Source organism: Leucothrix pacifica, from assembly GCF_003172875.1.
GTDB lineage: Bacteria > Pseudomonadota > Gammaproteobacteria > Thiotrichales > Thiotrichaceae > Leucothrix > Leucothrix pacifica.
Map to the genome: position 1 here is coordinate 1 of NZ_QGKM01000018.1, position 57,671 is coordinate 57,671.

Here is a 57,671-nt window from a genome sequence, read left to right on the forward strand (position 1 = left end):
ACTTATTAATCAGGTAACCATCCAGACTCTTCTTTTGGTTGTATCAGTATCTGCTTCAGCGTCTTAATACCTTATTAATAAGGTAACCATCCAGACAGAATTTAGAATGCCAAGATAGACCTTATATTTGTCTTAATACCTTATTAATCAGGTAACCATCCAGACTATACCTGCGGGGTGTAACGGAACAGTTGCGATTGTCTTAATACCTTATTAATCAGGTAACCATCCAGACCAGGACTTACAGTTGGAGCAATCGCATTTTCTAATGTCTTAATACCTTATTAATCAGGTAACCATCCAGACGCTCCATTGATTTTAGAACGAAATGTTTTTGAAAGTCTTAATACCTTATTAATCAGGTAACCATCCAGACCATCTCAATGGATAAATATGAGATGCAAGGGCGTCTTAATACCTTATTAATCAGGTAACCATCCAGACTTTAAAAATTCTTTATTAGCACTAATAATAGTGTGGTCTTAATACCTTATTAATCAGGTAACCATCCAGACGGGCGAGGCATGTTTATTGTAATTGGATGCGTATTGTCTTAATACCTTATTAATCAGGTAACCATCCAGACCTGAAAATTTTAAAAAAAGGGTATTGAATAAGTAAGTCTTAATACCTTATTAATCAGGTAACCATCCAGACAGTTAGACCAGGTGGTCCGACACCGGGAGTTCCGTCTTAATACCTTATTAATCAGGTAACCATCCAGACCAGATCCATTTTGCATCCTCGTTGCGGCGGGGATGTCTTAATACCTTATTAATCAGGTAACCATCCAGACAAATGGGAATGGAGATTCTCATGTTTTAAAGATGGTCTTAATACCTTATTAATCAGGTAACCATCCAGACGGGTTCACTGTTGCATTATTCGTTAATGGCCTTGGTCTTAATACCTTATTAATCAGGTAACCATCCAGACTTGTAAGCTTTATCATATCAACATTGTTAGCAATGTCTTAATACCTTATTAATCAGGTAACCATCCAGACGGTGATTCCTTTCTTAAAAATTCTTTGAGTGTCGTCTTAATACCTTATTAATCAGGTAACCATCCAGACCGTCGAATTTCATTATGGCGTTCATTTATGAAGTCTTAATACCTTATTAATCAGGTAACCATCCAGACAAAAATGCCTCTGCAAAAGAGATATACCCAAAGTCTTAATACCTTATTAATCAGGTAACCATCCAGACATTAAGCAATTAGGGCTTGGAGTTATTTTGACTTGTCTTAATACCTTATTAATCAGGTAACCATCCAGACCCTGCCACTTTCCAAAAAAACGATGGTATCAGACACTTACAGCTGCCCTTTTTATATATCAAAAGAGATATACGACACTTAGTGTTTTTTTGGCTTGATACTCTCATTAAAACATCCGGTTCTATACTACTAAATGAACACTATTTCCACAACATAAAAACACAAACTAGCCCGTTGATCTACCTTGCGAGGCATCATAAGGAAGCACCGAACCACTTTTTTTAGCTGCCTTTTTTTGTTGTCTTTCATAGAGCTTACTGGCACAAATTTTCTCAATGTCAGCAATAATATCAAACACCCTACTACAGTCTTCAACAAAACACTTGCCGGGCACTTTATCATGCTGGATAGCCATTAAATCATCAATGATTACCAGCAACTGCCGATGGTATTGCTGAAAGATAGGAACAACACGTCCGTCACTGACCCGGTATAGTGATAAGTAACAAGCAATTTCCAGCGCTCTATACATCCTCAAGGTGCATGGGTCATCAACCTGAATAAGCAACTGACGTATGACTTTTCTAATCTCTGAGATATGTACCTCACTGCCAATCCACTCAGCATAACGTAACCTCACGGTTAACAGCCAATAGCGACGTCGCAATGTGAAGCGTTTCTTAAGCTCAAGATTGCCCGTTACCTCAAGCCATTTACAGGCCACACTCACACCCTGTGAGCGAATCTGCTCCATCATAGACGCCATGCAAGTCACATACTTGTCATTGCTAGCATCATCTGCATACCATACTTTTGTATTCATCGTATTATCCATTATTGCTCCCTTTGCCGTAAGGACGAGCAAACTGTTTAAGTTGATCAAACGTATCGAGCAGGTCAGGTTGCGTATATTCAACATGCTCTTTCAATTCTTTGAGACCCGCAGAAATATGCCGGGTAATTGATGCTTTCTTGAGCTTGCGTTCCAGCAGAATACACAGCACCCAAGACTCAACAAGCGGAAGTAATAATCTAAGCAAGCCCATACGAAGATGAACTTCATTGCTGGCCTTGACGTATTCAGAAGTAACCTCAACCAGTCGACTAACTTTGCGAGTACTAACACCTTCCAACCGACTCCAGTCCAAACACGTTAATTGCTGATAGGTTTGGATCTCATCATTCAACAAGCGTAGCCAATAGTTAGACAACTCCACATCTTCGACAATCTCCAGAATAGTTTCATTAAGATACTTACTTTCATCACTATTGCGGCCTTCAGCCATTGTTTTGAGATTTACAAAGGCACGAAATGCCGCTTGTTGAGCAGCAGATGTGATTTTCCCATAACGTAAGAAGCTAGCCTCCCAATGGATACGCTGAATGGCAGCTAATCCACTCGGCTCAAGTGTTGTCAAGGACGAAATAGAAAGTGGCGGATCGTCACTTTCTAACTCATGTATCAATTTCAGGCACTTCTGATGAAAAATATCTTTTTGTTTTTGGCTTTGGTTCGACGGGAAATAACGATCACGTTCCCGCTTTAACCAGATCTCATTATAAATCCTGATCAACTCACCTTTAGTGCTAGGTAGCAATTGAATCGCAACTGATACAAGATGACCGACATAACGCGTGAACTCGACCTCTACAAACTTTGCTTGCTTGTAATAATAAGCAGCACGATCAGCCTCTTTGTGTATGCAATCAATTAGAAGGTGTGTCTTATTCATCAACATACGTTCAATGGAAGGTGTAATACTAACTCCCCAGTGGCTTTGCCCGTGAGGCACTTTCATAGACAGTAACTGCTTGCAGGCTCTAGCTATTTCACGACGTGTTGAAAAGGGTTCGTGTTCATCAATATCCTGAATTTTAAACTGAGAAACATCAGAACAAGGAAGAAACTCAATACAAGCTCTGGCTTTTTCCAAAGCAGTTCTGAGAGTACCCGGCGCATCCAAATACGCCATTTCCCCATGAGACATCATTAAGCCAAGACCATCACTAAACTCTGCATTGATCATGGCATGAACAATTCTCTTCATTGATAACATAGTCACCGCCTCCTGTCGTTTTTATTCAACTGTCACGTCTGCACGCTGCATATTCCTTTTTTTAGTAGTGAATTAACTATAGATCTGAGATCAAAAAAACACCATCAACAAATTTTCAGAGCATTTCTTGATATCAACAATTTCTTAAAAAACTGTCAATTCTCTAATCGAAATCATTAAAGCATCATCCTAATCATCCCCTGTTATAGCACTCAAGAGGACGCAAAGATGATTTCGATACACTTTTTTAGACTCAGCTGGATTGTTCAGTTACTGGTAGGCATCTGCCTGTTTACAGTGTCATTTCTAATCGAAAAGCAAGTGCTGGAAGCATTCATTGCCACCCCCATGTTGGCGTTGTTATTAGCTGGCTCTTTGGAGCTTGGAAAAGCAGTCGCCATCATCTGGCACCGTTATATGAGTCACCAACCGATGACTCACTATCCCGGCTCAGTTCGACTTACCTCAAATGTCTTTCGAATGGGACTAGTACTGTTATCGATGCTTTGTTCATTACTTTTCCTATCAGACAACCTTGATCGGCCAAACTTAGAGTCAGTTCGTGAATCGGAAACGAAACGACAAGAAAATCAGCTCAACAAATATCTGTCTCGTATAGAAAAACAGAACAGTACCAAGTTAGCGACTCTGCAAAAGTCATTGCAGTCTGAATACGAGCATCTTGATGAGCGATTCAAAGACCGCATTGCGGTGATACAAAAAGAGCTCAATCTCGAGATGAACAATGTTGTCAATGGTACATTTAAAGGCCCTCGCTACGCGGAAATTGAGAGTCGCCTAAATAAGGAAAAAGCACTTCGAGATACTGAGCTAAAGAAACTACTAGAAAACAATAAGGCGGCTTATTCACTGGAGGCTAAGCGTCTGACTGCCGCACTTGAAGAGAAACAAGAGAGCGCCTATTTGGCAGCTACTGCGTCTCATAATGCGATTCAAGTGAATGACTTTGCTGAGGATGAAAGAGCTAATGATAGCCGGATCGTATCGTTTCTCAAGGTCGTAAAATCAGTATCGGGTACGCAAGTGATGCCACTACAGTTTGTCTTTGCATTTTCATTACTGATTAGTCTGTTGATGGAAATCGGCATATTGCTGGCATTCAACACAATAACCTTATCCATCCTACCGGCGCTTAAAGCAACTCATGCCGCCGACCTTAGCAATGACATTATGCAGTCTGAATTTGATCAGGAAGTCCGAGAAGATGAACTCAGGCACAAAGAAGCGGTGAATAAAATACGCCGAACCGCTGATAACGTGATGGATAAAGCCAATGAATACATGCGAGCTAACCCTGCCCAATAACCCAATGAGGACACTACAATGAAACAGAAAACAACAAACCGTCATATCGGTACAAACCCTAGCCGCCGAACTTACAACACACCAGATGATGTTGTCCGCTCTGGTGATAGCAACGATCAGCAAGTGATCAATGCAATTCAGCGGCACAACCAAGCGCCCTTCCCCATGCTTAATCGATCAGAAAGGAAGCTAGTGCAGACCCACATGGTGCAAGAGCTGTCACAAGGTTTTGAGCACAGGCGACAAGCACTAAACATGGTTCTTGAAACAAAGCTTCACTCCATTCAAGAGGCTTGCAACCATGTTTTAGTCACAGGAAAAACGCATCTGCGACAACAGCGTCTTGAGTATTTTGGTGAAGTGTATAGCCAAGTTGAACAACGTATGAATGGCCTGGCTGATGATTTCCTGAAAGATATGGATGATCGCTTTGAGCGTCTAAAGGACTATAAAAGTGACGCTATAAAACATCGCGAGAAGCAACGCCTTGAAAAGTCAGTAGATGATTTTCTAGATACGATTGATCAGCTAATGGATGAGTTTCGCAGCATTATTAGCGAGCACATTAGTCACGGCCAAGATAAACCAGTCCAATCGACCAGAGAAGCCCCTGAGCCTATTTCTGAAACGGTCGAATTGACCGATGAGGAATATGAAAATGAATTCGGAATCAATGATGTGGTTGACCAATTCATGGAAGCTCAACTGAGAGAAAAGTGGGCTAAATAGGTGGTGCAATGAAACGTAAAGCAGCAATTATTGCTTACGACATTGCCAGTAATAAGCGGAGACGTCAGGTGTTCCGTTGCCTCAAAGCATGGAGTCTGGATAGTCAGTACTCCTTGTTTGAGTGCAAGCTTACCCGGCGTGAAGCTGAAGAACTATTTATTCAGCTGTCGGATTTAATCAATGAAGATGAAGATACTCTGCTACTGGCTTGGCTCGATAAGCGCCACACAGTAAAGCTACTAACAAAAAATACAGGGGCTGGCTTTCAGGCTCCTGCTTGGTATTTAGGTTAGTGAACAAGACTAACATTATTTTCAACGGGGTGCTTAATAGCACCCTGTTTAAGCTTAAAGGTGAGCTATGAAATCTTGGTACATTATCGCCTATGACATTCGCGAACCGAAGCGGCTACGTCGGCTTCATTATTTTCTGAAAAAGAAATCCATCGCCTTACAAAACTCTGTTTTCTTGGTAAAGGCCGATGCCCAGTATCTCAAGTACTTGGAAAGCAGTCTGGAAAAACTGATTAATATCAGAGATGACGATGTTCGTATTTATCCGGTGCTCCACCCCGATACATTGTGGGCTGCGGGAAAGCAAGCCTCAGCTTTTCAACACTTGTATGCGGGTAAGAAAAAGAGATCACGTAAACGAAAAACACCAACGTGGGTAAACAACCTGTTTGGGTGGTTGTCATGATGCTGATTCTTGATAAACGCGATACCGTGCTTCGCTATGAAACAGGTAGTCTACGCATCGAGCGCAAAGGTGAGAGACTGCAGCGCGTGCCTATAAAGCAGTTGGAGCAAGTCATCATATTTGGTAATGCAATGGTGGAAAGCAATGTCTGGCGTTACTTAGCAGATGAGTCTGTTTCTATGGTTATAATGTCAGCACGTGGAGCGCCTAAAGCGGCTTTTCTACATGGCAGTCTTGCAACACAATTACCATTCCGACGTATGCAACATAGTGATGCATCTAGTGATCGGTTATCACTGATTCATGCCCGATATTTTGTGAGATTAAAATTTCAAAGCTATGCTTTGTCAGTACAAACGTTGACTAACCACTACGACGTTGAACAGGAAGCCCTGAACGGTTTTTTAAATCAACAATCAGATACCTTAAAACGACTCGATGAAGCCAACTCGGTTTCGAGTCTTATGGGGTTGGAAGGTCAACTGGCACATGCTTGGTTTGTATTGCTTGCGCATTCATTGCCGTATCGCTGGAAATTTGCAGGACGGAACCGTCGCCCTCCTCGTGACCCGCTGAATTCACTATTGTCTTTATGCTATACCTTAGTCAGCTCGGAGGTGAATCAATCGTTGCTTGCTTCCGGTTTTGATCCATCTCTGGGTTTTCTTCATCAGGACACGCCGGGTAGGGAGTCTTTGGTTTTAGACTTTGTCGAAATCTTTCGCTCTGCAGTAGACAGTTTTGCGCTCCAGTGGTTAGCCGAAGCCCCGCTTGACGATAGCAGCTTTTACTACCGACAAAAGGAAGGTTGCCGCCTCAGCAAAGCAAGTCGCCCGCTATTTTTTAAAGCATGGTCTCAGTACCGCTACGAGTGGCCGCGCCCTATTCTCAATGATGATGCGACTGTCGAATCTATCATCGATTGGCCACGGGCTGAAATACGAGAAGTCATTAATGGTCAGATTATGCAGTGGCGTGAACTACTCAAAGAAAACCATGCGGTGGATGTATGAAACAAAGTATTCTCCAACAAGCGATGTCACCAGAGGTCTTGAATCTAAGCTGGAGACGACTCAAGATAGAACATACTCCTTGGTCACCAACAGTCAGCCGTGATCTGCTACAGAGTCATTTACTGAAATATATTTTGGAGTCACGTGAGCAGGTATTAGATGGTCGCTACTCTCCTCAATCTCTACGGCAATTTCCGCTTAAAAAACCCGACGGCAGGCAGCGAATTATATCTGCCCAATATTTGCAAGATAAACTCATACAACGCGCTGTGCTGACGGTGCTTGAGCCGCGCGCAGAAGCAATGTTTCATGACGACAGCTACGCGTACCGCCCGAAACGTAGTGTTGATATGGCAATGGCTAAGGTGAGAGAGCGAATCAGAATTGGTCAGGACTGGCTGGTCGATGCTGATATCACCAGCTTCTTCGACAACATCCCTCACAGAATTTTAATCAAAATCTTGAAGCAGTTTGTATCCGATAAACAAGCAATGCTGCTAATTGAAAAGTGGCTCAAAGCAGGGGCACATCAGAGCAGTTTGCTTGGCACTCGCAAAGGTATCTCGCAAGGAGCGATTTTATCACCACTGTTTTGTAATCTTTATCTCCACCAATTCGACATCGCTTTGACACGAGCCAATATTCCGTTTGTAAGGTTTGCTGACGACTTTTTGTTGTTCACGAATAGTGAAAGTAATGCCTTACGTGCTAAGGACTTTGCTGAGCAACGTTTGAACCAGCTAGGACTTGAGCTACACCCGCTTAAAACTTGTGTTGCACGTAGTAGCCCCAAGTTGGTTTTTTTGGGAAAAAAGTTACCTAAACCAAGTGAGTAGCTGTCTGGATTGGATAGGTCAACCTTATTCATCAGGTAACGATCCAGACAATTTACTCTATACGAAGGACCTATTCAGGTCGTCCTAATACCTTATTCATCAGGTAACGATCCAGACCTTGGTTTCCTCCTCTCTAGTGCAATGCTAGAGGTCCTAATACCTTATTCATCAGGTAACGATCCAGACCTTGCTGAAGGGAAAACCCAATACTGGGGAATCGTCCTAATACCTTATTCATCAGGTAACGATCCAGACATGATCAAGTATGAGGATCACAACTTAATTCGTCCTAATACCTTATTCATCAGGTAACGATCCAGACGCAGTATTGATGAAGTAGCTGAATATGCCGTCTTGTCCTAATACCTTATTCATCAGGTAACGATCCAGACCATTTTATGCGGCGAAATCACCGGGTTTTATTTGTCCTAATACCTTATTCATCAGGTAACGATCCAGACTATTTTGTGGAGCCAAATGGTGAACCACGATTGTCCTAATACCTTATTCATCAGGTAACGATCCAGACTTTAGCAGCTTTTACATTTTTAACTTTTCCTCTGTCCTAATACCTTATTCATCAGGTAACGATCCAGACGCTGTTTCTGCTGAAGCACCACATTATGTTGGGTCCTAATACCTTATTCATCAGGTAACGATCCAGACTGTGATGGAGGTAGCACTATTCAAGCCAAGGCAGTCCTAATACCTTATTCATCAGGTAACGATCCAGACGTTCCTGAGTCAGAGTATCAAACGGCGCCAACGTCCTAATACCTTATTCATCAGGTAACGATCCAGACACCGTGAATTTTTAAAGAAATTCATGGAAACGGTCCTAATACCTTATTCATCAGGTAACGATCCAGACCCTGTCACTTCCCAAAAACTCATCTCAGTCAAAGACTTACAGCTGCCTTTTTTATATATCAAAAGAGATATACGACACTTAGTGTTTTTTTGGCTTGATACTCTCATCCAAACTTCCTATTCCATGCTACTAAATGAACACAATTTATACAACAGAAAACCACAAGCCAGCCCCATTCAATGACCTATCGCATTATCTCGGTCACTTCTCTTGCTTGTATTATTGTAGATCTTCTTGTTAACTTCATAAAGGGCAAATGAGGTAACGATGATATGTTAAAAGCAAAGGTAAAAATATCAGGTAGATTAAAGAAATTTACTCGCACACAAACCGCTGAAGAAGGACTGTATGAAACTGCTAGCGAGTATCTCTGTGATCTAATTCAAATACATATAGCGCGCCAAAACAATCACAGTTGGACTGCTCTTAAGAAAGAGCTATTGCCTGGAATGAATGCGCCACGAAGTGAGTTTGTAGAGGTTACCACTGCCGACGTTATCGCAAGAAATAAACGCTAGCATGTCAAAATTTTTTAATTGACAAACCAAAACCAGAGAGGCCACGCTTTAATCTCTCAAATCGATTCAAACGAAGTTTGTGTTTGAGAGATTAAAACGTGGCCGCTCGATCTACAAGGTAACGCGCTTACAGCACGACCTTAGCCAAGGCATTATCAACTGCCTCAACAATCTGATCCGCATCATCCTTCGTACAAATCAGAGCCGGACTAAAGCAAAGCGTATTATTAAACGTCTCAAAGCTACGATTAGTGCGCCCAATAATCACACCTTGCTGCATGCAGTCAGCAACCACACCTGCCGTCACCGACTCATCAACCGGTTCTTTGCTCTTGCGATCTTTAACCAGTTCCAGTCCCATAAACAGACCCACACCACGCACATCACCAATCACAGGATACTTATCCTGAAGCTCAGCAAAGCGACCCATAAAGTACTCGCCCATGTTAGTTACGTTCTGCAGAAGATTCTCTTCTTCTATAATGCGTAGATTCTCAAGCGCTGCCGCCGGGCCACCCGCACAGCCACCAAAGGTACTGATATCGCGGAAGTAATTCATTTTTTCAGCCGGTGCATGCAGGAATTCATTAAACAATGCTTCGGTCGTTGCAGTGACCGAGATCGCGGCATAACCACTGGCCACGCCTTTAGCCATGGTGACGATATCTGGCTTCACACCGTAGTGTTGATAACCGAACCATTTACCGGTACGCCCCATGCCACAGACCACTTCATCAATATGCAGGAGTACACCATACTTAGCGCAGATTTCCTGAACGGTTTCAAAGTAGCCTTCCGGTGGTGGAATCACACCGCCACCTGCGGTAATTGGTTCAAGTATGATCGAACCGACGGTGTCGGGGTCTTCACGCAGAATCACCTTCTCGATTTCACAGGCCGCTTGTACCCCAAAGTCAGGATCATCACCATTCGGTGAGCGGTAAGCCATACAGTGTGGCACTTCCACAAACCCCGGGGTGAATGGTCCGTATTGATCTTTACGTTGTAGCTGACCAGTCGAACTAAGCGCAGTAATGGTCGTGCCGTGGTAATCACGATCACGGTATAAGATCTTGTGCTTTTTACCGTCGTTTTTTAACGCGGCTAATTGGCGTACCAGCTTGTAGCCTTTTTCATTGGCTTCAGAACCTGAATTTGAATAATAAACGCGAGACAAGCCCGGCATTTTTTCAATCAGGCGCTCGGCAAACAGCCCACCCGGTACGTTACCCGCAGAGTTGGCGAAGTAATTCATTTTTATTAGCTGGTCATACACGGCTTTAGCAATACTCTCGCGGCCGTAGCCAACATTAACGGTCCACACCGCACCGGACACGGCATCTAAGTGTTCACGTCCCGACGCATCCCAGACACGCATGCCTTTGCCTTCAACGACCATCAACGGTGCTTTGCCGTCTAAGGGTTGGTGTTGTGTCAGGTGGTGCCACATGTGAGCGCCGTCGGCCTCAATCGCTTGTTGGGTCAGTATATCTGGTCTGTTATTTGTCATGTCAAATCCTCGGCGTACTACACGCGAAAAACGATGGTAACGGCCCAATCTGTGTGGCTCACAGCAGGCGCGCACTTGGTGAATATACTCGATAGCATAACCGTGCTATTTACTCCGCCCATAGAACCAGCGTTATCCCAAGTCTTAGGCCAAGCGTTTTGCCTGCACTATCTATTGAGGGTTACCGCAAATCGGCGACACTTCGTATATCATCATTTCTAATAAAGAAGTACTCAACGAGAGCCCGAATGGAGCTGTGTAACGAAGACAATTTGCGACTCAATGTGCTGCTGGCGCAACCACTGCGGGCGATTCGTATCAATGAAAACACCTTGACGGTGGTGGGCCTGACTGAGCGCGGTGAGGCAACGGTTCAGCTCAACCCAACCGTGCGTGATGAGCAGTATTTGCGTTGGGTGCGTGAGTTACTGGCTCTCAAAGCGACTGGCTCTCCGGCAGGTTATCCGGTGTTTATGAAACGTTGGACGCGTATTGGCCAGATCAAAAACAATCTCAAACAGATGCTGTTACTGGGTGAGCCTGAAGCAATTGTTGCGGTGTCTCACGCCCCAGATATGACGCTGGATATTGCGGAGTGCGCGTGGTGGGCGAATCCTTCGACAGAGGTGGCAATGGGTTTGCTGCAGTATGCTGAAGTCTATGAAAGCGACTTGGGCAAGGCACTGGCCGCACACCTGATGGAGTTTTTGCCGTTTGAAGAATCACCAGTGAATATTGTGTACATGGTGCGCGCGTGTTTGCAGGGTGAGTTGCTGGACGAAACACAGCGCTTGAGTTTGTGGCGACGGGCTAAGCGGCGTCATCCTTTTTATGTCGGATTTACCTTTGCAGAGGCGCGGCAGATTCCACTTGATGCAACTGACTCACCAACCTATGAGACGCTAACTGCCCTGCTGGCAACGCAGCTGGCAGAGGGCAATGCGTTTGCCAAGGTGTTTGCTTATCAACTCTCAGCAGCGGGACAAGCCTGGTTACAGCTGCTTGCCTTAGCCCTCAAAAAGCCGGTTGATCCGGATGTGGTGGTGGCTTTGTTTCATGCGGTTGATCAGCGCTTTGACTGCCCTGCCAAACCTGACCGGGGTGTGCGAGATATTAACGACATCGACATTGACGCGGTCAGTGCTGAGTACCCTGAGCTTGCTGAACTGCGTGACACAATCAATGAGTCACAACAAACATTGCTTGAGGCCGGACTCCTGTTGGCGATGGTCGGCGAGCATACGCTCAACCCCATTTTTGGTGGTAATGACTCCGTGGGTACCGTGATGCGTAAACGCTTAGCCCCGCTCACTGAGCCTTTATTAGAAAAAATTGATATACTAACAAACCACTGACACACACACACGAGGACGATCATGGCTTACTATGTTTTTAAAATTACTCAACCGACTCCGATCATGAAGAACCTTGAATATCAGGAGTCGTTTGAAGAGTACAAACAAGCCCGTACTTTTACCCGCAGTCTACGCGCTCAAATCCCACCGGGTAGCGGCATTGATGTGCGGATGGTACACGCTGCCAATCAACTGCAAGCCGAAGAAATGCTCATGGAAAAACGGGAAAAGCCAGTGCTTATGGAATGGGAAAAGTAGGCCCGACTGAACATGGATGAAGATCAGTTCCGGGAGACTTATCACGCGCTTAATCCACAGCGTTGTGCCTTTGAAAAGGCCATTATTAATCAACGCTGCGATTGCTCAGAAAAACGCAAGTTTTTACTGGCGACACGTGAGGGTGTGGCATGCGAAGCGGCTGACGGCCCTGCTTTGTGTAAAACCGTTCTGGATAACCTTCGTCAATCCGCTCGGTTTGCTTTGAAATCGGTATTAGTTGATGGCCCGTTGCCACATAATAAAGAGCTGCAGGTTCAGGCTGGCGGATTGATTGGTTTACATCGACTAGTCTCCGCGACGGCTGATGATTCTGTTAATATTCACGCTACGTTGCAAGGTGCTTTGCAGCGATATAAACAGCCGGATGAGTTTCCTTATCAGGACTTAATCCAGAGCATTTCAAGTTATAGAGCGCGTAAGCGCCGTCAGGATAAACACACATGAAGCATTTCCCGATTTTTGTCAGTATTCGAAACAAGCCGTGCGTAGTGATTGGTGGTGGGCCAGTGGCTAGTCGCAAGATCGGTAATTTGTTAGAAGCAGGTGCACAAATCACAGTTGTCTCTCCGCAGATTACTGAAGAAATAAAACAATACCTCGCCGCAGAGTCCATTACTTACTTACCGCGTGAATACACTGAAAGCGATCTGGAGGGAGCATTTTTGGTGTTTGCCGCCACGGATAATCGTGAGGTCAACTCCGCTGTCGCAGCACTCGCCACATCACGCGATCAATTAGTGAATGTGGCTGATGAGCCCGATGAGTGTACGTTTGTGTTGCCGTCGGTATTAGATCGCTCGCCGGTGCTGGTCGCGGTATCTACCGGTGGTGCCTCTCCGGTGCTTGCCAGACAATTACGCATTCAATTGGAAACCTTGATTCCCTCTGCCTGCGGACGTTTGGCGGGTATTACGGAGGAGTATCGTGAGAAGGTTAAACGCTTTTTCCCGAAGCAGGTGCAGCGTAAGAAGTTTTGGGAAAACGCCCTGCACGGCCCCGTCTCTGAGCTGGTTTATGCAGGACAAGAAGGCAGCGCCCGTACCCGTTTAGATGAGATGCTGGAGCAAGGTCTGGATAAAGATCCCATGGGTGAGGTGTATCTGGTCGGTGCCGGCCCCGGTGACCCGGACTTATTGACGTTTAAAGCGGTGCGTTTAATGCAGCGTGCCGATGTCATGGTGTATGACCGTCTGGTATCCCAACCTATTTTAGACATGGCGAATCCAGACGCTGAGCGTTTGTATGTGGGTAAGCAAAAAGATGATCACGCCGTGCCGCAACACAAGATTAATGACCTACTGGTGGATCTAGCCAAGCAAGGTAAACGCGTACTGCGTCTAAAAGGTGGTGACCCGTTTATCTTTGGTCGTGGTGGCGAAGAAATTGAAACACTCACCGACAATGGCGTACCGTTCCAGGTAGTGCCTGCAGTCACCGCTGCCTCCGGCTGCTCCTCTTACGCAGGTATTCCACTAACGCATCGTGACTACGCGCAATCCGTCACCTTTGCGACAGGTCATCTAAAGGACGGCACGGTCAATCTGGACTGGCCACATCTGACCCAACTCAACCAGACCTTAGTATTTTATATGGGACTGTCTGGTATCGCAGAAATTAGTAAACAATTACAGGCACATGGGATGTCACCGGATATGCCAGCGGCTTTGATTGAAAAAGGCACGACTCGCCACCAACGCGTACACATCGCAACACTGGCCACGCTCCCTGAGAAAGTGGTTGAAAGCGGTGTTCGGGCGCCGACATTAACAATCATTGGTGAAGTCGTGAAGCTGCATGACAAACTGCACTGGTATGAGCCGGAGCGCCATGTCAAAGACAGCGACTTCAGCCTTCATCAGAGTTAGGTGGTTGGCAGGCTGACGGTATTATGATGGCTACGCCGACTCCCTGCGCTCGTAAGGACTTCGCAATCATAATCCCGACAGCCTGCTGGAAGCTTTGTGGGGCGCGGCGGGGTAGTTTTGCTTAGCTCATAGCACCAATCTCAGCAACAGTACTCTTGATGTAAACCTGTTCTGAGCTTCGTGCGACGCCAAATTACACTAGCGCTGGTTCGGTACTTTGTTGACTGAGACCTTACGAGCGAAGGGAGTCGGGGAAGGCAACAAAGTACCGAACCAGCGCGACCAAATCCAAAGGAACACGAATCTCAGGAGGGAAACATGCAAGAAACCAAAATATCAATACAGGAGGCATTCAAGCCGGATATTGCTCAGGAGATGAGTCAGGGCAGTAGTTGTTCCGAATCCGAGCCATTTGCACTGCAAGCCATTGATGACAGCATGGAACCGGAGTTTGATGCAGGCTGCATTATCATTATCGACCCGACCGGTGTCGCGCGTGACGGTGCGTATGTGTTTGCCAAAGACAATCAGGGTGAATACATTTTTCGTCAGCTACGCATTATCGATGAGCGTTATTATCTCGCGCCATTGAATGACCTGTATGAAACCTTTGAGATATCCGGCGTTAAACAGATCGAAGGGGTAATCACTCAACGTGCTGGCAAGAAACGCAGCTATCACAAGAGCTACTACTAATGCGCCCTGCTCATCTCAATACAGTGCTGGATCAGGAGTTTTTGGGTGCGCAGCAAGACACGCATACGCCTGTGATGTTGTGGGGGCCACCGGGCGTTGGTAAGTCACAAATCATTACACAAATTGGAGCGAGGCATAATGTGCCGGTGATTGATATTCGCTTGTCGCAAATGGAGCCAAGTGACTTGCGCGGTATTCCGTTTCGTGAGGGGAATGCGGTGGAGTGGGCGATTCCGGCAATGCTACCGGATACCGAGCGGCATGGCACACAAGGCATTTTATTCTTGGATGAGATTACTTCGGCTGTACCGAGCGTATCGGCAGCAGCTTATCAGCTGATTCTGGATCGTCGTCTGGGGGAATATGAAGTACCAAACGGCTGGGCGATTTTTGCAGCGGGTAACCGTCAGGGTGACCGTGGTGTAAGTTATACCATGCCTGCGCCACTGGCCAATCGCTTCTCGCATTATGAGGTAGATCTGAATCTGGATGACTGGGTAAGCTGGGCCTATTCCTATGGTATTGATGAGCGGATCATCGCCTTTTTACGTTTCAGGCCAGAGTTATTATTTGATTTTGATCCGGCGCACAATCCAGTGGCTTTCCCCTCACCTCGTTCCTGGGAGTTTGCTCATCGTGCTCTGCAGAAGTTTGACCAAACACCATCCGTGTTACTGGGTTCACTGCAGGCTTGTGTGGGCGGAACCGCGGGAATTGAACTAAAGGCTTATCTGGATAATCTGACCTCAATGCCGGATATTGACGCGATTTTACGCGGCGAGCGCGTTCCTGCTCCGGTGTCGATTGACCTGCAATATGCAGTGGCTAGTGCATTAATAAGTCGTGCAACGCGTGCTGAATCCTCGCTGCCTGCTTCTGAAATCTATGGCAATATTTTGAATTACGCCTCAGCGTTTCCGCAAAAGGAAATGGGCGTGATGCTGGTGTCAGATTTACTGCGTGCAGTGGGCGATGAGATTTTTGCTCAGCCGGAGTTTGCAGACTGGGCGGAGGCCATTGGTGAGATATTGTTGTATCACTAAGTCTGTGATGATCTGCTGATGACTGATTCCACTAACGACCAACGCAGCCAACAAATCGAAAACAAACTCAGTGCTGCCCGCACCAAACTGATTCTGGACAAGCCGTTTCTCGGGACATTAGTGCTGCGCTTACCGCTGCAGGCGGCTAATCCTGCGTGGTGTCCAACCACGGGGACTGATGCCCGCAAGCTGTATTACAATGCAGAGTACATCGAAGAGTTGCGTGCAGATGAGTTGCAGTTTGTACTTGCGCATGAGGCACTACATTGTGGATTGTCACACTTTTCTCGTCGTCAGCATCGCGTAAAGCATCGTTGGGACTTAGCTTGTGATTACGCTATTAACCCGATTCTGCTGGCAGAAGGATTGAAACCGCCACCGGGTGTGATGGTCCTGCCACAATATGAAGGTATGAGCGCTGAAGAAATCTACCCGCTGATTGATGACAATGATATGTCTGAATCGATGGATCAGCATCTTTACGACAAGCCGGATCAAACTCAGGAAGGTGGACAAGATCAGGATGACAATCCACTGGATGATCAGCCGTCCAAGAAAAATCAATCACCAGATAAACCTGCTGATAATAAAGACAGTGACAGCAATAGCGGTGCATCTAAACAAGCGTTCGATGAATCCGCTGGTGGTAAAGACAAACCGCCTCCTCCACTGGATCAGGCGGAGGCAGAGCAATTAAGTCTTCAATGGCAACAACGTCTAGCCAGTGCATCCCAGCAAGCGGAACAATCCGGTAAACTCAGTGCAGTTTTAAAGCGTTTAATAGAACAACAGCGCCAGTCATTACTCCCCTGGCAAGCCTTGTTAGCACAATACCTGAGTGCGACAGCGCGGGATGATTATAGCTATCAGCGCCCTTCTTCACGCCGGGGTGACCCAGCGATTTATCCCACCTTAAAAAGCTCGCAAATCAATATAGCCATTGCACTGGATGTCAGCGGCTCGGTGAGTGATAAGGAATTAAACCAGTGTGTCGCTGAGATGAATGCCCTGAAGGGGCAGCTTCGTGCACGAATCACTTTACTAGTTTGCGATGCGGATATTATCGAAGGATTTCCAATGGTATTTGAGCCTTGGGAAATGGTGGAACTGCCACAACAAATCGCCGGCGGCGGCAGTACCGATTTTAAACCGGTGTTCGAGTGTTTGAATAGGCAGGATCAGCAGCCCGATGCGCTGGTGTACTTTACCGATGCCTTAGGAACCTTCCCGCAGTATGAGCCTAATTATCCGGTACTTTGGTTAGTCAAAGGTAAAGGTGACGTGCCTTGGGGTCAGCGAATTCAGTTTCATTAACATGCTCAACTTCGCCCTATATTGCCCGAATCAAAAAGCTACTTGGCCTTTTGTTTACTGACCTTAAAGATCTAACCAGTTCTCCACTTCCAAGCCATCAGCCCTCTCAAACTCACGTACATTTCGGGTAACAACACAAAGACCAAGAGATAGTGCGTGAGCAGCAATCAATAAGTCATTACCACCAATGGGCGTGCCCTGCTTTTCAAGCGCGTGACGAATTTGCCCATACTTCTGCTCTGCTGGCTTTTCCAACGCTAACACATCAATTGCAGAAAGAATCACTGATAATCGTTCTTGCAGCTTCACAGAACCTTTTTTCTGGACACCAAACTCCAATTCAGCAGCAACGATAATGCTCGTGCAGATAGCTTCCTCACCGACTTGTACAATACGCTTTGCTACTTTGCCTTGTGGGTTTTTCATTAGGTCGGAAATAATATTGGTATCTAACAAATAGCGGTATTGCTTGCTCATAGGTCGATATCATCCAGTGGTAAATCATCAATCTCAGGCACTGACTCTTCCATGGGGGCAAGTGATGCTAATAGCTCTAGCAAAGTAGGCTTGGTTACAGGTTCTATCACCAAGGTATTACCCACTCGACGAATGACTGCCTCTGAGCCTTCCAGCTCATACTCCTTTGGAATGCGGATAGCTTGATTACGACCATTTCGAAATAGGCTGACTTTTCTTTCAGTGTTTGAAGCTTGCATTGCTAACTCCTATAATGCGACATATGTCTTTAGCATATGCTTACTATTTAAAGAAAGCAAGTTGCAACTTTGTGACATAATACCGTAGCCCAAACTCTCGAAAATGAAACAGGAAAACAGAAATGCCCACACTCAACTGGATTGGTAAGGAAGCATTTTAATTGTTGAATACAAAGGTGGTGATCGCTGGAAGGCTGCCGAATCAGACCGGAAAATTGGAAAGCTATGGGCAGAACAGTCTGCTGGAAAGTGCCAGTATATTATGGTGAAGAATAAGGAGTGGAGTGACATTAGTAGCTTGCTTTAAGGTAAGAATTAGGTCTCTTCAAGTTCTGCTCTAGCATGTGGCTTTACGAAGGCATAAGCTGGTGATTTAAGTATGCCTATTCGAAATTGAAAACTATCACTCGATCATTTTATGGTCTGGTTTGAGAATAAACTGACAAACTATCTATAAACTCAGGATGACATTTACACAGCAAGATTTACAGACTCCAATGAGGTGTGACAATCCCTCTTCAAAATTAGTCACTCAGTGACAATGGCACAGCGTTGTGTCAACAACTGACCTTATTCTGTCAGTAATTCCGTCTCTCAGAAAAACATCTAATGATCGATTAATATCTATTTTACAACAACTTAGGATTAAATATTAAAAGTTGGCATCCACATTGCAAGTTAATAATCACAAGCAACGACAGACCTACAATAATAAAAACGATAACAATAAGAACTATACCCCTGTCCCCAAGCAGTGCCCTGATCTTACCCCGGTGAAGGGCACGAACTTTAAAGACATAGTTTATTCAGAATTTACCAGCAAGCCCCCGAGATAAATAAGCATTATCTCATTTGATACGCCCTCTGCTTCCCCCGGCAAAGGGCGTTTTTTGCATCTGGCTGTTGCATAGATAACTGTCTGTAACTGCAAACCAGCTAAGGCTAATCAGCAGATACAGACATAGCAGTCAATCCATCAACTACTGACGGGACAGTTCAATCAAGCGCTCAACAATTGCTGCCAGAGGTGAACTGTCTGAGATTGAAGCCTGTTTCGCAGCATTTTGCCAATGTGCAGGTACTGACTCATTAGCAGCCCAACTACCCGTGGCATGCGCATCAAACCGTGTCACCGCTTTGGCGGTTGCATTAGGCGTCCATAAGAAATCGGGATGCTTATTCATATACCACTCACCACCAATGATCTCGTCATTCGCATCCAGCTCAAGGTCGTAGTAATAATCCACCTTTTGAATCAAATCATTCTCTGGCGTGTCTGGTGTGTTTTGTGTGGGATCAGTCTCCACCACATAAGCCAGCTCCATATGAATGCCAACCAGACTACGCGCATTGCTGCTACGATATTTGCTGAAACGATCATTCGACAGACCACTCATCGGCACTTTGGCCTCTGCCAGTGAGTTGGCGTAAGTAAATGATTCCGTATTGAAATAGCGATAGGTATAAGCATGAATCGGCTGATTCCACACTTCATAGTCGTAGGTCACATCCAGCACCACACTGCGCTTAGAGTGGCCGATTTGATTCACCACAGACATATGCCAGGTGCCAGGATTAGTATCAAAGCCTTCCTGAGACGTCACACGACCATTCTCATCCTGCGCTGGCTCTTTCTCATTACAGCGACCACCAATAAACTTGGTACGCGGCATCACCTTTGCCCATAGTAATGAGGCGAGTGCTTTGATATCCGCAGGGTAAAACGTGATGGTTGTGCCATCGGCTGCTCTGACTTTGATGGCTTTTTGAGGGCGATCCAACATGTAAGCTGCCGGTGCCCAGCCGTGGCAGATACCCATCCATGATTCGACTTCACCGTATTGCTCGTAATAACCCTGACCTTCTGCCCACATGGCGCGGGTAAGGCTATAATTCTTATCACCGACTAAAGCATCGTATTTTTCTGAAGGCGACAGTCTGTCAATTTTACTGGCACTGCCTGACTGAAGTATTTTGTCCGGTCGGTTTGCTGCGACGTAATCGTAGTTTTCTTTCCAATCAGACGAGGCAGGAAATTCAGGATCCGCATAACGCTTACCTAATACGCCTGTGTAAAGCGCCCAGTAGTCATCGGACCAAGGCGACTCGCCTAATGAGGCCTCGGTGAGATTCGCACTTTCCATAGACTCAAGGTCTTTATAGCGCAGCTCATCCACTAAGTTTTGTGCTAAGTCATTGGACTGAAAAGCGGCCCGTGCACCCATGTCCTCACCCGCTGACAACATGGCGCGGAAGCCATCGCGTATCGCAATATAGTCCATTTGCTCTACATTTTTTTCAGAAAACAGACTGCAACCTTCGACGACTTCACCGTCGGCATCCATCTTTGCAGGATGCTGATTCATAAAGGCTACTGAATCTTTTAGAAACTCCTGAAGCGATGCATTTATCTTATCTTGTCGTTTTTGATCTGACATTTGAATCTCCCTTGCTCGCGCTTTAAATCATTGGTTTTTAAATTCTCACAACTTACCTAAGCCAACAGCAACTGCCGCCAGTACTTTGGCTTTGTAGCTATTATCGGCCTTACTGCTTCCTCCTTTGGGTTTAATCTTTTTAAGAAAATCACTTAAATAATGTAGCTGCTCCACGGCTGACGAAAACTGCCGGTTGCTTCTCGGTACATCCTGCACGGACTCTTTGTATAAACACAGTAATCGCTCGGCATGCTCATCCGTATCCCTATCCCTATCAACATCGTCAGGTAAATCATCGAGTAAGAACAGCGCAACCTCAGCATCGGCAACCATGACCGCGGCAAAGAAACTATGCTTTTTCTTGAAACTACGACGCGATGCTTCCTGCGCTTTCTCCACTAGCTGGCGATAGTTTTTTACTTCCTCGCCCAACAAACCACTGAGTTGCAGATGATTAATCATGGCATATGGATCAAAATTATAGTCAAAGGAAACACCTTCTGCCTTGCGATAAGCCTCATTACTCAGATTCAGCATTTGAGTAATCTTATTCCAACTCGGCCTTTGCTTTCTTGAAAGGATGACGGCTTTGCGTTTGTAGGCACTACCGAGCAAGGCATAGCGCTCGGTATTGATTGCGCCATTACTGGCATTGCTCTCGCTCATCCCAGCTAACTCATGTATTTCCTGGGTGATATTAAGCAGTCCTTTTAATCGCTCTATTGCCTGATCGATTAGTCGGTTGGATTCATCGGTATTTTGATTCTTTAACGCCAGCAAACGCTTTTTAGTGTCTTCATTGGTTTCTTGCTTGATTTCAATTTCAAGTTTTTTCGCTTCTGACGACAAGGCTTCGGCCTGTTTGGCTTCAAGATTTCCCAGATTTTGCACCGCTTCGATCGGCACACGCTTATCAAAGTCACGCTCATGAATCGCTCGCTGGAAGGCTTGTCGCGCTTGCGCGAAACCTTCCGGAAGAATGCTGCCGTATAGGCTTGCCAGTTGATATTGTGTGCTCGGCCGGTCTATCCATTCCTTAGGGACTTTAGCCAAACGCTGCTCAATATTTCTGGACAGCTCTTCAAAACTGTAAGGCTCTGAGGTCGCTGTTTTATGTTCTAAATCAACCCCGATACTGGTCAGTTGGGAGCTTAACTCCTGCGGCGCCACTGGCATCCAGCTGCTATCGTCATAAGCGGTGTCCTCGGTAGCTTTGAGCACATAGTTCGGATCACCATAGGCTTGATACGCGCCCCAAGTGTTTAAATTGGGATGCATTTTGTAGGTATTCTTTCGGGCTTCAAATACCGCATCACCAAAAGCAATACCCTTACCAACGAATTGCTCAAAGAAGGTTTCAGAGAAGGTACAAGCCGCTCGGTCATCAACCGCCCAGCCTGCCGCAATCACACAGCGCACGCCCATTTCTATCAACTCACGCGACACACTGTAAGCCAGGCGATTGTAGCTGGCATTTGCTGAACCATCAGTCTTGGCCAGATGGCAGCAATTCAGGAATACCAAATCTGGCACAACTTCCATCTGCCCTATTTCAGCAGCGGTCAGCATTACTCCATCCGATAACACTACACCGGTGCGTAACTTGCCGTCGTTGCGACTGCGGATATTCACTTCACCATGCGCTGCAATCATCAGAATACGATAAGGCTTTTTAAATAACACGTTGAACACATCCAGCGCACTGTGATGAGCCGGATCGCTTTCCTGATGGGGATACAGTTTTTCAACCTGATACTCATGATTGACCAGAGTATCCGTCACTTGTTTGGCTTCTTTAACGGCGCCTGTTAGTGAGGTCAGACTGCCATCGCTATCTTTGTCCGGTTCATGGTTAGTATCAAAATGGTGAAGGAATCCGGCGGTTGAAGGGTTACCAATCACACAAGCATTCTGATCAGTGCTAGCAATCACATTTTGACGGAATCGGGTAGATACCAACTGACGTACCATGGCTACTTTCTGAGCCAGCGGCTCATCATCGGCTTGCAGCATTTCCCACGGCAGATTCGCCGTGTAGCCATCCAGCACCAGCAATAAACGCTCGGTCTGGCGCATGGTCGATTTGAAATCAACCGGCATCATTAGCTGAAATAAAGTCCGGCAGATGTCTTCATTATAATAACGGTCTGAAATTGCATCTTTAATCAATGCCTCAATCAGTCCCGGCTGGCGTTGCTGATTAATCGCCTCAGCCCTAGCCCGCTCTGACAGGTACACATACTTCAGGCGCTCCGCCACCACGGGCGGACGGGTAGCATGACTAAGTCCTTTATGGTCTTCATCCTTGTCTGCGCCCATTTGCTTTTTAACGGCATCCATCACCTGCTTAGGAATCGGCGATACCAGTTTGCTTTCATAGCACTCTGCCGGACACTGAGAATCTAATTGGTCAGCATCGGTCACCATCAGTCGCGACCAATAACCAGAGCCTGTTGAGCGTTCACTCAGACGTTCCCGCATACCTTTAAAGAACTGCAACTCTGACTCAGGCACGATACGCGCTTCAAACTGCTTGAGGTCTTTTTCTAAGCGATGCGGTAAGTCGCGAACGGTGTAAGCGGCCGTGATAGCGGTATCACGATAGAACTCTATAAACTCCAGATTACCAATGGCACGGCCGGGTTGTTGCTTGGACTTTTTGTATCGGTACTGTTGATTAGCCGCACAGACACCCCGAACAATCGCCTCAATTGAAGCGGCCACCGTGATGTGTGTGGTCGAGTTGTAACCAATTAGCAGACTGCAGATTTTCAGGTCAGTCATGCCTTTATTATCATTGCTGGCCAATGCGTCAGCGTGTGCTGTTTGGCATTCGCTGGTATGTAACAGATACTGCAGCACACCGTCGCGCACGGTATTGGTCAGATTATCGGCCGTGATGGTATTCCAATCACCCAATCCAACAATAATGGCTCCGCGACCACTTCCTCGCTTCACATCTTCTGTCGTGCGAGGGTTTAGCACTATCGTACTGGTACCGATTTCACCGGCATACACACCCAATCGCTCACGTTGTCTGAGGGCGCCATTCACCAAATTCAAATCAATATGATGCTCCGCCCCTGCAATGGAATCACTGACGTAATGCCCGCACATTAGAGGGCTCTGCACAAACCGCAGGTCAGTCGCTTTCACACTAACATTCAGAACCTGTGTGGTATCCGGAATCGGGTTGCGATGAGGTCTGCCACCAAAGAATGACAAGGCGATATCTTCAGCACCCGGTTGCAATACCGGGCCGGCATCATAGCGATAAGAGGCAACCGAACTGCTGCGGGTACGTGGCGGTTTATCACTGAGCTGTGTGGTTTTACCTTTGCGCAACAGATCGGTAATTGCTGCAAAATACTCAGAGCTGTTGGTCAGATTAGAGTGCGGTACCGGCATATACCAGTAGCGATCATCAGCCAGTGACTCGAGGCGACCAGAGTCCCAGCTAACCGAACCATCACCGCGAACTGTGCCGTGCATATATAGCCGCTCGTCTTTATGACTGATCCCGCAAGGCGTGTGACCATCTAGACCAAACACATAAGACACTTTGTTCGCATACGGGAATCCACCTTCCTGATGCTGACGTTCCAGCAATTTCCACAGGGCTTTGACTTCGGCCAAATCATCCGGCGTTGGTTGAGACCCTAACTTACCTTTTTTGTAACGGAACCAGAGATCACTATTGTATTTGCGCAGGGTTTCCCAAGTACTCTGCTGATCATAGTTCTCCAGCGCTAAGTGCTTGCTATCCAGCCCTTGCAGACCTGTATCACTAAACCCTTTACGCGGCAGCAACTGCAAGGTTCCCTGAAAACTACCGATGATGCTGATGATTTCCTGAAGGTCATGATGGAAGTCGAGTACCGCCAGCTTTCTGACCGAGTCGCCCTTGCCCATGAGATTTTCAACCATGGAATGTGAGCCGTTGTTAGGCGTACCCAGCATTACAAAGTAACCGTCATGTTCTGTCGCGATGTCTTTCCATAAATCCGGATTGGCCGCAATCATGGTTCGCACGACCAGACCACCCATGCTATGGGCTAAAAAGCAGACCTGCCTATTTGATTGATCCTGAATTTTATCAATGCGTTTCTTAACCACCTTGGCCAATTCAGCGGCAGATTCTCTAATGGATTGTCGCCAGTCATAGGCGAAGCTAATGACCTCATGTTCCTGACTCAGGTGGTTTTCCAGATCACCGTAGTAGCGTTGGAATAGGCCTTCTGCCCTGACGTTCTCCTTGTCAATCACGATCTGACCAATACCGCCGGCAGCCAAGTCAAAAGGATCGAACCAAACCCGATCACCCTCACCCTTGCCTTGCTCTGGCTTGGCGATCTCCAGATGACTTCCCATAATTCCCGGCAGGTAAAATATAATGGGTGCGTCATCAGGTAGCTTGACGGCACTGCGGTCAACCGCAACAGTGCCTTCCAGCGGCTCGTCCAGCTTTAATTCGAAGTCGGTGGGAATGGGGCTGAAAGTAGCGAGTTCTTGTGGCTTGTCTGTTGTTATCCAACTGCACAAGGCACGACGAGTATCCGGTCTTTCAAAGTAGCGAAAGTGATTGACCTGCTGACCTTTGGCGTAGTACTCGCGCGTTTTATTGCGTCGTGCCAGACCTGCGCGCATGGATTGAGTATCCACCACGAAATCATTATCGAAGTGGTCAAACATGATCCAGTCAGTCATCATAACAGCGATTCGCTTCAGCACACCGCCACTATCACCATCCGCATCACCGGCAATGACCGCCATATCGATGCCTTCAGTTCGTTTTGCCTGTGCCAGTAGCACAGTCATTGGTGAACTTGGCAACATGGCCTCAATACCCGGTATCAAACGCGGATCGATCCGCTTTTGTGCCACCTCCAACACGATACGACGAAAGGCTGACAAGGTCGCCCCCCCCACAGTACCAACAGCAGGAATCAAACCGATACCGAAGTTAAGGAGTGACAACATACTGGACAAAAACAAGTCCAGGTTGTCCGCCAGTAAGGTCGTTCCACTGGCTGGCGAGGCCACGCGCATATAGCGTTTAATCGTGAAGTTTTTTTCTTTAAGAATATCGCGCAACTGTCTTAGCTGCTTGCGTTCTTCTTTGCTGATGGCTTCGCGTAATTTGGTATTTTCTTCAGACTCCCTACCCTCATTCACCCCGTCTTCTTCTAGTACCGGCTTGCGCTGGAAACGACTAATCATGTCGTCAGTAAACTCAGCAATACACAATAAGTCGCCGACTAAGCCTCCGCGTGAGTGAGTGATGAGCGAGAGAGTGGTGTTTTTTGGGAGTGTTTTTGCCAGTAAAATGGCATTTTCTAAGGGGCTCTCAGAGAAGGTGCGATGTTCAAAACCATACACGTGACCGGCAAAGCCATGCGTTAGATTATCCCAGCAACCCTCATCATTGCCTTCGCGCAGCTTGCCGAAACTCCCGACAGTGCTTGAGGCTGTGCCATGAATGAATACCAGTATTGGTTGCTTCTTCTCTGCTGCTTTGACTAGAGATTCATTATCTGCATCCACACGATTCTTTTGCTGAATCTGTGCCTGCGTGCCCCACTGGTACAGTCCCGGCTCACCATCTAAGCGCGATTCAATCGCCCACATTAAAGCTTTAGCACCCGCCCACGATGCACTGGCATGAGCCAGATTTTCAAACTCTTCACCCACTTTTTCTTTGAGCAATTCGAGCGCTTTGTCTTTCGCCGCTTCCACCAAACCATCCGGTTTAATATTGAGCACTGACAGCGTCGACCAAATCCAGTTGCCGATACCCCGCGCTGCTGCCTCTTCATCTTGCAGCACATTAAGATTAATCTGTTCTGTTCCATCAGCCGATGGCTCAACAGCAGAGTCCGGATACAAGCGTTTTAAATCCGCTTTTAGTTTGTCAGCACGAATAATGATGGTGGTGCCATCGGTGGCTTCCAGTGTCAGCAGACGATTATCTTCGATCGTTTTTTCACTAACGCTCGCCTCACTGTCTCGTGCTGCACCGCTTACATCGAAGACAGACTCAACATCAATCACCCGTTCGTTAACAAAAGGATCACGGCTACTTCCGGCTGAACGTGTGCTGCCACCGAGCACTTTCGGCAATACTTTACCGAGTGATTGGTGCTCAACACCGCGGCTGGCACTGCCTTCTGGCAGAAGAAACTGGATTGAAGATGAGTGTTGATCAGACATAGGCTGTGCGTCTCTTTGTCACATGAGGGGCGGGAACACGGTACTGATTTGCCAAATATAACTAATTATCTGAAGATAATCATTATAAATCGGTCATAAATCATCCATAAACGATAACCAAGCTATTCCTCAAGCATAGCTTATTAGCACTCAATATCAAGTCACAGCCATCTCCAATATTAAGTGATCCTGATACGCTTCTGGTATTCCAACATAAGATGAGCCTGAACGACTGACAACCTGTTCATGATCAGGAGATGAAAACGATCATGAATCTAGACTCACTGGAAACACTTGAACAGATAGAAGAATTCTTGTCAGCCACGCAACCGGTTGCTTTCGGTATCGCCAGTACCAAACCAGACCCGGAGTCGCCGTGAACGTGGCTTGCTAATGCGCTTCATGGCACGAGTCAGTGGGTACTAACCCACCCAACTGTAACGATTGATTAAACAGCAACGAGACACAAGTATCATCACTCATCTTCCCGCAAGGAATAGTGGTTTTAAACGTCAATACACCGATGCGGATGTCCGCCTGCTGGCAAGGGTTGGTAAGTTGTATGGGACACCCAGTGGCGGTGTCACAATTGTATCTGATGCGTAAGACCAGACACCATCAACTCACCCATACCAAGACGAATCCAACCAAAGTCGCTATCGGAGAACGACGCAAGCCTCATCCTGAGGGGCAACCAGGCAACATCCGAATCGATACCGTACATCAGGGCGACCTGGATAAGCAGAAAGGGGGTTACCACATTAATGCCGTTGATGAAGTAACGCAGTTTGAAATATTGGCCACGGTGGTGGCTATTAGCGAACGGTTCCTAATGTCTGCGCTTGCACAACTGCTCATTCAGTTTCCCTTTACTCTCAAAGGCTTCCATTCGGATAATGGATCTAAATATGTCAATTATCAGGTGGCTGAACTATTGGAAAAGCTGCGGATTGAGTTTACTAAGTCTCGCGCTCTTCACTCCAATGACAACGCGCTGGCTGAGAGTAAAAACGTCACTGTCGTCTGAAAGCTTTATGGGTATGCTCATATACCAAAACACTCGGCAGGCTAGATCTATGCGCTGAATCAACAGGAGGTGTATCGCTATCTAAACTTCCACCGATCTTGCTACTTTCCTGTCGTTGAGACGGATGAAAAGGGAAACAACGAACGCGGTATCCCTACGAGGCCATGATGACACCGTATGAAAAACTCAAGACATTGGAGGGTTGGCAAGGTTATCTAAAAGCCGATATCACTGTAAAACAGCTGGAAGCATTTGCTAATGAAATGACGGATAATGAAGCGGCCGAGCAATTAGAGAAGGCTCGACGCACTTTATTTAAAACCATTAATGAACAGGAACAGAAAAGGGCTTAACCGCTGGAACAATCTGGGACTGTTCAGGATCATTTCTATGTTAGAAAATATTCTCTGAGAATGTTGATATAATGCTGTCCCTATCAGTCAACCATCAGCTTGTAGTAGGTAAAGCTCAAGCGTGACGCCTTCTTAGTAGCAGCAAGCTGCTAAGCAACGATAATCCCAGCAAGGAAAACCAGTCAATAACACCACCGCCGCCGGTACTGACACCACCATTTCCACTACCGCCACCGGTACTAGCATCAGTAACAGTAACGTGAATACGAGCACCAAAGACCGTTCCTGAGGAGTCTTTAATGCTGTACCAAAACACATCAGTACCGCGATAACCGCTATCTGCCACATAACGAATTTTGTTATTTACAATCGTCGCTGTTCCATTATCTGGGTTATCCAAAGTATTAAAGGTGATATCAGAGCCTGTATCATTTCCCATTGCATCAATGTCCAACGCACTACTGGCAGATGCTGTGACATAGTCATCAACCGCAGAAAGGCGTAAATTAATGGGTGGCACGTAGTCCAGTGATGGATTAACCGTATGCCAGTCACGTGGCACTATCTCATAACTAGACACATGTGCGTCCATATAAGGTGCATCTTCAGAGCGAGGCATGTGATAGAAAGATACCCCTACCCACGCGACAATATCTTGTCCCTGAATAGACTCACCATTGACAAATTCATCCAGATTATCAGTAGCGCAGTCGTACACACGCTTGTTATGAGAGGCAACTTTTTCGCAGCTTTTCGATTTACTGATGTAGATATCGTTTTCTGTGAATGGCTCAAAGCTTGGACCAATCTCACGCTGACCAGACTCATTCATACGAATCTCATAGGAAATACTGTGACCCTTGCGGTTTGTTGAGTCACCATCCTTGATCAACCAACTACGCATGGTGGTTGGATTGACTGAGCGCGCGACTTCATTGTTAAAAGAAGTCATTTGTCGGTAACGCTTTCCGGCATACTCACTGTAGTTGATTTCTTGCACCTGATCATTAGATCCAGATCCATTCAAGTCAAAGTCCAGACGCCAGTAAAAGTTGTGCATGTGAGACAAGCCGATACTTGACGTGCCCGCGATTAACCAACCGTGTTGTTCCGCACTGGCACCACCGTAACGCTGCAAAGCCCCCGTCGCAATGATCGAAGGAACAATGCGGCCATCTGAATAAAAACGCCACTCCGCTGCGTACAAATATTCACCCACACGGGATACGCTAAACACTTTCAGCATATGCAGGTCCTGTCTGACTTCATTATGACGGTAAGCAGAGCCATCCTTACTCATTGAGCGGCAAATAGCTGCTTTTGAATTGTAGTAGCTACGCGTTCCACCAACACAGTCGCCTGCGCTCAGCGATAACAGGTTTTCATCACCCAAACCATAATCAGATACATCGTGATAGCGAGCGCCGTTATCATCATATGGCACATGTATTTGTGCGACGGATGCATCATAAAGCACCATACGGCGGGAGTCGTCTTTAGGTGTGTAGTGAATATTGTGATAACGGACACCCTGTGCAGCATCATGGGTCCAGCACATATCCCAGCGAGTACCGTTGGGCATCGTCTGATCGATATAGTATTCATCTGCGCAGAACTCAGCTGCACTCACCTTAGACACTGATAATATCGACAAGAGAATACAGGCTACCGCCAATAACTTTTTATTCATTTTGTTCACCGCGCATACCAATCGGTTTGTTATGAGTATTTATTATTTGGGATAGTTTTGATCAAGTAACGCGCAGAGCGGATTAAGGGAAGACCGTGCCCGATGATCGGCGAGAGTCAACTGAAGTGCCATAAAAAAACGCGACATAATGACCGAATTCCTTTCCATCATTGATGCCGCGTAAAAATCACTCAGTTAACTAGTTTTAGGGGGGATGAGTGAAACATTACTATCTAATCTACAAATTTAGTATAGTGTAAAATGGTGCATTCGATATTAAATATCGGTAAGCATGACACGCCTGTCATACATTAATCAAAACGACAATTACACACCATAGATTTGACGCGTTAATGCGGTCGGTATGCTTTGATTTTCGTGACGCCAGATTTAAGAAGACAGGCTGCATATGATTGACTTATAAGACCTTTATCGAAAAATAACAGCTACTGATTTTTCTGATCTAATGGCTCAAAGTGAGAATACAATTTGTTCATTGACCTGCGTCACTAATTTAACGTCGGCTCGCTCATTAAGTTGACTTATTATGTCAGTCATTTAGCGCATATTATGTACCACAACTCGTTCTAAACGTTGCCCGACTGTTATCAGCAAATGTTGTAGTGACAGGGGCTGTTCCATCAATCGCCAACTCAACCTCGCCACCGCTCACCTCAGACCCTGAAACGATAATCATGCCGCGATCACTCACCGTCAGCGTGTCGTCGACGTCAATCGTAAAACTTGCCTGTTCATTCGTTTTCAAGGATTTAATCGCGACTGACAAACTAGAATCTCCATCTTTAACGCTGGTTCCGGGGGCAAGTCTCAAACTTCCTTCAGTCACCTCAAAAGGCTGAAATACCTCAACCCCGGCACCTGAACCCGTGATATCAAAAATTAATTTACCCTGACTGGTTGATAGATCAAACGTTACCGTTAAGGCATTGAGGTCACATTCGCCCTGGTTGGTAATAATAAAGCGGTCTTTAGGAGCACCTTCGGAAAAGTAAACGTCAACATTCGCCTGAGCTGCAGATACTGCGCAGAATACCGATAAACTCATTACACTGCTTAGAATAGTTCTGATCATTGGATATACTCCTTTACTTGGTGAATACACTCATAATAGCTGCAACGCAGTCCTGCCACTAATGCACGGGAATACAAAGGGTTAAACAAGCAATATGACTCGTAAATAGTTTGCGCCATTCATATAAACAGGCGCAGGATAAAATAGATCGGGGATGATGCCACTAAATTGCGGGCACAAAAAAACCAGCATGACGCTGGTTTTAGAATGTGGTGCCGAAGAGAGGACTTGAACCTCCACGGGCCAAAGCCCACCAGCACCTGAAGCTGGCGCGTCTACCAATTCCGCCACTTCGGCAAGTGGTGTAGAATCCTCGTCTCAACGAGAGCGCGCAATTTACAACTCCATTCAAATTTTGTCAACGGAATAATTACAGATAAATGACAACCAAACATCTCTTAGTGGACCTATCCAGCCACGGCTTTGGCCACTTTGCACAAACCTCGATGGTGATGAATGCACTACACCGCTTAAATCTGCCTATACGGGTTACGCTACGCAGTACGCTACCTGAAAAAATCATTCAGGAACGTCTTGAAATGCCGGTCACCGTCATTAATCATGCCTTAGATATTGGCATGGCAATGCACAATGCTGTGGACGTTGATGCAAAAGCATCTTATGCTTATTACGATTCATTTCATCAGGATTATGAACAAGCCGTTAAAGCTGAGGTCATAGCACTAAAAGAAATTCAACCCGACCTGCTATTAGCAAACGTCCCCTATGTCTCCCTCTCTGCAGCCGCTGAACTGGATATTCCATCAGTTGCGATGTGCTCATTAAATTGGGCTGAGATATTCGAAGGTTTCTGCGAATCATATAATCATTCCGAACGCATTATCAGCGATATCCGTCAGGCTTATTCTAAGGCTGTGCATTTTTTAACAGTGACACCGTCGATGCCGATGACGGGACTGAATAATCTTCGCCCCGTACCGCCGATTACTCACTACGGCAAGAAACAAACGGATGTATTGAGGCAGTTGGTAAATAATGCTGATGCTCGATTTGTCATGGTTAATTTAGGCGGTATACCTACCCAATTTAGTACAGAGCAATGGCCAGTGCTAGATAATGTGTATTGGGTTGTTGGTTCAGGCATCCAGTCAGACCGCAAGGATGTACTCTCGCAGGATACTATCGCCCTGCCCTTTATTGATTTGTTATCTAGCTGTCATACGGTACTCACAAAAACAGGTTACGGTATGTTGGTAGAAGCAACCGTTAACAAAGTGCCCGTAGTGTGTATTGAGCGCGGTAACTGGCCAGAAGAACCAGCATTATTTGATTGGGTACGCCAACAGGGTTACTTAGAAACCATTCGAATGCGTGATCTTGAAACAGGCAATTTCGCGGCCGAGGTTGAGCAATCCTTGCATACAGTCTGGCAAAAACCGCCAGCACAGAGTAATGGCGCTGAAGTCGCTGCCTCGCTAATTAGCGAGTATTTAAAATAACGGGGAAAAACATACCCTGATCAAAGATTTGCAGTAGAATGCATGTCTCAATAAATAGGATAAAAACATAATTTTGAAATATAAAGACCCACATAAAGCCAGAGAAGCAGAAAATTACGAGCGCCCGATTGCGAGCCGTGAGTTAATTCTGAAGGTACTAACCGATAGCAGCGCGCCACTGGGCTTCGCTGATCTGGCTGATCAACTAGACATTGAAGATCCCGATCAACGGGACGCACTAAAGTACCGTCTTCGCGCGATGGAGCGTGACGGACAAATTATATTTAATCGCCGCAAACAGTATTTGCCGGTGAGTAAAGCGGATCTTATCTCCGGCCGCGTTAGCGGACACCCTGACGGTTTCGGATTCTTGATCCCTGATGATGGCAGTGATGATTTATTCCTGCATGCCAAACAAATGCGCAAGTTAATGCATGGCGACAAGGCTTTGTGCAGTGTTACCGGCGTAGACAAGAAAGGTCGTCGCGAAGGCGCGGTGATTGAGGTTTTAGAACACAATACAGAGCAAGTCGTCGGACGCTATTTTGTGCGCGGCGGCATCGGCTTTGTTGAGCCAGATAATAAACGCATCACCTCTGATGTACTGATTCCACCGGGTAATAACGGCAAAGCGAAGCATGGCCAGATTGTCAGCGCCGCGATCATTGAACACCCGACTAATCGTCAGCAGGCCATTGGTAAGGTTGTTGAGATTCTGGGTGAGCACATGGCACCGGGCATGGAAATCGACATTGCCCTACGTTCTCACGATCTGCCGCATGAGTGGAATGATGAGATTCGTCAGGAAACGCTGAAACTAGGCGATGAGGCGACCGAAGCAGATAAACAAGGACGCGTTGATTACCGCAATATACCTTTAGTGACTATCGACGGTGAGGACTCTCGCGATTTTGATGACGCAGTCTACGTGGAGCGTAAAGGTGATAACTGGAAACTGGTGGTTGCCATTGCTGACGTATCTCATTACGTACCAGTTGGCAGTGCATTGGATCAGGAGGCCTGGAATCGCGGCACCTCGGTGTATTTCCCAGCGCAAGTGATTCCGATGTTGCCGGAAGAAATCTCAAATGGCCTATGCTCACTGAACCCAAGTGTTGATCGTTTGTGCATGGTATGTGAGGCGATCATTGATGAAGATGGTGACATATTAAGCTATGAGTTTAAGGAAGGAGTAATGCATTCTGCGGCGCGTCTGACCTATACCAAAGTCGCAGCAATGCTAGTGGACAAAGACCCTGAACTTCGTACTGAGTACGAAGAATTATTGCCTCACTTAGAAGAGTTATATGCGCTTTACAAAGCGCTAAGACGTGCGCGCGACGTACGTGGGTCGATTGATTTTGAAACCACTGAAACCAAGATTGAATTTGGTAAGGACCGTAAGATTCAGTCGATTAAACCGACTGAGCGTAACGATGCACATAAGGTAATTGAAGAGTGCATGATTGCAGCCAATGTGTGTGCCGCACGTTATCTCAAGAAACACCGTATCCCTGCCCTGCACCGTGTGCATCCTCAACCTGATATTGAGAGTCTGGAGAAAGTACGCGAGTTTTTAAGTGGTATTGGTTTAAGTCTGGGTGGCGGCGTTGAGCCTGAGCCTAAGGACTATGCAAAGCTGCTGGCGAGTGTACAAGGCCGTGCTGATGCTGATTTGATTCAAACCGTATTATTACGCAGTTTGTCACGGGCGATGTATAGTCCGGTCAGTACAGAAAAACCTGAAGCGGCGCGTCACTTTGGTCTGGCGCAAAAGGATTATGCTCACTTTACCTCTCCGATTCGTCGTTACCCTGATTTATTGGTGCATCGCGCGATTCGTCACTTGATTCGCGGTGGTAGCGCAGCAGACTACACCTATTCGCCGGTGGATATGGCAGAGATGGGTGAGCACTGCTCGATGACAGAACGCCGTGCGGATGACGCAACCCGCGATGTTATGGCTTGGCTGAAGGCTGAGTACATGATGGATAAAGTTGGCGAAGTATTTGGTGGGTTTATTACCGCAGTCACTGGCTTTGGTTTATTCGTTGAGCTAACGGATATTTACGTGGAAGGCTTGGTACATGTCACCTCGCTAAAAAGTGATTACTACCGCTTTGACCCGATGTTGCATCGTTTGACCGGTGAAAGTTCGGGCCGTAGTTTCCGCTTGGGTGATCCGATTACGGTACAGGTAGCACGGGTTGATCTGGATGAGCGCAAGATTGACTTTACCCTGCCGGGCGCTGACGGTAGCAAAGGCGAAAAGCCACCGAAGAAGTCAAAGTCCAAGAAATCCAAATCTGACGGAAAGCGAACTAAGTCTGATGGCAAGAAGCCACCTAAACGTAAGAAACGCAAATCATGAAAACCTTTTTGAACGGCGTGCATTCGGTTCAGAATGCACTCGAACATGACGCCTCGAATATTACGCAACTGTGGGTTGCAGAAAATAAACGCAACCCACGCATTGATAAACTATTGGCGCGCGCAGACAAGCTGGGACTCCATGCGCAGAGCACGACACCCTCTGCCTTAGATCGCATGACAGGTAGCAGAAAGCATCAGGGTATTGTTGCTGAATACATGGCACCAGATGCGGCCAATGAAAATGACCTTGTCGAGTTGATCACGAATGCCACTGAGCCTTTATTATTATTGGTTCTGGACGGCGTAACCGATCCGCATAATCTGGGTGCGTGTTTACGTACCGCTGAGGGTGCGGGTGTGGACGCGGTAATCGCACCTAAAGATAAATCGGCCAGCCTGACACCAACGGCCCGCAAAGTTTCCTCAGGGGCAGCAGAGCGTATTCCGTTTGTTCAGGTGACTAACTTAGCGCGCACACTGGATCTGTTAAAAGATTCCGGCGTATGGATTACCGGGACTAGTGACAAAGCTACCCAGACTTTATATGACTGTGATTTTAAAGGTTCCAGCGCCATCGTTATGGGGGCTGAAGGCAAAGGTGTGCGTAATCTCACTGAGAAATCCTGTGATTTTCTGATTTCCATTCCAATGGCTGGCTCTGTTTCCAGCTTGAATGTATCCGTTGCAACCGGTGTGGTATTGTACGAGGCCGTGCGCCAACGCCAGACTTGAGCGCCTGTTTATAGTGTTAAGAAGTGACCCCATTCTATGTTGACCTTATACCAATTTAATTCTTGCCCATTTTGTTGGAAAGTCCGTTCTTTATTGAATTACGCGAAGCAACCTTACGATATCGTTGAGGTGACGCCAATGGGTATGCAGGAGCTGGACTTTACAGACCATGCAAAAGTGCCGGTGCTAAAGGATGACGATAAAGTGATTGTCGAGTCTGCGGCCATCGTTGATTACATCAATGAGCACTATGCACAGGCACCTAAGAGCGAAGACAGCAAGCGCTGGACTGACTGGGTGGATGAAACACTGGTGCACTATTTACCGCCGTTGATACACCCTAACTTCACTACTTCATGGAAGAACTTTGGTGCGATTATGCTGGCAGATCAATACCCGGCATTTAAAGGCTTTATTGTGCGACTGGGTGGTTCAATTGTGATGCCTAAAGTAGCGAAGCGTATGAAAGCTAAGTATGACATCAATGATGAAAAAACTGAGTTCTTAGCGGCCATTGATCAATGGAGCGATGAAGGCTTGACAGATAAGTCTTTTTATGGCGGTGATAAGCCTGATTTTGTTGATTGTAGTGTTTTTGGTGTGTTGCGCTCAGGGGATCAGTTAGGCATTGTAGATATGGCAAAAAATCACAATTCTACCTTTGCTGCGTGGTATGATCGCTGCTACCCGATAATGTCTGAGTAATACACTTATATGTTGAGCATGCGCCCCCTGCTGTTTAGTTGTTTGATTGGATTAACCATAACTGCTTGCGAGAAAGTTGAGGAACCGGTTAAAGATGAGCAAGGTAACGAGCTGGTTAAAGTAAGCCTTGAGACAGCGATCCCTTCGACAACTTATGATGAAGGTGGTTTGTTGTTCGACTATCCTTCAGATTGGACAGTACTGGAAGACTCAGTGCAGGATTCTGTGCGTTATGTGTTTGTTGAAGGCGCTGATGAAGCCCTGTCCGTCATTCAAATATTCAGAAAAGACGAAGCTCCTACGCTGGAAGATTTCTCACTGAGTTACTCTGAACAAACGCAAGTAGCACCCGTATCAGCAGAAGGCGAACCCCTTGAGATAGATCCCAGTGCGGCTTTGCAGTCTGACTTTATGGCGATCACGCGTGACTTAAACGGCATCTCGTATGAGTGGATTGTTGAGACGATTCCGGGCAGCGTGGGTGGCGTGAATACCAATGACTATCGTGAATATTTCCGTAAAGACAGCGAACGCTTCTCTGCGTTTCTGATTAATCAGGTAGATAAAGACGCCTTAGATAAACACGAAGGTTCGTTTGAGATGATTTTCCGCACGCTCCAGCCCATGGAATGATAGCAGTCTGGAATCAAATCCTAACTAAGTTGCATGCCTAACCGGTCACTCACCGTTATTGGTTCTGCTCCAAAAAAACCAGATAGCCCTCGATAAATTCCAGACTTTGTTTGGCATTGGCCAGTTCTTCTGATGATTGCTGCGTCAGACCGCTGATCAAATTCCGACCCTGCTCGATTAATGCCTTGGTTTGCTCAGCGTCAAAAAGCTGCACAGCTTGAGCCAGATCAGACTTATCAGCACTCAGAAGTGTTGGTAATAACTGCTCTGCCGGAATAACATCCTCATCACTCAATAAATCCGCAATAAGATCAGATTGAAGTAATTCAAAATGGGCTTTTCTGGCTTCGGTTTCTTCGGCTAACTCTAACAAAGCGCGCTCATCATCCGCAGCACCCTTACGAATCGAGTGCATGATAGTTTCAATCAGCCCGGCGATATATTTTTTTATCTCACGCTGATCTTCCGGCAAGCTGCAACTGGCATTGTATAAACGATCTAAATCTGCTTTTACCGCCAATAGCACATCACTTTCTTCATTGGGTTTAAAATCGGCTGCGCGTTCCAGCACCTTCTGAAGCTCTCCCATAAAAGGCTCTATGAGTGCCTGATCATTGGCCTTAGCCTGAACCAGCATCAGTTCATCTGCCTGAGTTGCAAACAATAGAGGTGATTTTATTTGACGTAAATATTGACGCTCATAAGCACCAGCAAACTGACTTACAGAAATGGACATAAAGTTAATACCGGAGATTTTGATTAGCAGAAATGATGAATGTTTATCAATAGTCTAAGCCTGCTTATTTCAGAGGCTATACACTTAGATAATTTCATAAGAATTCCCGGCATGATACCATGCGCATTCGATTATCGATAACCACCTGAAGTGATATGAATATTCAACAAGCCATTGCTAAATTACTGGAACAAGAGTCTTTAACTGCCGATGAAATGACGGATGTGATGAATGAAATCATGACCGGAAAAGCAACCGACGCACAGACTGGTGGCTTTTTGATTGCCTTACGCTTAAAGGGTGAAACCGTCGATGAAATCACCGCGGCAGCACAGGTAATGCGCAACTTGGCAACACCGGTAGATATTCAGGCTGATAACCTGGTCGATATTGTTGGCACAGGTGGCGACGGCAGTGGTACTTTTAATATCTCAACGGCCAGTTGTTTTGTGGTGGCAGCAGCTGGTGGTCATGTCGCTAAACATGGTAATCGCTCAGTATCAAGCAAGTCTGGCGCAGCAGATGTACTGGAAGCGGCAGGCGTCAATCTCTCTGTATCACCAGAACAAATTAAAGCCTGTGTTGAAGAGATTGGTGTGGGCTTTATGTTTGCATTGAACCATCACAGTGCGATGAAATATGCCATCGGTCCACGTAAGGAAATGGCAGTTCGCACGGTCTTCAATGTGCTTGGTCCACTAACCAATCCAGCCGGTGCGCCTAATCAATTATTAGGGGTATTCAGTCAGGAACTAGTACGACCCTTGGCTGAAGTATTGAGACAGTTGGGCAGCAACCATGTGTTAGTGGTTCACGCTCAGGATGGCCTGGATGAAATCAGTATTGCCACCCCAACCTTCGTTGCAGAATTAAAAGACGGTGATATCACAGAGTACACGATTAAACCGGAAGACTTCGGTTTGACCAGTCAGTCGCTGGATAGCATTAAAGTGGAAACAGCTGAGGAAAGTTTAGCAATGCTCAAAGGAGTATTAGCTAACGAATCTGGTGCAGCTAAGGACATCGTCTGCCTGAACGCAGGTGCAGCCATTTATGCATCTGGCCTAACAAGTTCATTAGAAGATGGCATAAAGAAAGCCGCTGACACGATTGCAAGCGGTGCAGCGCTCGAAAAATTAAACGCATTGATTGAGAAAACAAACGCATGAGTGATTCACAAGTTTTTAATACCCCCGGCGCACCGGATATTCTGAAAAAGATCATTGCTGAGAAAGTGCGGGAAGTGAGTCAAATAAGCTCACAGACGCCCGTAGAGAAGCTAATGGAAATCGCGATTACAGAAGCCTCGACCATTCGCCCTTTTGTAGGTGCTATGGAGGCAAAACTCGCCAGTGGTTTATCAGCGGTGATTGCTGAAGTGAAAAAAGCCTCACCCAGTAAAGGGGTAATTCGTGAAAATTTTATTCCTGCCGACATTGCAGCCAGCTATGAACAAGGTGGCGCGGCATGTTTATCAGTACTGACCGATGCCCAGTTTTTTCAGGGCAGCACGCAATACCTGAAGGAAGCACGGGCAGCCTGTAGTTTGCCGGTGATACGTAAAGATTTCATTATTGATCCTTACCAGATATACGAAGCACGGGCGATGGGCGCGGATTGTATATTATTAATTGTGTCGGCCTTAAGTCAGGAGCAGCTGTACTCCCTGTATGATGTAGCGCTTTCACTGGAGATGGACATATTGATTGAAGTACACGACGCAGATGAACTTCGCACTGCACTGCCTTTAGGAGCAAAACTGGTCGGCATCAATAACCGCAACCTTCGCACCTTTGAAACCTCACTGAATACTACTGTCGATCTACTGGAAATCATTCCCGATGATCGAATTGTTGTGACTGAAAGCGGCATTCATACCGCACAGGACGTCGCGTTTATGCGTGAGCACAAGGTTGATAGTTTCTTAGTCGGAGAAGCATTTATGCGAGCAGACGAACCCGGCACACAACTCCGTTCTTTATTCTTTTAAGGCAAGGCGCTAACACATGCTTACACATCCTGGGTTCGATCCCGTAGCCATCAAGTTTACCGATACGTTTGGCGTGCATTGGTATGGCCTTATGTATGTTATTGGCTTTATAGCATTCCTGCTCATGGGAAAGTACCGCGCTAAAAAGCCCGGCAGTCCGATAAAGCCTGATCAGGTTGATGACATTCTGTTTTATGGTGCGCTCGGTGTCGTACTGGGTGGGCGCCTGGGTTATATCTTCTTTTATAACTTCTCAGAGTTTCTTCAAAACCCGATGATTCTGCTGCGCATCTGGGAAGGAGGGATGAGCTTCCATGGTGGTCTGATTGGCGTCACCGTAGCCTCTTTGCTACTGGCCCGAAAGTTTGGCTTACCTCTGCTTAAAGTCTCGGATTTCGTTGCACCTCTAGTGCCGCTTGGCTTGGGTGCAGGACGTATCGGTAACTTCATCAACGCAGAGCTTTGGGGGCGTCCAACGGATGTGCCTTGGGGAATGGTTTTCCCTACGGTAGACCAACTCCCTCGTCACCCGTCGCAACTCTATCAAGCTGCCTTAGAAGGTTTGGCGCTATTCCTTATCGTCTGGATCTTTTCTAAGAAACCACGCCCAATGGGCACAGTCTCTGGTCTGTTTTTAATGGGCTATGCCATCTCCAGAATCATCGTTGAGTTTGTACGCGTACCCGATCAACACATGGGTGAAAATGGATTCATTGCCTTCGGCTGGATGACACAGGGCCAGCTATTATCAGTGCCAATGTTCTTGTTAGGTGTTGCATTGTTTTGGTGGGGCTACAAAAAGCACCCGGTTAAAGGGGCTTAATCGATATGAAACAATATTTAGCATTAATTCGTCATGTAAAAGAGCATGGCAATGTCCGAACAGACCGCACAGGCACCGGTACAACCTCTGTTTTTGGTTATCAGTCACGCTATGATTTGAGTGAAGGTTTTCCGCTGGTAACCACTAAGAAAGTCCACTTGCGCTCTATTATCCATGAGCTGCTATGGTTTCTGAAAGGTGACAGTAACATCGCTTATCTAAAAGAAAATGGTGTCTCTATCTGGGATGAATGGGCAGATGAATCCGGCGATTTAGGGCCGGTCTATGGCGTGCAATGGCGCTCATGGCCTACCCCGGACGGCGGGCATATTGATCAGATTAGTCAGGTGATCGACCAGATCAAACACTCTCCGGACTCCAGACGTATTTTGGTGAATGCATGGAATGTTGGATTAGTTGATCAGATGGCTTTGCCGCCCTGTCATGTTCTATTTCAGTTCTATGTGGCTGATGGTAAGTTGTCATGCCAGCTATACCAGCGAAGTGCCGATATCTTTTTAGGCGTGCCGTTTAATATCGCATCCTATGCTTTATTAACGATGATGATAGCTCAGGTCTGTGATTTAGAGGCGGGAGAGTTTATTCACACACTCGGCGATGCACATCTCTACAGTAATCATATGGAGCAAGTTGATACCCAGTTATCACGTGAACCTTATGCACTGCCAACGCTTAAGATAAATCCGGATGTGAAGGATATTTTTGGATTCACCTATGATGATTTTGAGCTAGTTGGCTATCAATCTCATCCACACATTAAAGCGGATGTCGCTGTCTGATATCACAGATTGATTTTGTGCAGATTCGCCAGCGTACCAGACTGTTATTCAACCATTAACATTGATAACAAACCAGCATAATCTTACACCTCTGATTATGCTGGTTCCGTGGCTAATTAGCTTTCGTTTTCAGCCGTGGATATCGTCACATCAATCTTGTTATTGCGTAGGTTTTCTGCCGCTCGGTTTAACTCTTCCATGCCTAATGTCGCGCGACCTTTAATGATATTCAAAAACTCTTCTTCCTTGCCTTCTCCACCTTTTCCCAACAGGTCAGAATGCATGCTAAGTACATCTAAACCGGCATCGTTTAAAATCGCCATGCAGTAAGAGAACACGCCAATCCGATCTGTTCCGTGGATATGTACAGTGACTTCCGGGAAGTCATGCGTCGGATCAAATTCGTCAATCCGGTCTACGATCAACTGCAGTTCGTTAGCATCAGAGGTGGGCTGCAGCAAATCACGCTGTTCCGTCTTTGATAAATCGCTGTTCACGATCATCATAATGACAAAGTTACCACCCAGAGTAAAAGATGAGGTTGCCATAAGGTCACAACCTTCCTGAGCCAAATCCGTTGATAATCTCCGCAAAATGGAGATAGACCGATTGCTGCCGATGACAACCACTCGATAAGTATTTTTCATGTAAAACTACTCCTCACTTGCTAGGGTGTGATTGATCTAAGCACTAATACTACCTTAGAGCGCTGCATTAGTGTTAGACGAATTCGCAACCCCGTTATCAGTCGTCTATAATTGGTGTTTAATAAATAACTCTAAATCCTGGCTTCCTGTGCATATTGATAACCCTCTGCTAGACACCGTGACATCCCTAAAAGGGGTGGGGCCAAAAATGGCAGAAAATCTTGAAAAATTAAATATCTCTTCAATTCAGGATTTATTGTTTCATCTGCCAAGCCAATATCAGGACCGCACACGCGTTCAGCCTATCGCGACCCTGCAAGGCGGCCATAATGTACTGATTGAAGGGGTTGTTGAGCATACCGAAGTCGTATTCCGTGGTCGTCGTATGATGTTGTCACGTATCAGTGATGGGACAGGAAAGCTCACGCTCAGATTTTTTTACTTTGGAGCAGCCCAGCAAAAAAGCCTGAGCGAAGGAACAAAAATTCGTTGTTTTGGAGAAATCAGGCAATCGATGTATCAGACTGAAATGATTCATCCGGAATACACTTTACTGGACAATGACTTCCCTGCTCCCTTGGCATCCACATTGACAGCGATCTACCCCGCTACAAAAGGTCTGCAGCAACGCACCATAAGACGTTTGATGGGTGAAGCCTTGAAGAAACTCTCAGGCATCGAAGACTTACTGCCCGGACACGTGAGATCAAAACACAATATGCCAGCCTTGAGCGATGCACTTAAAGATATTCACCAACCGGATGCACAAAGCAACCAAGCTGTGTTAGATGGCGAACACCCCGGCATTAAGCGACTCGCGTTTGAGGAAATGTTGGCTCATCAACTTAGCCTGAGGCAATTCAGACTTCAGGTGCATGCGCTGCCCGGTATAGCGATGAAACCTCAGGGTATTCCACTAAAAGCGTTGCAGGCATCATTACCCTTTGCACTGACCAAGGCACAACAACGCGTTATCAAAGAAATTAAGCATGACTTGGCACAACCTTCACCAATGTCCAGATTAGTTCAGGGGGATGTTGGTTCTGGTAAAACTCTGGTTGCTGCAGCTGCCGCTCTACTGGCTATAGAGGCTGGGTATCAGGTAGCACTCATGGCACCAACCGAAATTTTGGCCGAACAACACTTGAAAAGCTTTGAAGCATGGCTGGAACCGCTTGGGTTTAAGGTTGGGAGCTTATCCGGCAAACAAAAAGCCAAGGAGCGTCGCGACCAGTCTGAGCGCGCAGCATTGGGGATGAGCCACTTAGTCGTAGGAACTCATGCCTTGTTTCAAAATCATGTCAGCTTTGCCAAACTAGGTTTGATCATTATCGACGAGCAGCATCGTTTTGGTGTAGAGCAGCGTCTTGCACTGCGCGACAAGGGTAATGAACAAATTGGCTATCCTCATCAATTAGTGATGACTGCTACACCTATACCACGCACCTTAGCCATGACGGCTTATGCGGACATGGATTACTCCATCATTGATGAACTTCCCCCGGGCAGAACACCGATTAAAACGGTCGTGATTGCCAATAGCCGACGTGATGAAATCATCAGTCGTATTCAATCAGTGTGTGAAAGTGGCGCCCAGGTTTATTGGGTGTGTACCCTGATTGAGGAATCTGAAGCACTGCAGTGTGAAAATGCCGAAGAAACAGAATCCATGCTCAAAGAACAGCTACCAAGTGTCCGTGTGGGATTAGTTCATGGACGGATGTCAGCTCAAGAAAAACAAGAGATCATGCAACAATTTAAGTCTGCGGAGATCTCACTGTTAGTGGCGACAACGGTTATTGAAGTGGGCGTTGATGTCCCGAATGCTAGCCTCATGATTATAGAAAATGCAGAACGCTTAGGACTAGCACAATTGCATCAGTTACGAGGGCGTGTCGGCAGAGGCAGTGCGGCAAGTAGTTGTGTCTTGATGTATCAGCCACCCCTATCAAAAACAGCCCGTAAGCGTCTCGATGCTTTGCGTAATAGTAGTGATGGTTTTGAAATTGCGCAGATTGATTTGGAGATTCGTGGACCAGGAGAAGTTTTTGGAACTCGGCAAACAGGAGAGTTGCAATTTAGAATAGCAGATCTGGTACGTGATCAAGCCATGCTACCAGAAATACAAAAAACAGCAGACTTGTTATTGGCAGAATATCCTGAAACAATTAGTGTATTAATTAAACGCTGGATTCGACAGTCCGAAGTTTTTATTAAAGTATAGAATTCTAGTAGTTAAAGCATTATTGCTTGCCAAAACAAACATTCAGTCAACTGAAAACTAATAATATAATAAGAGTTGCAAGAAAATGAAGATAAGAACACTGGGACTAATTTTGTGCATTGCCTATATAAGTGTTGGCTGTACGGTTGTTCCTACCCAAAGTGTCTATTTTGCGGGCGTAAGTTACCACACGAACAGTGACCATCCTGACACAAACGAGGGGCACATGAAATACTTTGGTTTTTCACAGGATTTTGAGAGAAACGATTGGCTCTATGAAAACACTATGTCTACTTTCGTCGACTCGTACAGCCTGCGCAGCTACATGTTAACCAGCAATGTATCACATAAGAGCTGGCTTTATTATGGCTACCTCAGACCTATGATAGGCTTAAACTGTGCCTATAAAGGGTATAGTCATAAACATGAAAAACGACGCTGGCTTTGCACACCACCGCTGAAGTTAAGAATTGGGAAAGAGACCGGCTTTTTTGCTAATATCATGGCAACACCGAAAGTTGGCGATATCACGAATGGTTTAGTCGCTGCTGAATTGGGTTATAAATTTAATTGGTAGCGCTTTATCACTAATACTCCAGCGACTATAGACACACTTTATTCCATCAATACCCCTGAAGGCATTGCATTGAAACTCGCACCGGCAGGTCCGGTGTTGAGGTTTTATGCCTGGTTTATTGATAGTTTGATTCGTGGCACTGTGATGTTCGCTATGTTGTGGGCACTAAGCTTTTTTGACCGTGCTGGTACCGGTGTTTTCTTGATACTTGCATTTCTTATTGAATGGTTTTATCCCGTCTACTTTGAGATTTTTCATCAGGGAAAAACTCCCGGCAAATCCATGTTTGGTCTGTATGTCGCTCAGGAAAATGCCAGTCCGGTCACACCGGTTTCTTCGCTGATTCGTAACCTACTGCGTTTCGTAGACTTTATGCCGTTCTGCTACGGCTTCGGTCTTATTTGCTTGTTGAGCAATTCACGCTTCCAAAGAATCGGTGACATCGTGGCAGGCACTGTCGTGTTACACCAGGATACCGAACACAGGGTATCCGAAGAAACAACAATTGCCCCCGTCGTACCACCCGTACCACTTCAACTCAATGAACAACAAGCACTAATTAGTTTTTATCAGCGCAGACCAATGCTCAGTGAAGAGCGTGCGGATGAATTAGCCAAGCTCAGTGGTCCATTGGTAGGCGATCGCGCAGCTGCTGCCGACTACCTGTCTGGTATTGGCCGATGGATTATAGGTAAGCGATGAGCTCAGGTCGTCAGGAACAATTTACTCAGCGCCATGAGTCACTGTGGCAGCACTTCGAGCAAGTACTCGATTATCGCGCCTTGCCACGAAGAAAACGTAAAGGTGAGGAGACTCCTGAGAGTCTCGACTTACCAACAGCCTACAGGCAGATTTGCCAGCATTACGCCTTGGCAAACTCACGCATGTACAGCCCGGTGCTTGTTGAACGTTTAAACAGACTAGTCGTTCGAGGCCATCAGGCACTTTATGGCAGCCGCAGTCAGTTTTTAAAATCGATTCTGACATTCTTTGCCTCAGAGTTTCCGGCATTAGTGAGAAAAGAGTGGCGTGTAATGGCCATCGCCTCAGCGCTCTTTTACCTACCGTTTTTTGTGATGATCGGACTCATCCAGTTTATACCCGAATTGGTTTACAGCGTGCTAGATGCCGAAAACGTACGCTCTATGGAGTCGATGTACGACCCGTCAAATGATGTGATTGGCCGTGAGCGTGGCTCAGATTCTGATTTATTGATGTTTGGGTACTACATACGTAACAATACCGGTATTGGTTTTCAGGTGTTTGCCGGTGGAATGCTGTACGGCTTAGGCACCCTATTCTTTTTGTTATTCAATGGCGTCGTGATTGGTGCCGTCGCTGGCCACCTCACTCAGCTAGGATTTATTGAAACCTTTTGGGGATTTGTTCTGGGGCATGGTGCCTTTGAATTAACAGCCATTGTGATCTCTGGTGCCGCCGGTCTCAAACTAGCCATGGCGTTGATTGCGCCGGGCAGAAAATCACGCATTAAAGCCCTAATCGATAACGGAAAAATCGGCATCAAGATCATGTATGGTGCAGCAACGTTATTTATTATTGCTGCCTTTGTTGAGGCATTCTGGTCATCAATGGTGTTACCTGTTGGCATAAAATACAGTGTAGCGGCCTTCTTCTGGGCATTAGTTGTCGCGTATTTTTGGTTTGCTGGCCGAGGGTATCACCATGCAGCTTGAGACCATCACAGCCAATATTCGCAGTCGCTCACCTTGGGAAGCAATTGATCTTGGTTTTGCCATGGTACGAGCGTGGTGGATTAGTATTTATACGCCCCTGGCTATATTGTTGCTTGCAATAATCACCGTGCTATTGTTACTGGTTCCCTACGAATTCTACTGGGTCAGTCTGGTGATTCTGTGGTGGCTGAAGCCACTTTATCACCGGCTAATTTTGTATGTGATTAGTCATCAAATGTTTGGCGAGTCCCCCTCATGGTCTGCTAGCTTAAAAGTATTGCCGGATTTGGTGCTGCATTCAGGGTTATTCAGCGAATTAACATGGCGTCGGTTTTCAATGAGTCGGGGATTCCGATTACCCATTTGGCAATTGGAACGATTGAGAGGCAAAGACCGCCGGGATCGTCAGCAATTATTGCTGGCCAACGTTCACTCCCCGGCAATCTGGCTAAATATTGCTATCTTTAGTTTCCAGTTAATTCTGACAGTTTCCTTCTTTATGCTGATCTGGTTATTCATACCGGAATATTACGCAGAAGACTTATTCTATAAGCTTATCTCAAACCAGTTGACAGGTATTGGTTACTCCGTTGAAGTCATCGCAGTCATGGGGTTTGTGATGGTCATGGTATTCCTTGAACCTTTTTATATAGCCGCCAGTTTTGCTATGTACCTAAACCGACGCACCCAACTGGAAGCATGGGATATCGAACTCAGTTTTAGAAAGATGGCTAATCGTCTGAGTAAATTAAAACAGGCACTGAGCGTAGCGATAACAGGGGCGTTGATGGTCTTGTTCGTGACAGGCATTAGCGCTGAAACCAGCTATGCGAATGACGACTACAATGAAGATACGTCAGTTGAGTCCAGCTATACAGAACATCTTTCCGAGACACGCCTGGATGTGAGTGAATCCAGAGCGGTAATAGATGCGGTCATGCAAAACGAGCACCTCAAGCAAGAGGAAATCGTCAAGCGTTGGCGCCTGAAAAACAATGATCTGTCTGAAGATGAGTCCACACCACCTTGGGCGGGAACATTTTCTGCGATATTCGCCATGATCATTGAGTATGCATTATGGATTGCGATCGCCGTCGGTATTATCGCACTTTATATCTACCGAAAACGCTGGATGCCATTATTGGTTCGCGTGCCAGAAGAAGCCGAAATACTTAAGCCTGATATTTTGTTTGGGATGGATCTTCGTAAAGAGAATCTTCCCGGTGATGTCGTTGCTGCGGCAAGCGCACTGTGGAGCGAGGGTAAAGTTCGTGATACCTTGAGCCTTTTATATCGCTGCGCGCTAGCACAATTAGTTAACCAAGAATCGTTACCGCTGGAACACAGCCATACTGAAGGCGATATTCTAAAACTGAGTCAGTCCGCCCTCTCTGAAACTCGCCATACGTATTTGCAAAGACTCACTCAAAGCTGGGTTCAAGTGGCCTATGCGCATGAATACCCAAGCAATGAGCGAATGAGTTACTTACTGGGCAACTGGAGTAGTGAATTTGCCAGTACTCGTAGCTCATCAGGTGAGCAACAATGAACACACAGCTCAGACAAGGTCTGATCGCGGCTGCAGTAGCGGTCGGTATCGGGTTAGTATTGTGGGCAATTTCACTTAATTTTGAATATAAAGAAGAAAAGGATTGGCGTCCGTTAACGGGTGAAGCCAGACAAAACCCGTTATACGCCAGTCGCCTGTTTCTGAAAGGCATGGGTATACCTACAGAAACCTTAGAGAGCTTGCAAAGCCTTTCTTCCCTGCCCGATACTGACACCGTGATTGTTATCGACACATCTCGCTACACACAGCGACAACAGCAGTTTGATGAAATCATCACGTGGGTAGAATCTGGCGGACACCTCATTTCCAGAGGCGTATCTGATTGGGAGTTCTTTGATCCGGAGCGGGCAGAGGATGCGTTTGAGGAATCTGACAACGGCTCAAAAATAAGTTCTGACCCATTACAGCGATATCTCAAAGTTCATACCGGCGAGAGCATCCCATTCAAACAAAAAGACTATACAGAAATCCAGTTAACTGACGCAGGTAAAACCCTAAAAGTTGGCTCAGACTACTTCCAAAGTCTTCTATTAGACAGTGACAATGAACAAATCGGTTTAACACAAATTAAGATTAATAATGAGAACTTCATCATTCAACAGAAAGCCGGACAAGGACTGATTACATTGGTCTCTGATTTGTCCTTCATTGAAAACTACAGCATTGATGACTATGACCACGCTGAACTTTTCTGGTACCTGGTCCATGCAAACACATCCTCGCCCATCAAAGCAGTCTGGCTGATACACTCGGATGAAATGCCCAACTTGTTCAAAATTATCTGGCAACACTTTTGGGCTCTGTGCATTATGTTGGCCGTGTTATTCGCAGCGTGGGTGTTGAGAGTCTCACGTCGATTTGGGCCAATGATTCCAAAAGATGATGAGGATCGTCGCAATCTGATGGAGCACATTGATGCAAGTGGTAATTACTACTGGCAGCTCAAGCAACAATCCATGCTGGTTAACAGCACCCGGGCAGCAGTACAACAGCGTTTGATACAGCGCATTCCCGGCTGGCAAGCCATGAATAATGATCAACAAGCGATGCTACTGGCAGAGCGCCTCTCAATAAAAGAGCAACATGTTCTTAAGTTACTTCACGGGGATATTAGCCATAATCCACATGAATTTACTGAAGTGATTAAACAACTCGAACAAATCAGGACAACAGTATGACAAGCATGCAAGCAGACCAAGCGAGCCAATTAATCGACTCGATAAAAACTGAAATGAGTCATGCCATCATTGGACAAAAAGCTGTGATCCACCAAAGCTTGTTAGCACTCATAGCCGGTGGCAATGTGTTAATCGAGGGAGTACCTGGGCTAGGAAAGACCTTATTAGTCCGCGCCTTAGCAAAGACTTTTGAAGGGCAATTTTCACGCATACAATTCACACCTGACTTGATGCCAGCTGATGTCACGGGTCACACCATGGTTGATTTAAAGAGTAACGAATTTAATCTGCGCCGTGGTCCGGTGTTTACAAACCTGCTATTAGCCGATGAAATCAACCGTGCACCTGCTAAAACTCAATCTGCCTTGCTTGAGGTAATGCAGGAGCGCCAAGTGACAATCGACGGACATTCTCACCCCGTGCCTTTGCCATTTATGACGCTAGCGACACAAAATCCCTTGGAACAAGAAGGCACTTACCCACTACCAGAGGCACAGCTTGACCGCTTTTTACTAAAATTATACATAGAATACCCTGCTCTGGATGAAGAAAGCCTGATGGTTGCAGCCGTCACCAATAAACAGACAGGTGATGGGCTCAATCTGTCAAATGTCTCAGCTGTTGCATCGCCACAAGACATACTGGCGCTGCAATCCATGGCTGCCAATATTCAGGCTGATAAGCAAGTAATTGACTATGCGGTCAATGTAGTTAGAGCGACACGCCAATGGCAAGGGCTTAGTCTAGGCGCAGGTCCGAGAGGTAGTATTTCCTTAATTCGTGCCGCGCGTGCTGAAGCCTTATGTCAACAACGTGATTTTATTACACCGGATGATATTAAAAGCGTCGCGCTGCCGGTACTGCGTCATCGTGTTGCCTTAGCACCAGAAATGGAACTGGAGGGGTATTCCACTGACCAGATTTTGGAGTCAGTTTTGCAAAGTATTGACGCACCAAGGCAATAACTACGTAATGACTTTGCCGATACCCGGAACCTCGCTCTATAAGCTCCTCGCAGCATTGACACTCCTTGCGCTGCTAGGTAGCTTCTGGTCACCTATGATACTTGTTTGGCAAGTAGCATCTGGGTGCGCAATGATTTTGGTATTGCTAGATTTATTTTTGCTTTATCAGCGGGGCATTCCGGAGATTAACCGCGAGTATCAAAACTCAATCCCGCTCGGCGTTAAACGCACGATTAGCCTGATTGTTATCAACCACTCTAAATATCCCTGCACCTTTGATCTTTACGATCATTACCCGCTGGAACTAGAAGCACAAGGTCTTCCGGTTCATCTGAGTTTACCCGCTGATGGCAATGCCAAAATTCAATATCAGGTCACTGCAAAGGCACGTGGCAAATATGAGTTTATCGGTGTGCAATTACATCTATGGTCACGCTGGCGGTTTTGGCAGCGCGATTATCGAATGAGTCTAGCGGGTGAGATACACGTCTACCCTAACTTCGCAGCAATCCCTCATATCGCGCTACTGGCAACGGATAATTTTCTAAGCCAGATGGGCATCATCAAAAAGCCCAGACGTGGGCAAGGTCAGGATTTTCATCAACTCCGTGAATATCGTGAAGGTGACAGCATGCGCCAGATTGACTGGAAAGCAACATCGCGGATTCGTAAAGTAATTTCACGTGAGTATCAGGACGAACGAGACCAAGAGATTATATTTCTACTGGACTGTGGACACCGTATGCGTGCCAGAGACGCAGGGCTATCTCACTTTGATCACACACTGAACGCATTACTGATGCTGTCGTATGTGGCTCTCAGACAAGGCGATGCGGTTGGACTGAATACCTTTGGTGGAAGTAGCCGCTGGGCGTCGCCCAAAAAAGGTCACCACACCATTCAAAGTCTATTAAACACGGTCTATGATCTCCAGCCCGGAACCGCAGCACCTGACTATACCCAAGCTGCCAGTGACTTATTGGTGCGCCACAAAAAGCGCTCTTTAGTGATTATTCTCAGTAATATACGCGATGAAGATAATGCAGAACTTCAGGCAGCTGTCGGGCTATTAAAGCGACGACATCTGGTACTAGTGGCTAGCTTAAGAGAGAAAGCGCTGGATCAAAACCTACAAGATGCACCAATAGACATGACTGAGGCACTCAGAACCAGTGCCATTCATCACTATTTGCAGGAACGCAAAGCTGCGTTTGATCGATTAAGTAATCAAGGTGTCATTGCGGTTGATGTGGAGCCGCAGCAGCTAGGTGTTTCTCTAATAAACAGTTACTTAGGCATAAAAGCAAGTGGGAAACTTTAAAGTAAATCCTGATGTAGCTTGATGCTCAGATAGATTATAAATTATTTTTGCATCATCACATCAAACTCATCAGGAAGATAACCGATGTCCATGGAGTGGTATTCTGCTCTACCTCATCGCGGATGATATCGAAGATACCAAAAGGCTTTACAGACTCGGGGCACGGTCAGCGCTGTTTTAACCAAAATGCAAGTGGATTGGTTTAGCTACAGTGCAAAAGCATGTACCAAACTGATAACAGCTGAGTTGTTATTATGGGGGACCTTCAGCACACGCTGAGATAGCAAGAACCTGAAATAAAACGCGTCTCATAAAATCCTTTTTATCGTTAACGTGTTTGTTAGTAGTTACGGCACAGTCTTAACTTATCTAATTTCGACCGCTCATCATTGCTGCGCTCGACTAAGCGTTAAATATAAGAGATAAACGGTTTATAGATTAATTTATCAGCACTCATATTTATAAACCACAACATCGACAGCATGATAAACTCTCTCACACTCTATTAATCAATCACTCAATCATGAAAAAAGCCGGATCTTCATTCAGACGCGTACTCGCGCTGCTGGTTGCCATTGCATCAGTCCTGTTTTTGCTATTTATCTTTTTTGCGACCCGCAGCGTGTTGGATATTTGGGACCGCATGCAACTCCTGCCTCCCACCCTGTTCTATACCTACACTACAATAATAGTTGCATTTGTATTAGCAACGATTTGGTTAATCTGGAAATTACTTAAACCAGTATCTACAAACTCTTCGCATGATATTGATAATATTAGTAAAGAGAGTGTAATTGAAGATATTGAACATGCTGAAAAACAAGGCATGGATACCGCACAATTGCGCCGTGAGCTGGAAGAATTAGAGTCTCGCAAGGAAACGGGTACCATATTTGTTGCATTGTTTGGAAATGTGAGTACCGGTAAAAGCTCTATAATCAAAAGCTTATTGCCGAATGCTGAAATCGATATTAGCGTGCGAGGTGGCTCCACACAGGAAATCTCACAATATACCTGGTCATCCTCATCCGGAGATCGTTTAGTGTTGACGGATCTGCCGGGGAGAAATGAGGCCAGCGGCTCGCTGGATGAACTGTCCAATGATGAAGCCGTGCGAGCACAGATCGTGATATACGTGACGGATTCAGACTTATCACGCACTCAGTTCAATGACATTAAAGAACTACAGAGTTTTGGTAAGCCGCTCATTATTGCTCTGAACAAAAGCGATCGTTATAACGACGAAGAAAAACAACTGCTTAAACAACGCTTTGAGGAGCGAATTGAAAGTGATGCGCAACTTGTTTTTGTGCAATCCGGCGGTGAAGAAGAAGTGATACGCATTGATAAGAATGGTGTTGAATCGGTACAAGTCAGACCTCGTAAAGCGAAAATAGAAGAACTAGCAGAAGCGGTTCAACAAGAAATTGATACACAAAGTGGTCTGCTGAACCAACTTCGCGACGCCTCGGTCTTTGTACTCGTCAAACAAAAACTTGATGCAGAAAAAGTTGGCTTCCGACAAGAAAAAGCCGCCGCTATCGTCAAAAGCTCAACCCGCAAAGCGGTCATGGGTGCTATGGCTTCTGTCAGCCCCGGCGCAGATATCGTGGTTCAGGGATATTTGGGAACGCGTATGGTCAAAGACTTGTGTGAGCTTTATAACGCCCCTGTTAAGCAGCTAGACATCGATAAGTTTTTAGACTTTAGTCAGGATCAGCTTAAAAAGAGTATTCCTATCATACTGGCTGTTGCCGGTAATGGTCTGAAAGCTTTTCCGGGGATTGGCACAGTGGCAGGCGGATTAGTTCACGCTGTAGCGTACGGAATGATTTTTGATGCATTGGGCAAATCGGTGACTAAAACCCTGGAACAACGTGGTCAACTACGAGCTGCACCAGCAGCACTGACTTTTAAGGAGATGTTGAGTGAAAATCTGGAATCACGTGCAAAATTATTTGCCAGACTGGTTTTCGAACAACGAGAAGAACACAAGTGATGCAGCGTCAGCTGTCAACACAGATAAGCCAGAAAAAAATGGTGACAACCATCTTGGTTTAGCAAAAGAAAGCCTGAGTCAGTTACTCAACGATGAGCGCGTACCTGAAGCAGTTCGGGAAAGCCTGCAGGCAGACTACCAACTGATTCGTCAAATGCTCGACAAGCTGGAACAAGGCCAGTTACACATCGCAGTGTTTGGACGCGTGAGTGTGGGTAAATCTTCTGTATTGAATGCCTTGATCGGTCGGGAAGTATTTAGTGTCAGCCTATTACATGGCGAAACCAAAACTGCTGATATGGAAGCCTGGAAGGAAGTTGACGCCGGTGGTGTCTACCTCATCGATACACCCGGAATTAATGAAATCGACGGCGAAGAGCGCGAAGCACTAGCCCATGAAGTGGCAGGCCGCGCTGACTTACTCTTGTTTGTGGTTGATAGTGATTTAACCGATGTTGAGCTAAAAGCCCTACAAACCGTTGCGGAAACCAACCGCCCTATTATCTTAGTCGTCAACAAAGCGGACCAATACAACGAGTCACAACTTATTGACCTTCGCACAATCATTCGTGACCGCGTCAGCGGACTTATCGCCCCTGAAAATATTGTCTTCACGGCTGCATCACCCGGTACTCAGATCATTATCCGTGAAGATGAGTTTGGCAATGAACACGAATCAACACGGCAAAAGCCCGTTGATCTGATCAACCTAAAAACGCGCCTATGGGACATTGTCGAAGCTGAAGGAAAAACACTCTCTGCGCTCAATGCCTCGATGTTTGCAGGTCAGCTAAGTGAGCAAGTCGGCGAGCGCATGCTAGAGATCAGAAAAGAAATTGGTGAACGCGTCATCAAGATGTACTGCGTGGCCAAGGGTGTGGCGGTTGCATTAAACCCGATTCCGGTTGCAGATCTGGTCGCTGCAGTTGCGATTGACGTCAGCATGATCATCCACTTATCACGTATTTACGGCTTGCCGATGAGTAAATCGGAGGCGGGTGAACTGATTAAGAGTATTGCAGCACAAATGATTCTACTTTACGGCTCTTTTTGGGCTGTTAATCTGGCTTCATCAGCACTTAAAGTCACCACCGCTGGATTATCCACTGTACTGACAGGCGCCGCTCAGGGCGCGATTGCCTGGTATAGCACGCTGGTCATTGGACGCGCGGCAGAGAAATATTTGGCCAAGGGTAAGTCATGGGGTGATAGCGGCCCCAAACTGGCCGTTGCAGAGATTCTGGACAGTCTTGACCGTGATTCTGTGATGAAAGAAGCCAAAGAAGAAATTATGACGTATTTAAAACAGGGCAAAAAATAATATGCGGTTTAATAATCGAAGGATGATGAATAAGCTGGTTCGTATCGCTGCTGGCGTGGTGGTCGCGGCCATAGTCGGTGGCTATAACTACCTCACCAAATCTGATGACGCTGGCTCAGCAAATTTCAATCAATTTCCTAGCAAGGCCGAGTCCTCTCAGGGTAAAGCTGGCAACTCACCAAAGCTTGAAAATCAGGCTGCCCTGCTCAAAAAAATTCGCGCAGCAAAAGAAGATGTCAACTCACGCTTCTGGATGACTGCTGAAGGCACAGTGATCAAGATCCTGAAAGATGACACTAAAGGTAGCCAACACCAGAAGTTCTTATTCGAACTGGCACCAGATGTCACATTACTCGTAGCTCACAATATTGATTTAGCGCCACGTGCACCAGTCAGGGAGGGTGATAGCGTCACCATTAAAGGTCGCTACGAGTGGAACAATCGCGGTGGTGTCTTGCACTGGACACATCATGACCCTAAAGGCCGTAAACAAGAAGGTTATATATACGCAGCTGGAAAGTATTACCGATAAGCTGCTCACTGTATAAGTTCTGGCCATAGCTTAGGGTATTAATTATCGATTCAGTGGTTTCGTGTTACTTTGGACTAAAATAATAATGCACCCCCAGCTATATTGAGTGCAAAACCCACATCCAAAGTAGCCAAACCTCATGAACGAATTTTGTTTTGATTTTAAGGACGTTGTTGAAGAAGCTGGTGACATTATCGTCATCACTAAAGCATACCCATATACCCTGCCCGGCCCAGAAATCGTTTATGTTAATAAAGCCTTTACTGACTTAACCAGTTACAGCTTCGAAGAGGCCGTTGGCAAAAACCCGCGCATGTTACAAAAAGGTGACGTCAATCCTGAAACCAAAACCATCATTCGAAATGCCCTTAAAAACAACAATCAACACGCGTAACGATTCGCAACTATAGCAAGCAAGGCGTCGCTTACTGGCTTGAAATGAGTATCCTGCCCCTGCGTGATAAAAACGGTGTTGTGACTCACTTTGCCGCCATTGAACGCGATGTCACTGAAAGCAAGGAACGTGAATTAGAGCTTGATGAGATGAGTCGTCACGATGCGCTCAGTGACCTTCTAAATCGTCGGGCTTTTGACCAGCTGCTTGAGGATGCATTTGCTAAATTTCAGGATACTGGCGAAGTATTTTCTGTCTTAGCCATTGATATTGATCACTTTAAATCCGTCAACGACCAATACGGTCATCACTGCGGTGATCAGGCGATCTGTAAAGTCGCTGAGATCTGCAAAAAAGTATTCAACACTAGCGGCAGTGTTGGCAGAACGGGTGGCGAAGAGTTCAGTATATTGATCCCGAACAAGGACGCTTCCGGTGCTGCTCTGATGGCTGAACACCTACGCCGTAATATCGAAGCGGCTAGCGTGATCACAGAAAAAGGCGCGATTAGAATAACAACCAGTATCGGTGTGTCTGAAGTCGTTATCTCTGACACCAAACCACTTGACCTGATGCTAAGAGCTGACAAGGCGCTTTATACCGCTAAGCATAATGGACGTAATCAGGTACGCGAATTTGAGCCTGAAACCAGCATTTGTGATCTAGCCTGAGCTTGGTTGCATTAAACAGCTCGTAACTAAGAAGCCACAGTATCAATGCAAAGATGCCCTTCCCTGACGACGATGCTTTGTCTTCAACGTTGATTCATCAATCTCAATCAATTCATCAATGAGTTGTGCCGACGTCATATCATTCTGATACCAAGCCTTATTCAACATCGTCTGAAAAAAGGACGAGCGTAGTGGATTTGATACACCGAGAAATGTACTGATTTTTTTCTCTGTATTCAGCCAGAGCTGGTAACTCTTCCTGCTACAAACATCAAGCTTATCAGGAGCAACTTTAGTCACCGGAATACTGCCTTTTTTTAGACTGTAGTGAATCTGTACCTCATTATCCAGTGCGGCATCCAACAGTATTTTCTGACCCTGTTGAAGATGGGGCTCATCCACATTTAGCATCATAAATGAGTCGATTGCATAAATCATATTGCCATTGGAACCCGGACTAAGAGAGCATAAAAACTCCTTGCCTGCGGTCAAATCCATGTTAGTCAATTCGGCCTTGGCAAAATCACCCATAACCTGCATAGCCACTTGTTGTTTACCAACCATTCTGGCAGATCTTGCCCAATCACGATACGGTTGCTCTGGGTCACTCAGTATCTTGAGTTTGCGAAATATACTCATGCTCTTGATGAACGGCTCACGAAGATGCTTCATTGATTGATGCTTTTGATAGAGCTGTTGAAAGCGTGCAAAACCCAGCTGTTCCATCATAATGGCATTAAACAGAATATCGAACTGCCACAGCTCATTACTTACAGCAAGCGGAACGTAACCAGCCTGTTTAATGAGTGGCGCTTGCGCTAATACTTGCTCCCAACTTGTTGGTAAGGGTAAGCTCAACTCCGTGTAAATCTTGGTGTTGTAGAGGGTATGGTTTTGGATATGAATACCAACCGGTAAGCTCAACAGCTCATCTTTACTGGTCACTTCTCTGTACACTTCATCCAGAAGTATATCTTTGATTGCATTGCCATTAAGCAAGGTCGGTAGTGGCTCTAGAGCATTGATACTGCGCAGCTCGAAAATATCTTCATCAACAAGCCACTGAGTTGCAGCAGGTGCATAACCGCTGGTAATACGACTTATAATGCTGGAACGAAGCTTCTCCCAGCTTGGGACTCTGGTTTCGATAAACTTAGCGCCACGCGCTTCAACCGCTCGTTTTATGACATTTAAACCGTCAATCTCACCCGGTTGATTCCACCAATGTATTAATTCGACCTCAGCTTGTTTGGCCTGACTAGCGGATGTCAGTAGCAGGCTAGTACTCAAACAAGTGATGATCAGTGAGTGTTTAAATAAATTCATAAGCTTCTGGCAAATACTGGCCCGACGGTATCAGCTTTGTAAAAGCCAAAGCCGTCCCGTCCGTTTCTTTTAACCTCATACAACGCAGTGTCAGCTCTTTTAAACAACATTTTAAAGCTACTGCAGCCTTGCTGGTGCCCA

The 57,671-nt window shown here is 46.1% G+C and carries 51 protein-coding genes, 1 tRNA gene and 2 CRISPR repeat arrays (1 of these 54 running past the window's edge); of the genes, 38 read left to right on the top strand and 14 right to left on the bottom strand.

The features are described from left to right. Positions 1-60 precede the first annotated feature (60 nt). Positions 61-1,281: direct repeats of the CRISPR family, unit length 36 nt; unit sequence GTCTTAATACCTTATTAATCAGGTAACCATCCAGAC. 166 nt (positions 1,282-1,447) lie between these two features. Both DKW60_RS08490 and DKW60_RS08495 read right to left on the bottom strand, forming a co-directional pair. Next, positions 1,448-2,044, bottom strand: coding sequence for a hypothetical protein (locus DKW60_RS08490; RefSeq protein ID WP_146203454.1), 597 nt, complete (start codon positions 2,042-2,044; stop codon positions 1,448-1,450). 4 nt (positions 2,045-2,048) lie between these two features. Beyond that, positions 2,049-3,278, bottom strand: coding sequence for a hypothetical protein (locus tag DKW60_RS08495; protein WP_109837230.1), 1,230 nt, complete (start codon positions 3,276-3,278; stop codon positions 2,049-2,051). A gap of 228 nt (positions 3,279-3,506) precedes the next feature. Here DKW60_RS08495 and DKW60_RS08500 point away from each other — a divergent pair, with 228 nt between their 5' ends. From DKW60_RS08500 to DKW60_RS08530, 7 genes are all read left to right on the top strand, one after another. Further along, positions 3,507-4,604 (top strand): hypothetical protein, encoded by a 1,098-nt coding sequence (locus DKW60_RS08500; RefSeq protein ID WP_109837231.1) that lies wholly within the window; start codon positions 3,507-3,509, stop codon positions 4,602-4,604. A gap of 18 nt (positions 4,605-4,622) precedes the next feature. After that, positions 4,623-5,333: a hypothetical protein gene (locus DKW60_RS08505; RefSeq protein ID WP_109837232.1), complete on the top strand. Its 711-nt coding sequence runs from the start codon at positions 4,623-4,625 to the stop codon at positions 5,331-5,333. Positions 5,334-5,341: 8 nt separating this feature from the next. After that, positions 5,342-5,626 carry a CRISPR-associated endonuclease Cas2 gene (gene cas2 / locus DKW60_RS08510; RefSeq protein WP_109837233.1) on the top strand — a complete coding sequence of 95 codons (285 nt, stop codon included), beginning with the start codon at positions 5,342-5,344 and terminating at the stop codon, positions 5,624-5,626. Between the two features lie 67 nt (positions 5,627-5,693). Beyond that, positions 5,694-6,032, top strand: a complete 339-nt coding sequence (cas2, locus tag DKW60_RS08515) for a CRISPR-associated endonuclease Cas2 (protein ID WP_109837234.1) — start codon at positions 5,694-5,696, stop codon at positions 6,030-6,032. Then, positions 6,029-7,045, top strand: a complete 1,017-nt coding sequence (cas1, locus tag DKW60_RS08520; RefSeq protein ID WP_109837235.1) for a CRISPR-associated endonuclease Cas1 — start codon at positions 6,029-6,031, stop codon at positions 7,043-7,045. The genes cas2 (DKW60_RS08515) and cas1 overlap by 4 nt, the downstream gene beginning before the upstream one ends. Continuing rightward, positions 7,042-7,881, top strand: a complete 840-nt coding sequence (locus DKW60_RS08525; protein WP_109837236.1) for a reverse transcriptase domain-containing protein — start codon at positions 7,042-7,044, stop codon at positions 7,879-7,881. The genes cas1 and DKW60_RS08525 overlap by 4 nt, the downstream gene beginning before the upstream one ends. A 13-nt stretch (positions 7,882-7,894) precedes the next feature. Continuing rightward, positions 7,895-8,752: a CRISPR direct-repeat array (repeat unit 36 nt; unit sequence GTCCTAATACCTTATTCATCAGGTAACGATCCAGAC). A 272-nt stretch (positions 8,753-9,024) separates the two neighbouring features. Beyond that, entirely contained in the window at positions 9,025-9,270 is a 246-nt protein-coding gene (locus tag DKW60_RS08530; protein ID WP_109837237.1) for a transcriptional regulator, read from the top strand. A gap of 127 nt (positions 9,271-9,397) precedes the next feature. Here the strand turns inward: DKW60_RS08530 and DKW60_RS08535 are convergent, their stop codons facing one another. Further along, positions 9,398-10,780 (bottom strand): aminotransferase family protein, encoded by a 1,383-nt coding sequence (locus DKW60_RS08535; protein ID WP_109837238.1) that lies wholly within the window; start codon positions 10,778-10,780, stop codon positions 9,398-9,400. 248 nt (positions 10,781-11,028) lie between these two features. On the opposite strand from DKW60_RS08535, the gene DKW60_RS08540 reads away from it, so the two are divergent. The 7 genes from DKW60_RS08540 to DKW60_RS08570 all read left to right on the top strand — a co-directional run bounded on the left by DKW60_RS08540 (position 11,029) and on the right by DKW60_RS08570 (position 17,332). Next, positions 11,029-12,135: a hypothetical protein gene (locus DKW60_RS08540; RefSeq protein ID WP_109837239.1), complete on the top strand. Its 1,107-nt coding sequence runs from the start codon at positions 11,029-11,031 to the stop codon at positions 12,133-12,135. Between the two features lie 21 nt (positions 12,136-12,156). Then, positions 12,157-12,393 carry a hypothetical protein gene (locus DKW60_RS24295; RefSeq protein WP_245929642.1) on the top strand — a complete coding sequence of 79 codons (237 nt, stop codon included), beginning with the start codon at positions 12,157-12,159 and terminating at the stop codon, positions 12,391-12,393. Between the two features lie 12 nt (positions 12,394-12,405). Next, positions 12,406-12,858 carry a hypothetical protein gene (locus DKW60_RS08550; RefSeq protein ID WP_109837240.1) on the top strand — a complete coding sequence of 151 codons (453 nt, stop codon included), beginning with the start codon at positions 12,406-12,408 and terminating at the stop codon, positions 12,856-12,858. Further along, complete coding sequence (cysG, locus tag DKW60_RS08555) at positions 12,855-14,279, top strand: siroheme synthase CysG (RefSeq protein ID WP_109837241.1); 1,425 nt, start codon at positions 12,855-12,857, stop codon at positions 14,277-14,279. The genes DKW60_RS08550 and cysG overlap by 4 nt, the downstream gene beginning before the upstream one ends. Positions 14,280-14,597: 318 nt before the next feature. Then, entirely contained in the window at positions 14,598-14,975 is a 378-nt protein-coding gene (locus tag DKW60_RS08560; protein WP_109837242.1) for a S24 family peptidase, read from the top strand. Beyond that, on the top strand, positions 14,975-16,018 hold the full coding sequence (locus DKW60_RS08565) for an AAA family ATPase (protein WP_109837243.1): 1,044 nt from the start codon (positions 14,975-14,977) through the stop codon (positions 16,016-16,018). Before DKW60_RS08560 ends, DKW60_RS08565 begins: the two co-directional genes overlap by 1 nt. Positions 16,019-16,036: 18 nt before the next feature. Beyond that, the gene (locus DKW60_RS08570) at positions 16,037-17,332 is read left to right on the top strand and encodes a vWA domain-containing protein (RefSeq protein ID WP_109837244.1); all 1,296 of its coding nucleotides are present in this window, start codon (positions 16,037-16,039) and stop codon (positions 17,330-17,332) included. Positions 17,333-17,395: 63 nt separating this feature from the next. On the opposite strand, the gene DKW60_RS08575 is transcribed toward DKW60_RS08570, so the two are convergent. From DKW60_RS08575 to DKW60_RS08590, 4 genes are all read right to left on the bottom strand, one after another. Continuing rightward, complete coding sequence (locus DKW60_RS08575) at positions 17,396-17,809, bottom strand: type II toxin-antitoxin system VapC family toxin (RefSeq protein ID WP_109837245.1); 414 nt, start codon at positions 17,807-17,809, stop codon at positions 17,396-17,398. Next, positions 17,806-18,048 carry an antitoxin gene (locus DKW60_RS08580; protein ID WP_109837246.1) on the bottom strand — a complete coding sequence of 81 codons (243 nt, stop codon included), beginning with the start codon at positions 18,046-18,048 and terminating at the stop codon, positions 17,806-17,808. Before DKW60_RS08580 ends, DKW60_RS08575 begins: the two co-directional genes overlap by 4 nt. A 980-nt stretch (positions 18,049-19,028) precedes the next feature. Next, positions 19,029-20,486 (bottom strand): hypothetical protein, encoded by a 1,458-nt coding sequence (locus DKW60_RS08585; RefSeq protein WP_109837247.1) that lies wholly within the window; start codon positions 20,484-20,486, stop codon positions 19,029-19,031. Positions 20,487-20,531: 45 nt separating this feature from the next. Continuing rightward, positions 20,532-26,696 (bottom strand): CHAT domain-containing protein, encoded by a 6,165-nt coding sequence (locus tag DKW60_RS08590; protein ID WP_109837248.1) that lies wholly within the window; start codon positions 26,694-26,696, stop codon positions 20,532-20,534. 562 nt (positions 26,697-27,258) lie between these two features. Here DKW60_RS08590 and DKW60_RS23990 point away from each other — a divergent pair. Both DKW60_RS23990 and DKW60_RS23995 read left to right on the top strand, forming a co-directional pair. Beyond that, positions 27,259-27,723, top strand: coding sequence for a hypothetical protein (locus tag DKW60_RS23990; RefSeq protein ID WP_219988682.1), 465 nt, complete (start codon positions 27,259-27,261; stop codon positions 27,721-27,723). 164 nt (positions 27,724-27,887) lie between these two features. Next, entirely contained in the window at positions 27,888-28,076 is a 189-nt protein-coding gene (locus tag DKW60_RS23995) for a hypothetical protein (protein WP_219988683.1), read from the top strand. A gap of 115 nt (positions 28,077-28,191) precedes the next feature. Here the strand turns inward: DKW60_RS23995 and DKW60_RS08600 are convergent, their stop codons facing one another. The 3 genes from DKW60_RS08600 to DKW60_RS08610 all read right to left on the bottom strand — a co-directional run bounded on the left by DKW60_RS08600 (position 28,192) and on the right by DKW60_RS08610 (position 31,156). After that, positions 28,192-29,766, bottom strand: a complete 1,575-nt coding sequence (locus DKW60_RS08600) for a copper amine oxidase (protein ID WP_109837249.1) — start codon at positions 29,764-29,766, stop codon at positions 28,192-28,194. Between the two features lie 568 nt (positions 29,767-30,334). Then, positions 30,335-30,859 (bottom strand): aggregation factor core, encoded by a 525-nt coding sequence (locus DKW60_RS08605; RefSeq protein WP_109837250.1) that lies wholly within the window; start codon positions 30,857-30,859, stop codon positions 30,335-30,337. Positions 30,860-31,069: 210 nt separating this feature from the next. After that, positions 31,070-31,156 (bottom strand) — tRNA-Leu (locus DKW60_RS08610). A gap of 83 nt (positions 31,157-31,239) precedes the next feature. On the opposite strand from DKW60_RS08610, the gene DKW60_RS08615 reads away from it, so the two are divergent. The 5 genes from DKW60_RS08615 (at position 31,240) to DKW60_RS08635 (ending at position 36,762) form a co-directional block, all read left to right on the top strand. Further along, positions 31,240-32,319, top strand: coding sequence for a hypothetical protein (locus tag DKW60_RS08615; RefSeq protein WP_109837251.1), 1,080 nt, complete (start codon positions 31,240-31,242; stop codon positions 32,317-32,319). 73 nt (positions 32,320-32,392) lie between these two features. Further along, positions 32,393-34,690 carry a ribonuclease R gene (rnr, locus tag DKW60_RS08620; protein ID WP_109837252.1) on the top strand — a complete coding sequence of 766 codons (2,298 nt, stop codon included), beginning with the start codon at positions 32,393-32,395 and terminating at the stop codon, positions 34,688-34,690. Then, positions 34,687-35,424, top strand: a complete 738-nt coding sequence (rlmB, locus tag DKW60_RS08625) for a 23S rRNA (guanosine(2251)-2'-O)-methyltransferase RlmB (protein WP_109837253.1) — start codon at positions 34,687-34,689, stop codon at positions 35,422-35,424. Before rnr ends, rlmB begins: the two co-directional genes overlap by 4 nt. 36 nt (positions 35,425-35,460) lie before the next feature. After that, complete coding sequence (locus DKW60_RS08630; RefSeq protein ID WP_109837254.1) at positions 35,461-36,129, top strand: glutathione S-transferase family protein; 669 nt, start codon at positions 35,461-35,463, stop codon at positions 36,127-36,129. 9 nt (positions 36,130-36,138) lie between these two features. Further along, positions 36,139-36,762 (top strand): hypothetical protein, encoded by a 624-nt coding sequence (locus DKW60_RS08635; RefSeq protein WP_109837255.1) that lies wholly within the window; start codon positions 36,139-36,141, stop codon positions 36,760-36,762. Between the two features lie 55 nt (positions 36,763-36,817). Here the strand turns inward: DKW60_RS08635 and DKW60_RS08640 are convergent, their stop codons facing one another. Further along, positions 36,818-37,498, bottom strand: a complete 681-nt coding sequence (locus DKW60_RS08640) for a hypothetical protein (RefSeq protein WP_109837256.1) — start codon at positions 37,496-37,498, stop codon at positions 36,818-36,820. A 155-nt stretch (positions 37,499-37,653) separates the two neighbouring features. On the opposite strand from DKW60_RS08640, the gene trpD reads away from it, so the two are divergent. The 4 genes from trpD to DKW60_RS08660 are packed head-to-tail and all read left to right on the top strand — an operon-like array spanning position 37,654 to position 41,111. Next, positions 37,654-38,667, top strand: a complete 1,014-nt coding sequence (gene trpD / locus DKW60_RS08645) for an anthranilate phosphoribosyltransferase (protein WP_109837257.1) — start codon at positions 37,654-37,656, stop codon at positions 38,665-38,667. Then, complete coding sequence (gene trpC, locus DKW60_RS08650) at positions 38,664-39,488, top strand: indole-3-glycerol phosphate synthase TrpC (RefSeq protein WP_109837258.1); 825 nt, start codon at positions 38,664-38,666, stop codon at positions 39,486-39,488. The genes trpD and trpC overlap by 4 nt, the downstream gene beginning before the upstream one ends. 16 nt (positions 39,489-39,504) lie before the next feature. Continuing rightward, the gene (gene lgt / locus DKW60_RS08655) at positions 39,505-40,311 is read left to right on the top strand and encodes a prolipoprotein diacylglyceryl transferase (protein ID WP_109837259.1); all 807 of its coding nucleotides are present in this window, start codon (positions 39,505-39,507) and stop codon (positions 40,309-40,311) included. A 5-nt stretch (positions 40,312-40,316) separates the two neighbouring features. After that, positions 40,317-41,111 (top strand): thymidylate synthase, encoded by a 795-nt coding sequence (locus DKW60_RS08660; RefSeq protein WP_109837260.1) that lies wholly within the window; start codon positions 40,317-40,319, stop codon positions 41,109-41,111. 116 nt (positions 41,112-41,227) lie between these two features. On the opposite strand, the gene DKW60_RS08665 is transcribed toward DKW60_RS08660, so the two are convergent. Further along, positions 41,228-41,758: an ACT domain-containing protein gene (locus tag DKW60_RS08665; RefSeq protein ID WP_109837261.1), complete on the bottom strand. Its 531-nt coding sequence runs from the start codon at positions 41,756-41,758 to the stop codon at positions 41,228-41,230. Between the two features lie 148 nt (positions 41,759-41,906). On the opposite strand from DKW60_RS08665, the gene recG reads away from it, so the two are divergent. From recG to DKW60_RS08730, 13 genes are all read left to right on the top strand, one after another. Then, positions 41,907-43,982, top strand: a complete 2,076-nt coding sequence (gene recG, locus DKW60_RS08670) for an ATP-dependent DNA helicase RecG (RefSeq protein ID WP_281271832.1) — start codon at positions 41,907-41,909, stop codon at positions 43,980-43,982. Positions 43,983-44,208: 226 nt separating this feature from the next. Then, complete coding sequence (locus tag DKW60_RS08675) at positions 44,209-44,559, top strand: hypothetical protein (protein WP_109837262.1); 351 nt, start codon at positions 44,209-44,211, stop codon at positions 44,557-44,559. Between the two features lie 69 nt (positions 44,560-44,628). After that, positions 44,629-45,261 carry an RDD family protein gene (locus DKW60_RS08680; protein WP_181389628.1) on the top strand — a complete coding sequence of 211 codons (633 nt, stop codon included), beginning with the start codon at positions 44,629-44,631 and terminating at the stop codon, positions 45,259-45,261. Further along, on the top strand, positions 45,258-46,253 hold the full coding sequence (locus tag DKW60_RS08685) for a stage II sporulation protein M (protein WP_109837264.1): 996 nt from the start codon (positions 45,258-45,260) through the stop codon (positions 46,251-46,253). The genes DKW60_RS08680 and DKW60_RS08685 overlap by 4 nt, the downstream gene beginning before the upstream one ends. Then, positions 46,204-47,802, top strand: coding sequence for a hypothetical protein (locus tag DKW60_RS08690; RefSeq protein WP_146203455.1), 1,599 nt, complete (start codon positions 46,204-46,206; stop codon positions 47,800-47,802). Before DKW60_RS08685 ends, DKW60_RS08690 begins: the two co-directional genes overlap by 50 nt. Continuing rightward, positions 47,799-49,001: a DUF4350 domain-containing protein gene (locus DKW60_RS08695; protein ID WP_109837266.1), complete on the top strand. Its 1,203-nt coding sequence runs from the start codon at positions 47,799-47,801 to the stop codon at positions 48,999-49,001. Before DKW60_RS08690 ends, DKW60_RS08695 begins: the two co-directional genes overlap by 4 nt. Then, complete coding sequence (locus DKW60_RS08700) at positions 48,998-49,966, top strand: AAA family ATPase (protein ID WP_109837267.1); 969 nt, start codon at positions 48,998-49,000, stop codon at positions 49,964-49,966. The genes DKW60_RS08695 and DKW60_RS08700 overlap by 4 nt, the downstream gene beginning before the upstream one ends. Positions 49,967-50,096: 130 nt before the next feature. Then, positions 50,097-51,287 (top strand): DUF58 domain-containing protein, encoded by a 1,191-nt coding sequence (locus DKW60_RS08705; protein WP_245929646.1) that lies wholly within the window; start codon positions 50,097-50,099, stop codon positions 51,285-51,287. A 523-nt stretch (positions 51,288-51,810) separates the two neighbouring features. Continuing rightward, positions 51,811-53,286, top strand: coding sequence for a GTPase (locus DKW60_RS08710; RefSeq protein ID WP_109837269.1), 1,476 nt, complete (start codon positions 51,811-51,813; stop codon positions 53,284-53,286). Further along, on the top strand, positions 53,216-54,607 hold the full coding sequence (locus DKW60_RS08715) for a GTP-binding protein (protein WP_245929648.1): 1,392 nt from the start codon (positions 53,216-53,218) through the stop codon (positions 54,605-54,607). Before DKW60_RS08710 ends, DKW60_RS08715 begins: the two co-directional genes overlap by 71 nt. A 22-nt stretch (positions 54,608-54,629) precedes the next feature. Further along, entirely contained in the window at positions 54,630-55,139 is a 510-nt protein-coding gene (locus DKW60_RS08720) for a DUF3465 domain-containing protein (RefSeq protein WP_245929649.1), read from the top strand. A 139-nt stretch (positions 55,140-55,278) separates the two neighbouring features. Next, positions 55,279-55,533, top strand: coding sequence for a PAS domain-containing protein (locus DKW60_RS08725; RefSeq protein ID WP_109837271.1), 255 nt, complete (start codon positions 55,279-55,281; stop codon positions 55,531-55,533). A 2-nt stretch (positions 55,534-55,535) separates the two neighbouring features. Continuing rightward, positions 55,536-56,204, top strand: coding sequence for a sensor domain-containing diguanylate cyclase (locus DKW60_RS08730; protein WP_281271834.1), 669 nt, complete (start codon positions 55,536-55,538; stop codon positions 56,202-56,204). Positions 56,205-56,246: 42 nt separating this feature from the next. On the opposite strand, the gene DKW60_RS08735 is transcribed toward DKW60_RS08730, so the two are convergent. Continuing rightward, positions 56,247-57,530 (bottom strand): ABC transporter substrate-binding protein, encoded by a 1,284-nt coding sequence (locus tag DKW60_RS08735; RefSeq protein WP_109837273.1) that lies wholly within the window; start codon positions 57,528-57,530, stop codon positions 56,247-56,249. Next, the coding region annotated (locus DKW60_RS08740; protein WP_146203456.1) for a GGDEF domain-containing protein crosses the window boundary (this coding region is incomplete at its 5' end): on the bottom strand, positions 57,527-57,671 show 145 of its 769 nt. The annotated region continues 624 nt past the right edge of the window. The genes DKW60_RS08735 and DKW60_RS08740, both read right to left, overlap by 4 nt.

What these genes read in the sequence shown, in the direction of transcription:
- DKW60_RS08565 (WP_109837243.1), top strand. Translation starts at nt 14,975, where the DNA reads ATGCGCCCTGCTCATCTCAATACAGTGCTGGATCAGGAGTTTTTGGGT.
- rlmB (WP_109837253.1), top strand. Translation starts at nt 34,687, where the DNA reads ATGAAAACCTTTTTGAACGGCGTGCATTCGGTTCAGAATGCACTCGAA.
- DKW60_RS08630 (WP_109837254.1), top strand. Translation starts at nt 35,461, where the DNA reads ATGTTGACCTTATACCAATTTAATTCTTGCCCATTTTGTTGGAAAGTC.
- DKW60_RS08505 (WP_109837232.1), top strand. Translation starts at nt 4,623, where the DNA reads ATGAAACAGAAAACAACAAACCGTCATATCGGTACAAACCCTAGCCGC.
- DKW60_RS08585 (WP_109837247.1), bottom strand. Translation starts at nt 20,486, where the DNA reads ATGTCAGATCAAAAACGACAAGATAAGATAAATGCATCGCTTCAGGAG.
- DKW60_RS08550 (WP_109837240.1), top strand. Translation starts at nt 12,406, where the DNA reads ATGGATGAAGATCAGTTCCGGGAGACTTATCACGCGCTTAATCCACAG.
- DKW60_RS08570 (WP_109837244.1), top strand. Translation starts at nt 16,037, where the DNA reads ATGACTGATTCCACTAACGACCAACGCAGCCAACAAATCGAAAACAAA.
- cas2 (WP_109837233.1), top strand. Translation starts at nt 5,342, where the DNA reads ATGAAACGTAAAGCAGCAATTATTGCTTACGACATTGCCAGTAATAAG.
- DKW60_RS08685 (WP_109837264.1), top strand. Translation starts at nt 45,258, where the DNA reads ATGAGCTCAGGTCGTCAGGAACAATTTACTCAGCGCCATGAGTCACTG.
- DKW60_RS08530 (WP_109837237.1), top strand. Translation starts at nt 9,025, where the DNA reads ATGTTAAAAGCAAAGGTAAAAATATCAGGTAGATTAAAGAAATTTACT.
- lgt (WP_109837259.1), top strand. Translation starts at nt 39,505, where the DNA reads ATGCTTACACATCCTGGGTTCGATCCCGTAGCCATCAAGTTTACCGAT.
- DKW60_RS23990 (WP_219988682.1), top strand. Translation starts at nt 27,259, where the DNA reads ATGGGACACCCAGTGGCGGTGTCACAATTGTATCTGATGCGTAAGACC.
- cas1 (WP_109837235.1), top strand. Translation starts at nt 6,029, where the DNA reads ATGATGCTGATTCTTGATAAACGCGATACCGTGCTTCGCTATGAAACA.
- DKW60_RS08735 (WP_109837273.1), bottom strand. Translation starts at nt 57,530, where the DNA reads ATGAATTTATTTAAACACTCACTGATCATCACTTGTTTGAGTACTAGC.
- DKW60_RS08660 (WP_109837260.1), top strand. Translation starts at nt 40,317, where the DNA reads ATGAAACAATATTTAGCATTAATTCGTCATGTAAAAGAGCATGGCAAT.
- DKW60_RS08495 (WP_109837230.1), bottom strand. Translation starts at nt 3,278, where the DNA reads ATGTTATCAATGAAGAGAATTGTTCATGCCATGATCAATGCAGAGTTT.
- trpD (WP_109837257.1), top strand. Translation starts at nt 37,654, where the DNA reads ATGAATATTCAACAAGCCATTGCTAAATTACTGGAACAAGAGTCTTTA.
- DKW60_RS08575 (WP_109837245.1), bottom strand. Translation starts at nt 17,809, where the DNA reads ATGAGCAAGCAATACCGCTATTTGTTAGATACCAATATTATTTCCGAC.
- DKW60_RS08665 (WP_109837261.1), bottom strand. Translation starts at nt 41,758, where the DNA reads ATGAAAAATACTTATCGAGTGGTTGTCATCGGCAGCAATCGGTCTATC.
- DKW60_RS08500 (WP_109837231.1), top strand. Translation starts at nt 3,507, where the DNA reads ATGATTTCGATACACTTTTTTAGACTCAGCTGGATTGTTCAGTTACTG.
- DKW60_RS24295 (WP_245929642.1), top strand. Translation starts at nt 12,157, where the DNA reads ATGGCTTACTATGTTTTTAAAATTACTCAACCGACTCCGATCATGAAG.
- DKW60_RS08675 (WP_109837262.1), top strand. Translation starts at nt 44,209, where the DNA reads ATGAAATACTTTGGTTTTTCACAGGATTTTGAGAGAAACGATTGGCTC.
- DKW60_RS08535 (WP_109837238.1), bottom strand. Translation starts at nt 10,780, where the DNA reads ATGACAAATAACAGACCAGATATACTGACCCAACAAGCGATTGAGGCC.
- DKW60_RS23995 (WP_219988683.1), top strand. Translation starts at nt 27,888, where the DNA reads ATGATGACACCGTATGAAAAACTCAAGACATTGGAGGGTTGGCAAGGT.
- DKW60_RS08525 (WP_109837236.1), top strand. Translation starts at nt 7,042, where the DNA reads ATGAAACAAAGTATTCTCCAACAAGCGATGTCACCAGAGGTCTTGAAT.
- DKW60_RS08615 (WP_109837251.1), top strand. Translation starts at nt 31,240, where the DNA reads ATGACAACCAAACATCTCTTAGTGGACCTATCCAGCCACGGCTTTGGC.
- DKW60_RS08710 (WP_109837269.1), top strand. Translation starts at nt 51,811, where the DNA reads ATGAAAAAAGCCGGATCTTCATTCAGACGCGTACTCGCGCTGCTGGTT.
- DKW60_RS08580 (WP_109837246.1), bottom strand. Translation starts at nt 18,048, where the DNA reads ATGCAAGCTTCAAACACTGAAAGAAAAGTCAGCCTATTTCGAAATGGT.
- DKW60_RS08560 (WP_109837242.1), top strand. Translation starts at nt 14,598, where the DNA reads ATGCAAGAAACCAAAATATCAATACAGGAGGCATTCAAGCCGGATATT.
- DKW60_RS08720 (WP_245929649.1), top strand. Translation starts at nt 54,630, where the DNA reads ATGATGAATAAGCTGGTTCGTATCGCTGCTGGCGTGGTGGTCGCGGCC.
- DKW60_RS08605 (WP_109837250.1), bottom strand. Translation starts at nt 30,859, where the DNA reads ATGATCAGAACTATTCTAAGCAGTGTAATGAGTTTATCGGTATTCTGC.
- cas2 (WP_109837234.1), top strand. Translation starts at nt 5,694, where the DNA reads ATGAAATCTTGGTACATTATCGCCTATGACATTCGCGAACCGAAGCGG.
- DKW60_RS08490 (WP_146203454.1), bottom strand. Translation starts at nt 2,044, where the DNA reads ATGAATACAAAAGTATGGTATGCAGATGATGCTAGCAATGACAAGTAT.
- DKW60_RS08640 (WP_109837256.1), bottom strand. Translation starts at nt 37,498, where the DNA reads ATGTCCATTTCTGTAAGTCAGTTTGCTGGTGCTTATGAGCGTCAATAT.
- DKW60_RS08635 (WP_109837255.1), top strand. Translation starts at nt 36,139, where the DNA reads ATGTTGAGCATGCGCCCCCTGCTGTTTAGTTGTTTGATTGGATTAACC.
- DKW60_RS08725 (WP_109837271.1), top strand. Translation starts at nt 55,279, where the DNA reads ATGAACGAATTTTGTTTTGATTTTAAGGACGTTGTTGAAGAAGCTGGT.
- DKW60_RS08600 (WP_109837249.1), bottom strand. Translation starts at nt 29,766, where the DNA reads ATGAATAAAAAGTTATTGGCGGTAGCCTGTATTCTCTTGTCGATATTA.
- DKW60_RS08705 (WP_245929646.1), top strand. Translation starts at nt 50,097, where the DNA reads ATGATTTTGGTATTGCTAGATTTATTTTTGCTTTATCAGCGGGGCATT.
- DKW60_RS08540 (WP_109837239.1), top strand. Translation starts at nt 11,029, where the DNA reads ATGGAGCTGTGTAACGAAGACAATTTGCGACTCAATGTGCTGCTGGCG.
- DKW60_RS08695 (WP_109837266.1), top strand. Translation starts at nt 47,799, where the DNA reads ATGAACACACAGCTCAGACAAGGTCTGATCGCGGCTGCAGTAGCGGTC.
- cysG (WP_109837241.1), top strand. Translation starts at nt 12,855, where the DNA reads ATGAAGCATTTCCCGATTTTTGTCAGTATTCGAAACAAGCCGTGCGTA.
- DKW60_RS08590 (WP_109837248.1), bottom strand. Translation starts at nt 26,696, where the DNA reads ATGTCTGATCAACACTCATCTTCAATCCAGTTTCTTCTGCCAGAAGGC.
- trpC (WP_109837258.1), top strand. Translation starts at nt 38,664, where the DNA reads ATGAGTGATTCACAAGTTTTTAATACCCCCGGCGCACCGGATATTCTG.
- DKW60_RS08700 (WP_109837267.1), top strand. Translation starts at nt 48,998, where the DNA reads ATGACAAGCATGCAAGCAGACCAAGCGAGCCAATTAATCGACTCGATA.